General features: G+C 71.8%; 48 protein-coding genes and 1 other RNA gene (1 of these 49 running past the window's edge). 34 read left to right on the top strand and 15 right to left on the bottom strand.

Going from position 1 to position 57671, the window contains the following annotated elements; all coding sequences use genetic code 11:
- Positions 1–91 precede the first annotated feature (91 nt).
- Together DEJ06_RS14980 and DEJ06_RS14985 are read left to right on the top strand one after the other, a co-directional pair.
- Positions 92–931 carry a DUF1684 domain-containing protein gene (locus DEJ06_RS14980; RefSeq protein WP_111039884.1) on the top strand — a complete coding sequence of 280 codons (840 nt, stop codon included), beginning with the start codon at positions 92–94 and terminating at the stop codon, positions 929–931.
- Positions 932–1032: 101 nt separating this feature from the next.
- On the top strand, positions 1033–2055 hold the full coding sequence (locus DEJ06_RS14985) for a transporter (protein ID WP_111039844.1): 1023 nt from the start codon (positions 1033–1035) through the stop codon (positions 2053–2055).
- Positions 2056–2124: 69 nt separating this feature from the next.
- Here DEJ06_RS14985 and DEJ06_RS14990 read toward each other — a convergent pair whose 3' ends face one another.
- Entirely contained in the window at positions 2125–2685 is a 561-nt protein-coding gene (locus DEJ06_RS14990) for a histidine phosphatase family protein (RefSeq protein ID WP_111039845.1), read from the bottom strand.
- 103 nt (positions 2686–2788) lie between these two features.
- Here DEJ06_RS14990 and DEJ06_RS14995 point away from each other — a divergent pair, with 103 nt between their 5' ends.
- From DEJ06_RS14995 to DEJ06_RS15005, 3 genes are read left to right on the top strand one after another with little or no spacing between them, the layout of a single operon-like run.
- A complete protein-coding gene (locus DEJ06_RS14995) occupies positions 2789–4015 on the top strand; it encodes an LLM class flavin-dependent oxidoreductase (protein ID WP_111039846.1) in 1227 nt (408 codons plus the stop codon).
- Positions 4012–5397, top strand: coding sequence for an NtaA/DmoA family FMN-dependent monooxygenase (locus DEJ06_RS15000; protein WP_111039847.1), 1386 nt, complete (start codon positions 4012–4014; stop codon positions 5395–5397). The genes DEJ06_RS14995 and DEJ06_RS15000 overlap by 4 nt, the downstream gene beginning before the upstream one ends.
- Positions 5394–6536 (top strand): LLM class flavin-dependent oxidoreductase, encoded by a 1143-nt coding sequence (locus tag DEJ06_RS15005; protein ID WP_111039848.1) that lies wholly within the window; start codon positions 5394–5396, stop codon positions 6534–6536. Before DEJ06_RS15000 ends, DEJ06_RS15005 begins: the two co-directional genes overlap by 4 nt.
- A gap of 205 nt (positions 6537–6741) precedes the next feature.
- Here DEJ06_RS15005 and DEJ06_RS15010 read toward each other — a convergent pair whose 3' ends face one another.
- From DEJ06_RS15010 to DEJ06_RS15020, 3 genes are read right to left on the bottom strand one after another with little or no spacing between them, the layout of a single operon-like run.
- Positions 6742–7758 (bottom strand): transporter substrate-binding domain-containing protein, encoded by a 1017-nt coding sequence (locus DEJ06_RS15010; protein ID WP_111039849.1) that lies wholly within the window; start codon positions 7756–7758, stop codon positions 6742–6744.
- Between the two features lie 32 nt (positions 7759–7790).
- Positions 7791–8564 carry an amino acid ABC transporter ATP-binding protein gene (locus DEJ06_RS15015; protein ID WP_111039850.1) on the bottom strand — a complete coding sequence of 258 codons (774 nt, stop codon included), beginning with the start codon at positions 8562–8564 and terminating at the stop codon, positions 7791–7793.
- Positions 8564–9679 carry an amino acid ABC transporter permease gene (locus tag DEJ06_RS15020; RefSeq protein ID WP_111039851.1) on the bottom strand — a complete coding sequence of 372 codons (1116 nt, stop codon included), beginning with the start codon at positions 9677–9679 and terminating at the stop codon, positions 8564–8566. Before DEJ06_RS15020 ends, DEJ06_RS15015 begins: the two co-directional genes overlap by 1 nt.
- A gap of 154 nt (positions 9680–9833) precedes the next feature.
- On the opposite strand from DEJ06_RS15020, the gene DEJ06_RS15025 reads away from it, so the two are divergent.
- The 4 genes from DEJ06_RS15025 (at position 9834) to DEJ06_RS15040 (ending at position 14203) form a co-directional block, all read left to right on the top strand.
- Complete coding sequence (locus DEJ06_RS15025) at positions 9834–10085, top strand: DUF4287 domain-containing protein (protein WP_111039852.1); 252 nt, start codon at positions 9834–9836, stop codon at positions 10083–10085.
- 113 nt (positions 10086–10198) lie between these two features.
- Positions 10199–11194: a hypothetical protein gene (locus DEJ06_RS15030; RefSeq protein WP_111039853.1), complete on the top strand. Its 996-nt coding sequence runs from the start codon at positions 10199–10201 to the stop codon at positions 11192–11194.
- A gap of 82 nt (positions 11195–11276) precedes the next feature.
- Positions 11277–12656 (top strand): alpha/beta fold hydrolase, encoded by a 1380-nt coding sequence (locus DEJ06_RS15035; RefSeq protein ID WP_111039854.1) that lies wholly within the window; start codon positions 11277–11279, stop codon positions 12654–12656.
- Positions 12653–14203 (top strand): GMC family oxidoreductase, encoded by a 1551-nt coding sequence (locus DEJ06_RS15040; protein WP_111030174.1) that lies wholly within the window; start codon positions 12653–12655, stop codon positions 14201–14203. The genes DEJ06_RS15035 and DEJ06_RS15040 overlap by 4 nt, the downstream gene beginning before the upstream one ends.
- A gap of 28 nt (positions 14204–14231) precedes the next feature.
- On the opposite strand, the gene DEJ06_RS15045 is transcribed toward DEJ06_RS15040, so the two are convergent.
- Together DEJ06_RS15045 and DEJ06_RS15050 are read right to left on the bottom strand one after the other, a co-directional pair.
- Positions 14232–14798, bottom strand: coding sequence for a GIY-YIG nuclease family protein (locus tag DEJ06_RS15045; RefSeq protein ID WP_111039855.1), 567 nt, complete (start codon positions 14796–14798; stop codon positions 14232–14234).
- A 907-nt stretch (positions 14799–15705) separates the two neighbouring features.
- Complete coding sequence (locus DEJ06_RS15050) at positions 15706–16551, bottom strand: siderophore-interacting protein (RefSeq protein WP_111039856.1); 846 nt, start codon at positions 16549–16551, stop codon at positions 15706–15708.
- Between the two features lie 84 nt (positions 16552–16635).
- Between DEJ06_RS15050 and DEJ06_RS15055 the strand changes: the two genes are divergently transcribed.
- The 10 genes from DEJ06_RS15055 to DEJ06_RS15100 all read left to right on the top strand — a co-directional run bounded on the left by DEJ06_RS15055 (position 16636) and on the right by DEJ06_RS15100 (position 27327).
- On the top strand, positions 16636–17319 hold the full coding sequence (locus DEJ06_RS15055; protein WP_111039857.1) for a heme oxygenase (biliverdin-producing): 684 nt from the start codon (positions 16636–16638) through the stop codon (positions 17317–17319).
- Positions 17320–17501: 182 nt separating this feature from the next.
- Positions 17502–20159 carry a phosphoenolpyruvate carboxylase gene (locus DEJ06_RS15060; RefSeq protein ID WP_111039858.1) on the top strand — a complete coding sequence of 886 codons (2658 nt, stop codon included), beginning with the start codon at positions 17502–17504 and terminating at the stop codon, positions 20157–20159.
- 488 nt (positions 20160–20647) lie between these two features.
- On the top strand, positions 20648–21856 hold the full coding sequence (locus tag DEJ06_RS15065; RefSeq protein ID WP_258372531.1) for a multidrug effflux MFS transporter: 1209 nt from the start codon (positions 20648–20650) through the stop codon (positions 21854–21856).
- Between the two features lie 59 nt (positions 21857–21915).
- Positions 21916–22251: an STAS domain-containing protein gene (locus DEJ06_RS15070; RefSeq protein ID WP_017886068.1), complete on the top strand. Its 336-nt coding sequence runs from the start codon at positions 21916–21918 to the stop codon at positions 22249–22251.
- On the top strand, positions 22251–22664 hold the full coding sequence (locus tag DEJ06_RS15075; protein ID WP_035808261.1) for an ATP-binding protein: 414 nt from the start codon (positions 22251–22253) through the stop codon (positions 22662–22664). Before DEJ06_RS15070 ends, DEJ06_RS15075 begins: the two co-directional genes overlap by 1 nt.
- Before the next feature lie 130 nt (positions 22665–22794).
- Entirely contained in the window at positions 22795–23778 is a 984-nt protein-coding gene (locus tag DEJ06_RS15080; protein ID WP_111039860.1) for an AraC family transcriptional regulator, read from the top strand.
- 64 nt (positions 23779–23842) lie between these two features.
- The gene (locus DEJ06_RS15085) at positions 23843–24466 is read left to right on the top strand and encodes an alpha/beta hydrolase (RefSeq protein WP_111039861.1); all 624 of its coding nucleotides are present in this window, start codon (positions 23843–23845) and stop codon (positions 24464–24466) included.
- A 106-nt stretch (positions 24467–24572) separates the two neighbouring features.
- Positions 24573–25625, top strand: a complete 1053-nt coding sequence (locus DEJ06_RS15090) for a hypothetical protein (protein ID WP_111039862.1) — start codon at positions 24573–24575, stop codon at positions 25623–25625.
- Positions 25626–25744: 119 nt separating this feature from the next.
- Positions 25745–26590, top strand: coding sequence for a Nif3-like dinuclear metal center hexameric protein (locus DEJ06_RS15095; protein WP_111039863.1), 846 nt, complete (start codon positions 25745–25747; stop codon positions 26588–26590).
- 2 nt (positions 26591–26592) lie between these two features.
- Positions 26593–27327 (top strand): zinc ribbon domain-containing protein, encoded by a 735-nt coding sequence (locus DEJ06_RS15100; RefSeq protein ID WP_027465445.1) that lies wholly within the window; start codon positions 26593–26595, stop codon positions 27325–27327.
- A 573-nt stretch (positions 27328–27900) separates the two neighbouring features.
- On the opposite strand, the gene rnpB is transcribed toward DEJ06_RS15100, so the two are convergent.
- The 3 genes from rnpB to map all read right to left on the bottom strand — a co-directional run bounded on the left by rnpB (position 27901) and on the right by map (position 30072).
- Positions 27901–28261, bottom strand: an RNA gene (gene rnpB, locus DEJ06_RS15105) — RNase P RNA component class A.
- A gap of 156 nt (positions 28262–28417) precedes the next feature.
- A complete protein-coding gene (ppgK, locus tag DEJ06_RS15110; RefSeq protein ID WP_027465446.1) occupies positions 28418–29167 on the bottom strand; it encodes a polyphosphate--glucose phosphotransferase in 750 nt (249 codons plus the stop codon).
- Between the two features lie 41 nt (positions 29168–29208).
- Positions 29209–30072 carry a type I methionyl aminopeptidase gene (map, locus tag DEJ06_RS15115; RefSeq protein WP_071403965.1) on the bottom strand — a complete coding sequence of 288 codons (864 nt, stop codon included), beginning with the start codon at positions 30070–30072 and terminating at the stop codon, positions 29209–29211.
- Between the two features lie 165 nt (positions 30073–30237).
- On the opposite strand from map, the gene DEJ06_RS15120 reads away from it, so the two are divergent.
- The 6 genes from DEJ06_RS15120 (at position 30238) to DEJ06_RS15145 (ending at position 40024) form a co-directional block, all read left to right on the top strand.
- On the top strand, positions 30238–30417 hold the full coding sequence (locus DEJ06_RS15120) for an SPOR domain-containing protein (RefSeq protein ID WP_111023013.1): 180 nt from the start codon (positions 30238–30240) through the stop codon (positions 30415–30417).
- 125 nt (positions 30418–30542) lie between these two features.
- On the top strand, positions 30543–31880 hold the full coding sequence (gene glnA / locus DEJ06_RS15125; RefSeq protein ID WP_027465449.1) for a type I glutamate--ammonia ligase: 1338 nt from the start codon (positions 30543–30545) through the stop codon (positions 31878–31880).
- A 36-nt stretch (positions 31881–31916) separates the two neighbouring features.
- Positions 31917–34868, top strand: a complete 2952-nt coding sequence (locus tag DEJ06_RS15130) for a bifunctional [glutamine synthetase] adenylyltransferase/[glutamine synthetase]-adenylyl-L-tyrosine phosphorylase (RefSeq protein WP_111039864.1) — start codon at positions 31917–31919, stop codon at positions 34866–34868.
- 548 nt (positions 34869–35416) lie between these two features.
- Positions 35417–37003, top strand: coding sequence for a glycosyltransferase family 2 protein (locus tag DEJ06_RS15135; RefSeq protein WP_111039865.1), 1587 nt, complete (start codon positions 35417–35419; stop codon positions 37001–37003).
- Positions 36996–38600, top strand: a complete 1605-nt coding sequence (locus DEJ06_RS15140) for a glycosyl hydrolase (RefSeq protein ID WP_111039866.1) — start codon at positions 36996–36998, stop codon at positions 38598–38600. Before DEJ06_RS15135 ends, DEJ06_RS15140 begins: the two co-directional genes overlap by 8 nt.
- Entirely contained in the window at positions 38597–40024 is a 1428-nt protein-coding gene (locus DEJ06_RS15145; RefSeq protein WP_111039867.1) for a UDP-glucose/GDP-mannose dehydrogenase family protein, read from the top strand. Before DEJ06_RS15140 ends, DEJ06_RS15145 begins: the two co-directional genes overlap by 4 nt.
- Positions 40025–40485: 461 nt before the next feature.
- Here the strand turns inward: DEJ06_RS15145 and glnA (DEJ06_RS15150) are convergent, their stop codons facing one another.
- Positions 40486–41910: a type I glutamate--ammonia ligase gene (gene glnA / locus DEJ06_RS15150; RefSeq protein ID WP_027465453.1), complete on the bottom strand. Its 1425-nt coding sequence runs from the start codon at positions 41908–41910 to the stop codon at positions 40486–40488.
- Between the two features lie 141 nt (positions 41911–42051).
- Here glnA (DEJ06_RS15150) and DEJ06_RS15155 point away from each other — a divergent pair, with 141 nt between their 5' ends.
- A complete protein-coding gene (locus tag DEJ06_RS15155; protein WP_111039868.1) occupies positions 42052–42507 on the top strand; it encodes an RDD family protein in 456 nt (151 codons plus the stop codon).
- A gap of 886 nt (positions 42508–43393) precedes the next feature.
- Here the strand turns inward: DEJ06_RS15155 and DEJ06_RS15160 are convergent.
- A complete protein-coding gene (locus tag DEJ06_RS15160) occupies positions 43394–44110 on the bottom strand; it encodes a DUF4191 domain-containing protein (protein WP_111039869.1) in 717 nt (238 codons plus the stop codon).
- Between the two features lie 128 nt (positions 44111–44238).
- Here DEJ06_RS15160 and DEJ06_RS15165 point away from each other — a divergent pair, with 128 nt between their 5' ends.
- A complete protein-coding gene (locus DEJ06_RS15165) occupies positions 44239–45084 on the top strand; it encodes a hypothetical protein (protein ID WP_146245883.1) in 846 nt (281 codons plus the stop codon).
- A 76-nt stretch (positions 45085–45160) separates the two neighbouring features.
- On the opposite strand, the gene sucB is transcribed toward DEJ06_RS15165, so the two are convergent.
- The 3 genes from sucB to DEJ06_RS15180 form a co-directional block, all read right to left on the bottom strand.
- Complete coding sequence (gene sucB, locus DEJ06_RS15170; RefSeq protein ID WP_111039871.1) at positions 45161–46663, bottom strand: 2-oxoglutarate dehydrogenase, E2 component, dihydrolipoamide succinyltransferase; 1503 nt, start codon at positions 46661–46663, stop codon at positions 45161–45163.
- A gap of 70 nt (positions 46664–46733) precedes the next feature.
- Positions 46734–48107 (bottom strand): dihydrolipoyl dehydrogenase, encoded by a 1374-nt coding sequence (lpdA, locus tag DEJ06_RS15175; RefSeq protein WP_027465458.1) that lies wholly within the window; start codon positions 48105–48107, stop codon positions 46734–46736.
- Between the two features lie 156 nt (positions 48108–48263).
- A complete protein-coding gene (locus DEJ06_RS15180) occupies positions 48264–49754 on the bottom strand; it encodes a leucyl aminopeptidase (RefSeq protein WP_111039872.1) in 1491 nt (496 codons plus the stop codon).
- 76 nt (positions 49755–49830) lie between these two features.
- On the opposite strand from DEJ06_RS15180, the gene DEJ06_RS15185 reads away from it, so the two are divergent.
- The 6 genes from DEJ06_RS15185 to DEJ06_RS15210 all read left to right on the top strand — a co-directional run bounded on the left by DEJ06_RS15185 (position 49831) and on the right by DEJ06_RS15210 (position 56314).
- Positions 49831–50760 (top strand): proteasome assembly chaperone family protein, encoded by a 930-nt coding sequence (locus tag DEJ06_RS15185; protein WP_027465460.1) that lies wholly within the window; start codon positions 49831–49833, stop codon positions 50758–50760.
- A gap of 157 nt (positions 50761–50917) precedes the next feature.
- Positions 50918–52237, top strand: a complete 1320-nt coding sequence (locus tag DEJ06_RS15190; RefSeq protein ID WP_071403956.1) for a nitrate/nitrite transporter — start codon at positions 50918–50920, stop codon at positions 52235–52237.
- Between the two features lie 193 nt (positions 52238–52430).
- Positions 52431–53690: an RNA polymerase sigma factor gene (locus DEJ06_RS15195; RefSeq protein WP_027465462.1), complete on the top strand. Its 1260-nt coding sequence runs from the start codon at positions 52431–52433 to the stop codon at positions 53688–53690.
- A 6-nt stretch (positions 53691–53696) separates the two neighbouring features.
- Entirely contained in the window at positions 53697–54956 is a 1260-nt protein-coding gene (locus tag DEJ06_RS15200; protein ID WP_017886091.1) for a MurT ligase domain-containing protein, read from the top strand.
- Complete coding sequence (locus tag DEJ06_RS15205; protein WP_111039873.1) at positions 54953–55726, top strand: type 1 glutamine amidotransferase; 774 nt, start codon at positions 54953–54955, stop codon at positions 55724–55726. The genes DEJ06_RS15200 and DEJ06_RS15205 overlap by 4 nt, the downstream gene beginning before the upstream one ends.
- A gap of 129 nt (positions 55727–55855) precedes the next feature.
- Positions 55856–56314 (top strand): peptidoglycan-binding protein, encoded by a 459-nt coding sequence (locus DEJ06_RS15210; RefSeq protein WP_111039874.1) that lies wholly within the window; start codon positions 55856–55858, stop codon positions 56312–56314.
- Positions 56315–56385: 71 nt separating this feature from the next.
- On the opposite strand, the gene DEJ06_RS15215 is transcribed toward DEJ06_RS15210, so the two are convergent.
- Positions 56386–56610, bottom strand: a complete 225-nt coding sequence (locus DEJ06_RS15215) for a hypothetical protein (protein WP_017886093.1) — start codon at positions 56608–56610, stop codon at positions 56386–56388.
- A gap of 167 nt (positions 56611–56777) precedes the next feature.
- Here DEJ06_RS15215 and DEJ06_RS15220 point away from each other — a divergent pair, with 167 nt between their 5' ends.
- Positions 56778–57671: the start of a type IIA DNA topoisomerase subunit B gene (locus DEJ06_RS15220; protein ID WP_111039875.1), read on the top strand. It continues 1233 nt past the right edge of the window; the window shows 894 of its 2127 coding nt (coding positions 1–894); its start codon is at positions 56778–56780; the stop codon falls past the right edge of the window.

Here is a 57671-nt window from a genome sequence, read left to right on the forward strand (position 1 = left end):
GTGCTCATGGGTCGACCGTACGACTCGTGGCCCGCCGACGCACGGCGACACGATCGTCGCGCCGCCGGGCCACGAGTCGTACGGTCGACCCATGAGCACGACGACCCCGACGAGCGACACCACCACGACGAACCCGGCCGCACCGACCTTCGCCGAATCGTGGACCGCCTGGCACGACGACCACGAGCAGGCCCGGGCGAGCGAACACGGCTTCCTCGCGATCACGAGCATCCGCTGGCTCACCGCCACGCCGGAACGCTTCGAGGACGCCCCGGGCAGCTGGTCGACGGACGAGGACGGCCCGGTGGTCGCACTGGCCGACGACGAGACGATCGAGGTCGACGGGCAGCCGGTCACCGGGACGCACCGGTTCGGCCCGCTGCCGGAGCGCTCGAGCACGAACGTGGTGTGGCGCGACGGCGACGAGACCGTGGTGATCGAGGTCGCGCGGCGCGGCGGCAGTGACCTGCTGCGCCCGCGGCACCCGTCGAACCCGACTCGCGTCGAGTACCAGGGCACCCCGGCGTACGCCCCTGCTGAGCGCTTCGTCGTGGACGCGCACTTCGAGCCGTTCGACACCCCGCGTGAGGTCACCGTCGGCAGCGTCGTCGACGGCCTGCTGCACGTGTACGAGGCCCCCGGCGTCCTGACGTTCGACCTCGACGGACCGCGGTCGCTCCTGGCGTTCAACGGGCACGCCTGCGGTCTGCACGTGCTGTTCACCGACCGCACGAGCGGGGTCACGACGTACGCGGCGAACCGGAGTCTCGACATCGCCGCACCGGATGCCGACGGTGCCACCCGCATCGACTTCAACCGGTCGACGAACCTGCCGTGCGCCTACACCCCGCACGCGACCTGCCCGCTGCCGCCCGCCGAGAACCGGCTCGACGTCGCGGTCGAGGCGGGCGAGCAGCTGCCCGCAGCCTGACCGCGGAGCACGCACGGCCCGCGGGCACGCACGCCCCGCCGCGCGCACGGCCCCCGACCGCGCGACGGCGCAGCCGACCCGTCCACGAGAATGGGGGAGCCATGCCACGACCCACCTCCCGCATCCCGCTCAACACCCTCGCCGTCCCGTTCGGCCTCGCCGGCTTCGCCGAGACGTGGTCGTACGCCGCCCCCGTGCTGCACCTGCCCTCCGTGGTGCCGCAGGTGTTCTGGGCGATCGCCGCCGTCGCGTGGGTGTGGCTGCTCGGTGCGCACATCGTCCGGGGCGCACGCGTCAGCGAACGGCTGGTCGACCAGCTCCGCCACCCGGCGCAGGGCCCGATCGCCGCGCTCGTCCCCGCGACCGCGATGCTGCTCGGCGTCGACCTGGCGCGGTTCGCCCCCGTCGCCGGGCAGGTCGTGGTGCTCGCCGCGGTGGCCACCGCGGCCGGGTTCGCCGCCTGGCTGCTGAGCACCTGGTTCGAGGGCCGGCTCGCCCTGGAGTCCGTGCACGGCGGCTACCTGCTGCCGACCGTCGCCGCGGCCCTGGTCGCCTCGGTCACCACGCACGAGGTCGGCGTCGGCTGGCTGTCCTGGCCGGCCCTCGGCGTCGGCGTGTTCTTCTGGGGCGTCATGACCGGCCTGCTGCTCATCCGGCTGGCGTTCCGACCGGCGCTGCCGGGGCCGCTCGTGCCGACGATGGCGATCCTGGTCGCGCCGCCGGCGGTCGCCACCCTGTCGGTGTTCGCCCTCACCGACAGCGCTGTGACCCTGCCCGTGCAGGCCATCGCGGGCCTCGGCGTCCTGATGGTCCTCGTGCAGCTGGCCCTGCTGCCGCGGTACGTCCGCCTGGCGTTCTCGCTCGGGTTCTGGTCGTTCGTGTTCCCGGCTGCCGCGGTCGCCACCGCCGCGGTGGAGTGGTTCCGGGCACTCGCGCTGCCGTCCGCCTGGATCCCCACCACCGCGTTGCTGGCGCTGCTCAGCGTGCTCGTCGCGGTCGTCGGTGCCCGCTCGATCGGCCTCGCCGTGCACCACCTGCTCGGGCAGGCCGAGCGCACCCTGCACGACGCCGACGACGAGGACGCCGCCCCCGGCCCCGTGACGGGCGCGACGCGCGTGGTCTGACGAGCGGGGCGGTCGGGCCGCGCGGGCGGCGGACGGGAGGCCCGTGGCGGCCCCGCCCCGTGCCTCCCGTCAGGTCGCTGGGACGCGTCTCCAGCCGCTGGTCGCCCGCCAGGCGGGCGCGTCGAAGCGGAAGACGCTGCCCATGCCGGGCTGGTCGAGCGCGCGCGTGATCGGGACGCCGCGCAGGTGGGCCAGGAGCAGCGCGCCGACCGCACCGTGCGACACGATCGTGACGTCGCCGGTGGCGCAGTGCCGGCGGACGGCCGCGACGATGCGCTCCTGGGCGTCGATCGCCCGCTCCCAGCCGCGGACCGACTGCTCGGGCTCCGCGAAGAACGCGTCGACGACGCCCTCGAACTCGGACGGCGGCAGGTAGCCGGTCGCGCTCCGGTCGATCTCGCCCAGCAGGGGGTCGTGCTCGACCGGCAGTCCGACGGCGCTGGCGAGCAGGTCGGCGGTCTCGACGGCCTTGCGCTCGGTGCTCGAGACGATCCGCCGGGAGACCGGTGTCCATGCGAGCCGGTGTGCGGCGGCGGCCCGGACGCGACCCTCGGGCGACAGCCCCCACGACTCGATCGGGACCGCGGGGTCGACCACCACTTCCGCGTGGGTCAGGAACGACGAGACCATCCGGCGATCCTCGCACGGTGCGAGGCGCGTCACACGGCGACACCGTCGGTCACGTTCCGCAACACCGCTTCGCCGCCCGGCCGAACCGTCCTAGCGTCGCCCCATGACCGTGCCCGACCGCATCACCCTCGTCACCGCGCTGCAGGGCGCCGGCTGGCACCCCGCCGCCTGGCGCGCCGCAGGCCCGGCAGCGCAGCGCCTCACGAGCCTCCGGCACTGGCGCGACGTCGTCGTCGAGCAGGACCGGCTCGGCGTCGACGCCGTCACCCTCGAGGACTCGTTCACCGCCGGCCCCACCGACCCCGACGGCGACCTCGACACGTCGACCGTCGTCGGCCGCCTCGACGCCCTCCTGGTCGCGAGCGCGGTCGCCCCCGCGACCCGCGCGATCGGTCTGGTGCCGACCGTCTCGGTCACGCACACCGAACCGTTCCACGTCGCCACGGGCCTCCAGACCCTCGACCACGTCTCGCTGGGGCGGGCCGGATGGCGGATCCAGGTGAGCCCGACGACCCGCGAGGCCGCCCTGTTCGGCCGCCGCCCCGGCGGCGACGACGCGGCCGCGTTGTTCGACGAGGCCAGCGAGGCCGCCGAGGTCGTCTCCCGCCTCTGGGACAGCTGGGACGACGACGCGATCATCCGCGACGTCACCACCGGCCGCTTCATCGACCGCGACCGCATCCACGACGCGGCGTTCTCCGGCTCGTTCGTGTCGGTGCACGGCGCGTCGATCGTGCCGCGGTCGCCGCAGGGGCGCCCGCCGGTCTTCTCGCTCGCGCACCGCTCCGACGCGGCAGCGTTCGCGGTGGACGCCGCGGACGTCGTGCTGGTCACGCCCGGCTTCGACGGCCTGGAGGCACGGGGTGCGCTGGCACTCGTCCGTGACACCGAGCAGGCGGCCGGGTCCGACCTCCGCCGTCCGGTCCTCGCGGACCTCGCGGTGCTCATCGGGTCGTCGCCGGCAGCCGCCGCCGACGAGCTCGCCGCCCTCGACGCGGCAGCGGGCCCCCCGTACGCCGTCGGCTCCGGGTCGGACACGTCCGTCCTCGCGACGACGGTGCCGGACCTGGTGGCACGGATCGCGGACCTGCGGGCCCTCGGGTACGCCGGCGTGCGGCTCCGTCCGCTGCGCATCCCGATCGACTCGACCGCCATCGCGCGGCAGCTCGTCCCGGCGCTCGTCACCGCCGGGCTCCGCGCCGACGTGGCGTCCCGTCCCACCGCCGACCTGCGCACGCGGCTCGGCATCGCGCCGGCGGTCAGCCGGTACGCGCGTCCTGCCGTCACCGGTGCCGGTGTCGGTTCCGTCTCCTCGGGGGTCTCAGCATGAGCGCCAAGCGTCAGGTCCACCTCGCCGCCCACTTCCCGGGCGTCAACAACACCACCGTCTGGAGCGACGACCGAGCCGAGAGCCAGATCGCGTTCTCGTCGTTCGAGCACTTCGCCCGGAACGCCGAGCGGGGGTTCTTCGACTTCCTGTTCCTCGCCGAGGGGCTGCGGCTGCGCGAGCAGAAGGGACGCATCCACGACCTCGACGTCGTCGGGCGCCCGAACACGCTCGCGATCCTCGCCGCGCTGGCCGGGGTCACCGACCACATCGGCCTGGTCGGCACCCTGCAGACGACGTTCAACGAGCCGGTGGAGCTCGCGAAGCAGCTCGCCACGCTCGACCACTTGACCGACGGTCGCGCCGGCTGGAACGTCGTGACGAGCTCGGACGCGTTCCACGGCGCGAACTTCCGCCGTGGCGGGTTCCTCGACCACGCCGACCGGTACACGCGGGCGGGGGAGTTCGTGGAGCTGTCGCGCGAACTCTGGGACTCGTGGGAGTCGGACGCGATCGTGGCGAACGGGTCGGGCGCCGCCGGGCCGCTGGCGGCCGGCGTGTTCGCCGACCGCTCCCGCATCCACGACGTCGACCACCACGGCCCGCAGTTCGACGTGACCGGCACGTTCCCGGTCCCGCGCAGCCCCCAGCGCCACCCGGTGATCGTGCAGGCGGGTGACTCCGACGAGGGCCGCGACCTCGCCGCCGGGCACGCCGAGGTGGTCTTCTCGCTGCACACCGAGTTCGACGACGCGCAGTCGTTCTACCGCGACGTGACCGAGCGACTCGAACGGGTCGGACGGTCGAAGGACGAGCTGCAGATCCTGCCCGGCGCGACCTTCGTGCTCGGCGACACGGCGGACGAGGCCGAGGAACGTTCCCGGGCGATCCGCCGCGCCCAGGTCAGCCCGGCGACGGCGATCGCGTTCCTCGAACAGGTGTGGAACCGTGACCTGTCGTCGTACGACGTCGACGGGCCGTTGCCCTCGATCGAGCCCGACCTGGAGGGCGCCGACATCACCCGTGGCCGCGTCCGTCACACCCGCGACGTGCCCGCACTGGTGCAGTCGTGGCGTGACCTCGCCGCGGCCGAACACCTGTCGATCCGTGACCTGGTCATCCGCGCCTCGACCCGCGGCGGCTTCATCGGCACGCCCGCTCACATCGCCGCCGAGATCGACCGGTACGTGCAGGAGCGCGCCACCGACGGGTTCGTCGTCGTGCCGCACACCAACCCGTACGGGCTCGACGAGTTCGTCGACCGGGTCGTCCCGCTGCTGCAGGAGCGGGGCGTGTACCGGCAGTCGTACGACGAGGGCGCCACGCTCCGGCAGACGCTCGACCTGCCCGGACGGGTCCTCGACCGGCAGCGGGTGCTCGCATGAGCCGGGTCCCGCTCTCCGTCCTCGACCTCGTCCCGGTGAGCAGCGGGTCGACCCCGGCACAGGGCCTGGCGAACACGGTCGACCTGGCCGTCGCCGCGGAACGTGCCGGGTACGCCCGCTACTGGCTCGCCGAGCACCACCTCAACCCCGGCGTGGCCGGCAGCGCACCGACCGTCGTCATCGGTGCGGTCGCCGCAGCCACCTCGACCATCCGGGTCGGCAGCGCCGCGACCCTGGTCGGCAACGTCCGTGGGCTGCAGATCGCCGAGACCTTCGGCACGCTCGCCGCGCTGTACGGGCCGCGCATCGACCTCGGGCTCGGCCGCTCAGGAGCACCAGCACCCGGCACCCCGAAGCCGCCGTCGCTCGCCCCGCGGACCGACCAGGTCGTCGACGGCCTGCTCGTCCCCGCGCCGTTCGAGTTCCGCATCGCGCCGGGCAGCCGGTTCGCCCTGCAGGGTGAACTGCTCGGCCGGGTGCCGGGCGACGTCGACCGGTTCGCGGGCGAACTCGACCTGATCCGCGGCCTGTTCGCGGGCACGTGGTCGCGGGACGGTGCGGTGATCGAGGCCCCTCCGGCGGCAGGTGCCGCCGTCGAGCTGTGGATCCACGGCTCCACCGGCGGCGAGAGTGCCCGGATCGCCGGCGCGCTCGGCCTGCCCTACGGCGCGAACTACCACACGTCCCCGGGCACGGTCCTGGCGTCGGTGCAGGCCTACCGCGACGCGTTCCGTCCGGGTGTGCTCGACGCCCCGCACGTCATCGTGTCGGCCGACGTGCTCGTGGCGCCGACCGCGGCCGAGGCGGACCAGCTCGGGCTCGGGTACGCCCAGTGGGTGCACTCGATCCGCTCCGGCGTCGGTGCGATCGAGTACCCCACCCCGGACCAGGCTCGGGAGGTGCGGCTCCCCGCTGAGGCCGAGGCGTCGGTGGCGGACCGGCTCGCGACGAGGTTCGTCGGCGACCCGGTACACGTCGCGGAACGGCTCGAGACGCTCCGACGGGTCACGGGCGCGGACGAGTTGCTCGTCACGACGATCACGCACGACCACGACGCCCGGGTGCGCTCCTACGAGCTGCTCGCCGCGGAGTGGGCGGCGCCTGTCGTCGAGGGGGAGTCTGCTCTGGCTGCGCGCTAACTCGCTGCGTGTGCATGTTCCGACGTCCCACCTGTCGTTCGACGGGTGGGACGTCGTTCGTTGCGCACGCATCGGGTGCGTGTGCATGTTCCGACGATCCACGAGTCGTTCCCCTCGTGGATCGTCGATTGTCGATCGGGGAGTGCCACCCCGCACGCACGACACCCCCGCGACCAGGACGGCCACGGGGGTGTCACGGCACACCTCAGCTGTTGTCGAGCGGCAGACCCTCGGGGTTCACCTCGGACGTCTTCACGGCCTCGTTCGACAGGTTGTAGGCCGCGAGCCACTTCGCGTAGGTGCCGTCCTCGATCAGCTCGTTGATCGCCGCCGCGACGGGCTTCGCGATCCCGCTGCCCTGCTTCGTCGTCGCGGCGATGAGCCCCTGCAGTGACGAGCCGGCGCCGGAGTACGTGCCCGCGGTCTTCGTCGCCTTCGCCGTGCCCTTGCTCTGCGTGTTCTGGTAGGCGATCGTCGGGTTCGGGCCGAAGTATGCGTCGATCTTGCCCGAGTCGAGCGCGAGCTTGATCGCGTTGCCGTCCGGGTAGTACTTGATCGTGAAGTCCTCGCCCTTCGCCCGGAGTTCCTTCTGCCACTCGAGCAGGATGTTCTCCTGGTTCGTGCCGGAACTGACGGACAGGGTCTTCCCGGCGAGCACGGACGGGTCGCCGTCGAAGCGCAGCGAGCTCGACGCCAGCACCTGGAACGCCAGGTTGTCCTGCCGGTACGAGGCGAAGTCGTACTTCTCCTTGCGCTCCTCGGTCACCGTGACGTTCGAGAACCCGGCGTCGTACTTGCCGCTGTCGATGCCGACGAACAGGTTGTCCCACGTGGCGTTCTGCACGTCCGCGCGCAGCCCGAGCTTCGCCGCGACGAGCCGTCCGAGGTCGGGCTCCGAACCGGTGATCGTCTTCTGGTCGTCACCGGTGAAGGCGAGCGGCGGGAACCCGGCGGGCAGGGCCCCCACGCCGATCGTGAGCTTGCCGGACTTCCGGACCGCGGCGGGGAGCGCGTCGTGCAGCTTCGTGTCCTCGGTGACCTCGACGGTCGTCTCCTTCGCCGCACCGTTCGAGGCGGCGCCGATGGTGACGGAGCCGTCGGGTGCGCCGCTCGTGTCGGCGGAAGCGCCCGCGGAGCACCCGGCGAGGGCGACGACGACGCCGGCTGCGAGGATGAGGAAGCCGGCGCGGTTGCGCCAGCGGGACGGGGTGGTCGTGGACATGGTTCTCCTTGGGGTGCGTAAGGGGATCAGGGTCAGCGGACGCGGGACAGGAAGTCGCGCGTGCGGGTGTGCTGCGGGTGGTCGAGCACCTGGGCCGGCGGCCCCTGCTCGACGACCCGCCCGTGGTCGAGGAACACGACGTGGTCGGCGACCTCGCGGGCGAAGGCGATCTCGTGGGTGACGATGACGAGCGTGGTGCCCGTGTCCGCCAACCCCCGGATGACCCCGAGCACCTCGCCGACGAGCTCGGGGTCGAGCGCCGAGGTCGGCTCGTCGAGCAGGACGACCGACGGCTCGAGCGCCAGGGCCCGGGCGATCGCGACGCGCTGCTGCTGCCCGCCGGACAGCTGCCGGGGGCGGGCGGAGCCGCGGTCGCCGAGTCCGACCCGCTCGAGCAGGGTCTGAGCCCGCGCTCGGGCCGTGGCGACGGGGACCCCGGCGGCGATCGGCCCCTCGGCGACGTTCTCGAGCGCGGTGAGGTGCGGGAACAGGTTGAAGTGCTGGAACACGAACCCGATCCGGGCACGCTGCCGCAGGATGTGCCGCTCGGGCAGCTCCTTCCAGCGGGGCACCCCGTCGCGGCCGGTGCGCAGGCGGACGCCGATGGGCTCGTCGCCGACCGTGACGACCCCGCGGTCGAGCGGTTCGAGGTGGTTGATCGCCCGGAGCAGCGTGGACTTGCCGGAACCGGAGGGGCCGAGGACGACGGTCACGCTGCCCGACGGCAGCGACAGGTCGACGCCGTCGATGACGACGCTGTCCCCGAACGCCTTGACGGCTCCGTGGATCGCGATGGCGGCGCTCATCAGATGCTCCTGTCGTCGACGGTGGAAGCGGACCCGGACGCGACCGCGCGCTCGGCGGCGGCTGCCTGTGTGCGGCGACCCGCGCCTCCAGGCGGTCCCGGACCACGTCCGGTCCCGCCGCCCCGCAGCGCGCTCCGCACCCGCTGCCACGGTGTCGGCGGCAGCGCACGGACCGACCCGCGGGCCGTCCAGCGCTCCACGTAGTACTGCACGATCGAGACCGCACTGGTGAGCACGAGGTACCAGATGGTGGCGACGACGAGCAGCGGGATGATGTCGCCCGGGTACGTGCTCGACAGGTTCTGCACCACGCCGAACAGGTCGAGCAGCGACACGTAGAACAGCAGCGACGAGGCCTTCAGCAGTCCGACGACTTGGTTCACGAACGCCGGGACGATCGACCGCAGCGCCTGCGGCATGATCACCCGCAGGAACTGCCGGCGACGGGGGAGCCCGAGCGCCTGCGCGGCCTCGTGCTGCCCGTGGTCGACGGCGAGCACCCCGGCGCGGACGATCTCGGACGCGTAGGCGATCTCGCTGAGGCTCAGCCCGATGACCCCGATCGCCAGGTCCCCGAGCAGGTTCGCGGTCGGCACCTCGAGCTGCGGCCCGAAGGGGATCCCGATGCCGATGGTCGGGTACAGCGACCCGAGGTTGTACAGGAAGACGAGCACCAGGATGAGCGGCACCGACCGGAACAGCCACACGTACCCCCACGCCAGCCCGGACAGCACCGGGTTGTGCGACAGCCGGGCGATGGCCACCAGGATCCCGCCGGCGAAGCTGATCACGGCGCTCAACGCGGTGGCGGTGAGCGTCAGCTGCAGGCCGGTCAGCACCGCCGGGCTGAACAGCCACTTGCCGACGGCCGGCCAGCCCCACTGCTCGTTCGTGAACAGCGTCTCGCCGAAGTTCAGCAGCACGACGAGCACGAGGGCCGCGGCGATCCACCGCAGCGGGTGCCGCAACGGCACGACGGAACGGTCGAGTGCGGCGTGTCCGGCCGCGTCGATGGTCGCGGTCTCCGGCCTGGAGGCGCGGCTCGCCCCGGTCGTCCGGCCCGCGTCGTCGACGCTGGTCGCCTCCCACTGCGGGGCCCTGGTGGTGTCGGTCATGTCGCGACCGTAGGAGGGCCGGACGCCGCCGACAACGCCTCGCGCAACACCCCGCCACGCGACGCAACACCCGGCCATCCGGCGCAACGCGGCGTCACGAAACGGTGTCCTGCGTGACGTTCCGTGACGGCCGACGGAGCGCTACCGTTGCGCCATGACAGCGCATCGTGTGACCGCCCCGGTGCCCCCGGCGGACGGCACCAAGGTGAAGGGTCCGGCGTCGTACTTCCCGAGCATCGAGGCGACGTACGGGCGCCCGGTGCAGGAGTGGCTCGACCTGGTCGCCGACCGACTCGACGACCACCAGCACATGGAGGTCGTCGGGTGGCTCAAGGCTGAGCACGGCCTCGGGCACGGGCACGCGAACGCCCTGGCCGCCTACGTGAAGCACGCGCTGGCCTCCTGAGCGGTTTTGCGTGGTGTGGTGCCGCGGCGGTGTCGGTCGCGGTGCGTGGTGCGGCGGTGTCGGTCGCGCCGCGTGGTGCGGCGGGTGTCGGTGGTCGTTCCTAGCGTGGGGGCGTGGCCGAACCCGTCGATGCGTGGTGGCGCCGCCGACAGTGGTCGCGCGGCGAAGCGGTGCCGTACGCCGTCGGACAGTTCCGCGCCGACTGGGCGCCGTACCCCGTGCTCATCCGGCAGTACCACCCCGACTGGAACCACGGCGTCGTCCTGACCCAGGTCCCCCCGGCGGCCGAGGTCCTGCTCACCTGGGAGTGCGACGTCGGGCACGTCTTCGTGGCGACCCCGTCTGAACAGCGGTCCCGCCCGGGCCGTGAACGCCGCCGCTCCGTCTGGTGCCCCGAGTGTGCGGTGCAGGCCCAGCCGCAGCGGTGGCCGGTGCTGCCGTCGGACTGGCCGCAGGCCGTGCCGGTGCCGCAGCGGGTCGTCCGGAGTGCCGGACGACAGACGCTGCCCGCGGCTCCGGTGCGCGGGGTCCCGGCCGGAGCCGTCGCGTCGAGCCGTTCCCGGTCCCGGTCCCGTCGGCCCGTCGCCGGGTCGGCCGGGTCGGCCGGTGGGGCGCCACGGCGGAGCGCCCAGTCCGTTCCCCGCACGATCTGCCCGAAGACCCCGCGGCTGCCGTCGGGTGAGTCGTTCACGAGCGTCTGCGCCCCGGCGACCGCCTCGGCGGTCGAGGCCGAACTCCGGGGCATGCTGTCCGAGCGGTTCGCGTTCACGTACGACCACTCCGCCATCCGGCTCGACCGCCCGTTCTTCGACCACGTCGAGGCCTGGCCGGACATCATCCTGCCCGAGCTCCGCGTCGCCATCGAGTACGACTCCACCGGTCGGCACGGCCTCGAGCACGTCGGCCCGCGGCAGGAGACCGACCGGAAGAAGGACCGCGCCGTCCGCGCCGTGGGGTGGGAGGTCGTCCGCATCCGCACCGGGCGGCTCCCCGCGCTCGGCCCGTACGACCTGCAGGTCTCGGGGATCTCCGGCCGGACCGTCGACCGGCTGGCGGACACCCTGCGCGAGCTCCGGGGCGCGCTGTTCGTCGACGCGTACGCCCGGTGACGCCGTCGATCGGGGTACACGCGCGACCCGGCGGGGTACGGCCCGGCTGGGAGCGGTCGCGAGCGACGGGTAGGTATACAGGGTGACCACCGTCTTCTGTCTCCACGCCCTCGGCGCGAGTTCCGAGGAGTTCGCGCTGCTGCGCGCCGAACTCCTCGGCGACCTCGACCTGATCGGCATCGACCTGCCCGGCTTCGGCCGCAGCCCGGCGTCGTCCGGCACCACCGTCGAGGAGATGGCCGTCCTGGTGGAGCGCGCGATCGGGGCGAGCGGCTCGACGGAGTGGATGCTCCTCGGGCACTCGATGGGCGGCAAGGTCGCCACGGTGGTGGCCGACCGCACGATCTCCGGCGCGAACGGCCTGTTCGGGCTGCGGGCCGTGGTGCTCCTCGCCGCGTCCCCGCTCGCTCCGGAGCCGATGGACGACGACCGGCGCTGGACGATGCTGTCGTGGGCTGCCGGCGGCCCGATCTCCGCCGAGGACGCCGAGGAGTTCGTCGCCGCCAACACCGCGTCGCCCCTGGCGCCTGCGCGGCACATCGCGGCGGTGCAGGACGTCGAGCGGACCGACCCCGCGGCCTGGACGGACTGGCTGTCCCGCGGCAGCCGCGAGGACTGGTCGGACGCCGCACCGAACCCCGTGCCCGCCCTGGTGCTCGCCGGTGTCGAGGACGGCGACCTCGATGCCGGCGCCCAGCGCCGCCTGACCCTGCCGCACTGGCCGAACAGCGAGCTCCACGTCGTCGACGGCGCCGCCCACCTGCTGCCCTGGGAACAGCCCGAGGCCGTGGCCGAGCGCATCCGCGACTTCTGGCAGCGCCGGGTCACGGGGTCGCCGGTCGTCCCCGTGGAGCACGCCCGCGTGATCGCCTCGCCGCGGGTCAGCGCCCGGACCCGCGGCCTGCTCGCCGAGCGCGCGCTGCCCGACGACCCGTCGGCCGCACCCCACGCGCTGACGCCGACGCAGTTGGACACTCTGCGCGCCGTCGCACGGATCGTCGTCCCGCAGCCCGGCACCGACCAGGTCGACCTGGCGCTGCGGGTCGACGCGCAGCTGGCCGCGGGGCTCGGCGACGGCTGGCGGCCGGACGGCCTGCCGGTGGACGCCGAGGCCTACCGTGCCGCGCTCGACGTGCTCGCTGCACCTGCCCGCGACGGCGTGCTCGACCAGGCCCTCGAGTCCGTGGCGGTCGGGCGGTACCGCGCTGACGGCGACCTCGACGCCGAGCAGCTGCGCGCGTGGTTCGAGGACGCCAGCGTCGACCTCGTGAAGCACTGGCTCGCACACCCCGCCACCATGGCCGCCATCGACTTCGACGGCTACGCGAACGGCGGCGACGGCGTCCGCAAGCAGGGCTTCCAGCTGCTCGCGGCGGGCGAGCGCGAGGCCTGGGAACCCGAGGCCCCCGCCGGCACCGCCACCACGATGGACACCGCACCGACGACCGGAGCTGCACGATGAGACTCGACGGACAACGCACGTACGGCACGGACGACGTCGTCGACGTGGTCGTGGTCGGCACCGGGGCCGGGGGAGCACCGCTCCTCGCATCGCTGGCCCGCCGTGGCCTGACGGTCGTCGCGCTCGAAGCTGGCCGCAACACCGAGCCGGGCGACCACGTGCCGGACGAGGTCGCCGCCCCCGGTGACATCAACTGGATGGACGAGCGGCTGAGCGGCGGCGGAGCCCCCACGGCCTTCGGCCCCAACAACAGCGGCACGGGCGTCGGCGGGTCGACGCTGCACTGGGGCGCGTTCACCCCGCGGCCGAGCGAGCACGACCTGCGGCTGCGGACCGAGAGCGGCGCGGGGCAGGACTGGCCGATCAGCCACGCCGAGCTCACCGGCTGGATCGAGCAGGTCGAGCACGACGTCGGCGTCGCCGGCCCCGAGCACTACCCGTGGGACCCCTCCCGCCGCTACCGGATGCGCCCGCCGGCCCGGAACGCCTCATCGGACATGATGATGCGCGGCACCGCGGCCGCCGGGATCACCGCGACCGACGCCCCGGTCGGCCTGACCACCGAGGACCGGCACCAGGAGCACCACGGGCTGCGCCAGGCCTGCGTGTCCTGCGGCTCGTGCCACCAGGGCTGCCGCAACGGCTCGAAGGTCTCGATGGACACGACCTACCTGCCGGCCGCCGTGGCGTTCGGTGCCGAGATCCGTCCGGAGTCCTTCGTGCACGGCATCGAGCTCGACGCGGCGGGACGGGTCGAGGCGGTCCTGTACACCGCCGACGGCCGCGAGCACCGCCAGCGCTGCCGGACCCTCGTCCTCGCCGCGGGCGGTGTCGAGACGCCGCGGCTGCTGCTGCACACCGGTGTCGCGAACGGCAGCGGACAGGTCGGCCGGAACTTCACCGCGCACGGAGCCACCCAGGTGTGGGCGCGGTTCGACGAGTCGATGCGCTCGTACCGCGGGTACCCGTCGTCGATCATCACCGAGGACTTCGTCCGACCGGCGGACGCCGACTTCGCGGGCGGCTACCTCATCCAGAGCCTGGGCGTGCAGCCGCAGACCTTCGCGACCTCGCTGGTCCGGGGCGGCGGACTCCGCGGTGCCGAGCTCGTCCGGGCGCTGCAGGACTACCCGTTCTCGGCCGGCGTCGGCATCAACGCCGAGTGCCTGCCGTACGACGACAACCGCCTCGAGCTGACCGACGAACTCGACGAGCACGGTGTCCCGCGTGCCCGGGTCTCGTTCACCCCGGGCTCGAACGAGGAAGCGATCCGCCGCCACGCGGTCCGCACGATGACGACCATCGTCGAGGCTGCCGGTGGCCAGGACGTCCGGGTGCTCGAACGCACGGCGCACACCATCGGCACCGCCCGGATGGGCACGGACCGCGAGACCTCCGTCGTCGACCAGGACGGCCGCTCGTGGGACGTCCCGAACCTGTGGATCGCCGACAACTCGGTGTTCCCGAGCGCGGTCATCGCGAACCCGGCGCTGACGATCATGGCGCTCTCGCTCCGTACCGCCGACCGCATGCTGCAGGCCGCCTGAGCAGGAGCCCCGACCGTCCGGCCGGGGCTCAGCCTCGGAGCGCGAGCGCCTCGCTCGTCCACCGGGCGTGCAGGTCCCACGGGTCGTCGACCCCGGCAGCGACGGTGTCCACGTGGGCCAGGAGCTCCGGCGTCACCCGGAACCACTCGGTACCCGGGTACCGGCTGGCGGCGAACGTGGCGTGCCGTCGGCGTTCGAGGGTCCGGTCACCGCGCTCGAACGCCAGCAGGTCCTGGTGCGGGATCGCCGCGAGCCGCTGCCGGGGGTTCATCGTCGTGCCGATCTTGATGCGGTCGCCGAAGTCGTCGCGCATCCGCAGGTAGTAGACGACGTCGACCCGAGGGGGAGCGAGGTCGCCGTCCGGCACGTCACCCCATCGCCACTCGCACCGGGCACACACCATCCCCGAGGGGTAGCGCACCCCGATCCGCGAACCGCACGCCGGGCACGGGCCGGGCAGTGCGTCCTCGATGCCGGGGTGTTCGGCCGCGAGGTCGGCGACGAACGCGACGTGCGCGCCGCACAGGGGGACGCCCGCGAGCCCGTCCGCGAGCACGCCTGCGCAACCCGGCACGCAGCACGACGAGGTGACCATGCGCCGAACGCTAGCCCGACCCACCGACGTGCCCCGGGCCTCCCGGCCGCCGCGCGCGCTGGGCCCACCGGGTCGAACCGTGCGTCCTTGGTCGAATCGGGCGTCCTTGGTCGAATCGGGCGTACCTGGTCCTTCTTCCGACCAGGTATGCCCGTTCCCACCAGCCATCGCGCCCGTTCTGGGAAGGAACGGGCGTTCCTGCGGGTACCGCGCGCCCCGCACGTCCGCCGAACCGGGCGTACCGACCGAGAACGGGCGTGCCTGGTCGAATCGGGCGTACATGGTCCGTTCTTCCGACCAGGTATGCCCGTTCCCACCAGCCATCGCGCCCGTTCTGGGAAGGAACGGGCGTTCCTGCGACAGCCGGGCGCCTCGCACGTCCGCCGAACCGGGCGTACCGACCGAGAACGGGCGTGCCGACCGAGAACGGGCGTACCGACCAAGAACGGGCGTGCCGGGCGTACCTGGTCGAATCGGGTGTACCTGGTCCGTTCTTCTGACCAGGTATGCCCGATTCCACCAGCCATCGCGCCCGTTATGGGAAAGAACGGGCGTTCCTGCGGGTACCGCGCGCCCGGCCGCCGGGCGTACCGACCGAGATCGGGCGTACCTGGTCGAATCGGGTGTACCTGGTCCGTTCTTCTGACCAGGTACGCCCGATTCCACCAGCCATCGCGCCCGTTCTGGGAAAGAACGGGCGTACCTGCGGGAACCGGGCACCCCGCACGTCCGCCGATCCGGGCGTACCGCCCAAGAACGGGCGTACCGCCCAAGAACGGGCGTGCCGACCGAGAACGGGCGTACCGACCAAGATCGGGCGTACCTGGTCCGTTCTTCCGACCAGGTACGCCCGTTCCCACCAGCCATGGCGCCCGTCCTGGGAAGGAACAGGCACGCAGGCCCACCGTCAGTCGGTGAAGATCACCCCGACGGGCTCGCGCTTCTCCTCCTGGAACTCGTCCTCACCACGACCGAGCGCCCAGTACGCCGACAACGACATCTCGCGCTTCTCCAGCCCCCAGTCGTCCTGCAGCAGCCGACGGATCGCCTTCATCGCGGTCCGCTCGCCATGCGCGAAGACCTGGACCGGTCGGGAGGCACGCGGCAGCCCGCGGGCCGTCTCCAGCAGGAGCGTGCCCGGCTGGGCGCCGGTGGCGTCCCGGTGCAGCCACCGCAGGTCGACCCCGGCCGGGTGCCGGATGTCCTGCTCGTCCGCGGGCCCGGCCACCTCGACCAGGGCGACCCCGGTGGCGGAGTCGGGCATCGACTCGAGTGCCGCGCCGATCGCGGGCAGGGCGCTGTCGTCACCGAGCAGCACGTGCGTGACCGCCGGGTCGGTGGTCGGCGCGTAGCCACCACCGGGCCCGGACAGGGCGAGCCGGTCGCCCGGCTGCGCGGACGCTGCCCAGGGACCGGCGAGGCCCTCGTCGCCGTGCACGACGAAGTCGATCGCGATGGTCCGCGTGGTGTGGTTGACCGCACGCACCGTGTAGGTGCGGCGGGCCGGGCGGTCGTGCTTCGGCAGGGTCTCGCGCAGGGCCTCGAGGTCGTACGGCGGCACGAGTCCGAGCGACGGCTTCGCGAGCAGGAGCTTGACGTACTTGTCGGTCGAGCCGAGCCGGTCGGGGTTGGCCTGGGCGACGAAGTCCTCGAAGGCCGAGCCGCCCAGGTGCACGCGCACCATGTGGGGCGAGAGCCGTTCGGTGCGGTCGACGACGAAGACGTGCTGGGGGCGTTTGGGTTTCGAGCTCATCGTGGGGGAGCTTCCTCTCGCGGGTTCGGCGCCACCTGGGTGATCCCTGCTTGACGCGCGCATCACTAAGGTTAGCCTTACCTCATGGACTCGACCGTCATCCCGTTCTCCGAGCTGCTGCGGCGTCGCACGCGGCGCTCGCACGGTGCCTCGGCCACGAGCGGCTTCATGCAGGACCTGCTCGGCGGCGACTGCGACGTCGCCGACTACGCGGACCTGCTCGGACAGTACGCCTTCGTGTACGACGCGCTCGAGCGGGCGGCGGAACGCATGGCCGACCACCCCGTCGCGGCGCCGTTCGTCACCGCGCAGCTCACCCGGATGCCGGCGATCCGTGCCGACCTCGAGTACCTGATCGGCCCGGACTGGCCCGAGCTGGTGTGCCCGCTGCCCGCGACGACCGCGTACGTGCGACGCCTCAACGAGGTCGCGGCGGAGTGGCCCGGCGGCTTCGTGGCACACCACTACACGCGGTACCTCGGTGACGTGTCCGGCGGGCACGTGATCGGGCAGGTGCTGGCCGAGCGGTTCGGGTTCGACACGAACGGTGTCCTCTTCTACATCTTCGACCAGGTCGCCGACCCGAGCGACTTCGAGCACACCTACCGCGCCCAGCTCGACGCCGCGCCCTGGACGGCCGACGAGCAGGAGCGGGTGATCGCCGAGGTCGAGCTCGCCTACGAGCTGAACCGTGGGCTGCTCGCCGGCCTCGATGCCCGCCGTGCGCCGTTCCGTCAGGAGCCGGGCAGCGCCTCCGTGCCTGCCTGACCCATCGGGGGAGTACCCAAGCAAGGCCGCGCGCGGGACCGCCCGGCCCCGCGCGGACCCCGCCCCGCGTCCGTCCGGACCCTGCCCCGCGTCCGTCCGGACGGTCGACGTCATGCGCCCCCGGGTGCCGATACGCTGCTGGGACCCGGGACCAGCCTCCCGGACGACCCGGAAAGGACTCCATGACGGCGATCGACGGATCTGCACGCCACGAGCGCGCGCGGGACGACGTCAGCGGTGCGGTCGACAGTGACCTGCGCGCCGACGTCCGGTACCTCGGCAACCTCCTCGGCCGGGTGCTGCGGGAGAACGGGGGCGACGAACTGCTCCACGACGTGGAGTCGTTGCGCGCCGCCGTGATCGACGCCTACGAGGGCGACCACGCCGAGGGCGCAGCGCGTGCCCAGGCGATCGTCTCGGGCATGTCGGCCGAACGCGCCGAGGCCGTGGCACAGGCGTTCACCACCTACTTCCACCTGACGAACCTGGCCGAGGAGCACCACCGCGTGCGGGTCCTCCGGCAGCGCGGTGACGACGGCGGCGTCGCCGGCGACTCGTTCCCCGCCACCTACGCCGAGCTCGTCGCCGAGGTCGGCGAGGCCGAGGCCGCCGAGCGCCTCCGCACCCTGCGGTTCCACCCGGTGCTGACGGCCCACCCGACCGAAGCCCGCCGCCGCGCGGTCACCACGGGTGTCCGCCGCATCACGGACCTCATCGACGAGCGTGACCGCGCCCGGAACGCGACGGCCCGCGCCGAGAACGAGCGCCGCCTGCTCGAGGAGATCACGACCCTCCTGCGCACCTCGCCGCTCCGCACCACCCGGCCGACCCCGCTCGACGAGGTCCGCACCGCGATGAGCGTGTTCGACCAGACCCTGTTCGAGATCGTCCCGCAGGTCTACCGCCTGCTCGACGACCGGCTGCAGGGCGACGACGCCGGCCGCGCATCCGTGATCGCCCCCGCGTTCGTGCGGTTCGGCACCTGGATCGGCGGCGACCGCGACGGCAACCCGCACGTGACGGCCGACGTCACCCGCCAGGCCGCCGAGATCGCGGCGGAGCACATCCTGCTCGGCCTCGCCCGCGCGACCACCCGCATCGGCAGCGCCCTGACGCTCGACGCGAGCGACACCCCCGCCGACGCCGGCCTCACCGCCCTCGTCGCCGCGCAGGAGTCCCTCGACCCGGGCATCGCCGAGCGCATCGGCGTCCGCGCACCGAACGAGACCCACCGTCGTGCGCTCCTGTTCGTCGCCGCGCGCATCGACGCCACCCGGACCGGCACCACGCCGCTGGCCTACGACGGCCCCGAGGCGCTGCTGGCCGACCTCCGCACGATCCAGGCGTCGCTCATCGCGGCCGGCGCGATCCGCCCGGCGAACGGCGAGCTGCAGAACCTGATCTGGCAGGTCGAGACCTTCGGGTTCCACCTGGCCGAGCTCGAGGTCCGCCAGCACTCGCAGGTGCACCGCACCGCCCTGGCGGAGATCCGCGCCGGTGGCGAACTGAGCGAGACCACCGAAGAGGTCCTCGCCGTCTTCCGCACGATCGCCGGGCTGCAGTCCCGCTACGGCGTCCGCGCGGCGAACCGGTACATCGTGTCGTTCACGCAGTCCCCGGCCGACCTGGCGAACGTGCACGAGCTCGCGGTCGCCGCGCTCGGGTCCGCCGAGGCCGCGCCGGTGCTCGACGTCATCCCGCTGTTCGAGACCTTCGCCGACCTGCACGCCAGCGTCGACATCCTCGACGAGGCCGTCCGCACCGAGGCGTTCCAGCGACGCCTCGCCGCGACCGGCCGTCGACTCGAGGTCATGCTCGGCTACTCGGACTCGTCGAAGGACGTCGGCCCGGTGTCCGCGAACCTGGCGCTGTACGACGCCCAGGCCCGCATCGCCGACTGGGCCCGCGACAACGACATCGAGCTGACCCTGTTCCACGGCCGGGGCGGTTCGCTCGGCCGCGGTGGCGGTCCCGCCAACGAGGCCGTCCTCGCGCAGCCGCCGGGATCGATCGACGGCCGGCTCAAGCTCACCGAGCAGGGCGAGGTCATCTTCGCCCAGTACGGCGACCAGGACATCGCCGCGCGCCACCTCGAGCAGATGGCCTCGGCGACGCTGTTCGCGTCGACGCCGTCGAACGAGGCGCGGACCGCCGCCGCGGCCGCCCGGTTCGCCGACCTCGCCCAGCAGCTCGACGACGTCTCGCGCGTCGCGTTCTACGACCTGGTCAAAGCCGACGGCTTCGCGCCCTGGTTCGCCCGGGTCACCCCGATGGAGGAGATCGGCCTGCTGCCCCTCGGCTCCCGCCCGGCCCGTCGTGGCCTGTCGGTGGAGTCGCTGGAGGACCTCCGCGCCATCCCGTGGGTGTTCTCGTGGACGCAGGCGCGCATCAACCTCGCCGGCTGGTACGGGCTCGGCTCCGCGCTCGAGGCCGTCGGCGACGTCGATGTCCTCCGCGCCGCCTACGCCGACTGGCCGCTCTTCGCCGCGATGATCAAGAACGTCGAGATGTCGCTCGCGAAGACCGACGAGCACATCGCCCGCCGGTACCTCGAGCTCGCCGACCGCGACGACCTCGCCGCGAAGGTGCTCGACGAGATGGTCCGCACCCGCGACTGGGTGCTCCGCGTCTCCGGCGGCAGCGACGTGCTCGAGGACCGACCCGTCCTCGCCCGCGCCGTGCGCCTCCGCAGCCCGTACGTCGACGCACTGTCGCACCTGCAGCTCCGTGCGCTACGCGCCATCCGCACCTCCGGCAGCACGGACCCGACGGACGCCGACCACCGGCTCCTGCTGCTCACCGTCAACGGGATCGCGGCCGGCCTGCAGAACACGGGCTGACGCCCCCACCCCACGGACAGGAGGCCCGGTGCCAGCTGGCACCGGGCCTCCTGTCCGTCCGCGCGCACGTCCCGGGCCGCGCCGTCGAGTGGCCACGAAGCGTCGGCTGCGCCGTCGCCGGGCGACGGAACGCGACCACTCGGCGGACGTGAGCGGGGTGTCGTGACCGCGCGCGCCTCGCGCCGCCGCTCCGCCGAGAGGTCAGGACACGTCGGGTGGCCCCGGCCGAGTGGTCACGAAGCGTCGGCTGCGCCGTCGCCGGGCGACGGAACGCGACCACTCGGCGGACGTGAGCGGGGTGTCGTGACCGCGCGCGTCCCCGGACGGGAGGCCCGTGGCGGGCCCGCACCGGGCCTCCTGTCCGTCCCCGCGCACGTCCTAGGCCCGCACTTCGTGAGCAGCAACGGTCGCCTCCGGCACCGCGAACCGACCGTTGCTGCTCAGGAAGTGCCCGTCGAATCGATTCGGGGACGCGTAGCGTGTCCGAGGTGACGACGGAGCGCAGCCTGGGACCGACGACGACCGTGCTGCCCCCGATCGTGCCGCTGGCGCTCATCGTCGGGGTCTCGCCGTTCGCGACGGACATGTACATCCCCGCACTCCCGGCCATCGCGCGCGACCTCGGCACCACGCCCGGCGCGGTGCAGCTGTCGCTCACGGCGTTCCTCGTGGCCTTCGCGGTCGGCCAGCTGCTCGTCGGACCGGTGAGTGACGGGATCGGTCGTCGGCCGATGCTCGTCGTCGGGACCGCCCTGTTCGCCCTCGCGTCGGTCGGCTGCGCGCTCGCCCCCGACCTCGTGACGCTCGTGGTGGCCCGCGTCGCCCAGGGACTCGCCGGTGCTGCGGGGGCCGTGGCCGGTCGGGCGATGGTGTCCGACGTGACGAGCGGTACCCGGATGGCGAAGGTGTTCGGCACGCTCGCGGCCATCAACGCGATCGGACCCGTGGTGGCCCCGCTGGCCGGGGGAGCGGTGCTCACGGTCGGCACGTGGCGGCTCATGTTCGTCGTGCTGGCCGTGCTCGGCGCCGTGTTCTTCGTGGCCGTGGTCCTGCGGTTCCGCGAGACCCTGCCGCCGGAGCGGCGTGGCGGGGTCGGGTTCGCGGCCAACGGGCAGCGGATCCGCGAGCTCCTGGCGATCCCGCGGTTCCGGGCCTACGTGCTGAGCGGGGTGCTGTCGACGGTGGGGTTCTTCGCGTACATCGCGACGAGCTCGTTCGTGTTCCAGTCGGAGTTCGGGTTCTCCGAGGGGCTGTACACGCTCGTCTTCGCCACGAACGCGTCGATGATGATCGTCACGACGCTGCTGTTCGGTCGGCTCGTCGGGCGGTTCAGCGAGGACGCCCTGCTGACCCTGGGCCTGGTCGTCGGGACGGTCGGGGCCACGGCCGTGCTGGTGTCGGCGCTCCTCGGGCTCGGGCCGGTGCCGGTGTGGTGCGCCCTCGCGGTCGTGACGGCCGCTTGGGGCTTCGTCCTGCCGGCGGCGATGACCCGCACGCAGCACGTCGGCGCGGCGCACCCGGGCACGGCGGCTGCCCTGCAGGGCGGCCTGACCTTCGGCATCGGCGGGCTCGGCACCCCGCTCGCCGGCGCCCTCGGCGGCACCGCACTGGCGATGGGCGGGGTGATGGCAGCGCTGATGGCCGCGGCCGTCGTGGTCCAGGTGACGGCGACGCGGCGAAACCGGTCCCACAACTGAGGGGCTGAGCCGGTAGGTTGCTGGTTGCAAGGCGCACCGATCTGAGGAGACCCACCGAGATGGACATCGTCGTACACGAGGCGGAGACCGACACCGCCGTCCTGGAGTGCAGCGGCCGGCTCAACATGGTCTCCGCGCCCACCTTCCGCGAGACCGTCGCGCAGATCGTCGGCAACGGACGTTCGCGGCTCGTGGTCGAGCTCTCCGGGGTCGAGTTCATGGACTCCTCCGGCCTCGGCGCCCTGGTCGGCAGCTTGAAGACCGCACGCCAGGCCGGCGGCGACCTCCGCATCGCGGCGCCGTCGGAACAGGTCCAGATGGTGCTCAAGCTCTCCAACATCGACAAGATCCTGCGGACGTACCCCGACGGGGACGCCGCGGTGACCGACTGGTGATGACCGCCCCCGTCGCCGAGCACATGCTCGCACTGGCGTGCCCCCCGGACGACGTGTCCGCCGTGCACGACTTCCTCGCAGGCGTCTGGCAGCACGAGCCGTCCGTCGCCGCCGAGGACCGGATGGCCCTCGAGCTCGCCCTGGTCGAACTCACCTCGAACGTCATCGAGCACGGCGCCCGCCCGGACGGTGTCTCGTGCGAGCTCCGGCTCGAGATCGGCGACGAGCGCTTCCAGGCGCTGCTCTCCGACGACGGGGTCGCGGCGACGGTCGATCCCGACGCCGCCGTGCTGCCCGACGACTTCGCCGAGGGCGGTCGCGGGCTCGCGCTCGTCCGCATGGTCGTTGACGACCTGCGGTACGAACGCGTGGCCGACCGGAACCGCTGGACGGTGCTTCGCTCCCGGCACTGAGCGGGAGCACGGCCGTCATCGATCGGCCGAGGCGCAACGGTCGTCCGCCCAGCGCACTCCGTGGGCCGTAAACCGCAATGACGGGTCGGCGATTGTCGCGTTTCCCGGATACCGTGTCACGATTCGCGCGATGACTGTCGAGCCTGATCCCCGGATCCGGTTCGAGACGTCCGGCGCCGGACTCGACGCGGCCGTGCAACTGTACGAAGAGGCCTACGAGAGCACGGGGTTCTCGGCGTCCCGGACCGATCGTCCGTTCGCGTACCGGTTCCAGGTCGTGGGCGACGGATCGATGACCTTCCGCTCCACCCGGTTCGACGGGCGGATGCAGGGCGAGGTCGAGGTCCCCGACGAGTACGTCGTGATGTGGACGTCGGACGGCGGTGGCCGCGTCGACGTCGGTCGCCAGGAGGTCGACTTCGCACCGGGGGCCCCGCGGGTGTTCCCGACGCGGCGTCCCTTCGTGTTCGACCTGCAGGACGTCCGCCAGAGCCTCGTGCAGTTCGACCGCACGTACCTGGAGGGCGTCGCCGCCGAGGTGCACGGCACCCGGCCCGGCCCCCTCGTGTTCGACCACACCGCAGCGCCCCGGCCCGAGGACCTCCGCGCCTGGAACGCCCGGGTGCAGCGCGCCGCGGCGATCGTGCTCGGCCCGGCACCGCTCACCGCACTGGCCCTCGCCGAGACCGTGCGGGAGACTGCGCTGGCGTTCCTCGACACGTTCCCGCACGAGACCATCGCCCCCGACGTCGCGCTGCCACAGGGTGCCACTGGTCGTGTGCGCGAGGCCGTGGAGTTCATGCACGCCTTCGCCCACACGCCCGTCACGACGACGGACGTCGCCGAGCACGTCGGCCTGAGCGTCCGGGGGCTGCAGCAGGCGTTCCAGCGGCAGGTCGGAACAGCGCCGAACGCGTTGCTGCGGGGGATCCGGCTGGACCGCGTGCACGAGGAACTCCGCCGCGCGTCGGCGGGCGACCTGACGGTGGCGAGCGTTGCCTTGCGCTGGGGCTTCGCGCACCTCGGCCGGTTCTCGGCGGCGTACGCGTCCCGCTTCGGGCAGTACCCGCGCGACACGCTGCAGCAGCCCCGGGGCGCGGTCCCGCAGCTCTGAGCCGGGCAGCGCACCGCGCGTCACACTCCGGAACGGTGCCTCGCTTCTTCGCTACGCTGCCCGGGTGAGCAGACCGCGACCGTGGGTGATCGTCCCCGGCATCTGGAACTCGGACCCGGACCACTGGCAGTCCGTCTGGGAGCGGGAGCAGCAGGACGAGCACGACCAGCGCGGCCAGCGCGGCCAGCACGACCAGCACCAGCAGCGCGCCGCCGTCCGCATCGCCCCCACCTCGTGGAGCGACCCGGACCCGGACGACTGGCACGCCGCGATCTCCACGGCCGTGGCCTCGTGCCCGGAGCCCCCGGTCCTCATCGCCCACAGCCTCGGCGTCCTGGCCGTCGCCGACTGGCTCGCCACCACGGCGGATGCTCCCGCGCTCGTCGCCGGTGCCTTCCTCGTCGCCCCACCCGACCCGCTCGGCGACACCTTCCCGGACGAGGCATCGGGCTTCGTGACGCCGCGCCCGGTGCCCTCGGCCCAGCGGGTCCCGACGCGCCTCGTCGTGAGCGACGACGACCCGTACTGCAGCGCGGACCGGGCGCTCGTGTTCGCCGACGCGATGGGCGCGGACGTCGTCCGCGTCGGTGCCCTCGGGCACGTGAACGTCGCGAGCGGCGTGGGGGACTGGCCCGCGGGCCGGGAACTGCTGCGGGCGTTCGAGGACGGCCTCCGCCCACCTCGGTGACGACGGGCGCGACACGCCGCTCAACTCCGCCGCGATATGGCAGGCGGTGCAGCGACACACCGCGGATGTCCCGCGTTTCGTCCCGCGCGATATTTATCCTTCGGACATGGAGACCCAGTCCGGCGCACGCACCCCGCTCGTGGACCCGTTCGGCCGCGAGCTCGAGGAGTGGCTCCGCGACGCACCGGCGACCCGTGCCCCGTACGTGCCGGACCTCGTCGTCCCGCCCGTCACCGGCCCCGTGCAGCGCCCCGGACACGCCGCGAGCAGCACCACCACCGCGGCCGCCGAAGCAACCGCCGACGCGACGACCGCCGACCAGTCGGCCGCCCCGGCACCCGTCGCCGCCCCCGCGTTCCGCCGCGACCGCGCCCGCCACGCCGCCGTCTGCGCCCCGTCGTTCCCGGAGCCGCCGGAGCGTCTGGCCCTGCGCATCGAGGACCTCGCGGTGGAGGTGTCGTCGTCCACGGGCCGCAGCAGCATCGAGCGCATCGTCCTGCTCGAGGACGAGGTCCGCCGCCGTGACGAGGACCTCGCTCGCCTCGCCGCGTGGGAGGCCACCGTCGCCGGCTCCGAGGACCCCGAGGTGACGGCCGCCCGCGCCTTCGCCCACACCGTCTTCGCCGACCTGCTCACCGACGCCGCCGCCGAGGCGGACCGCCGCGACCGTGCCGCAGCCCGCCGCGCAGCGACCGCGCCGGTGGCGCTCGCCACCCGGCCGGCTCCCGTGCCGACCCGCGCAGCACGGAGCGTCCCCGCAGCAGCGCAGGCCGCACCCACCGCGGAAGCCGCGCCGGTGGTGGAACTCGTCACCCCGGAACGCGACGAACCCGTCCGACCGGTGCTGGGCCTCCCGGCCGTGTCCCCGGTGTCCGCGGCCACGCGACCGACCCCGCTCGTCCTGCCCGCCACCGGGCCGACGGTCATCGACCGCGCGGCCTTCGCCGCAGCGCTCACCGCGCACCAGGGCGCCACCGCGAGCACGCCGGTCGTCCTGCCGGACGCCGTCGCCGCACCCGTCGTCCCGGCCCCCGTCGCGGACGCGACGGAAGCCGACACCGACACCGACACCGATACCGCCACCGCGGCAGCGCCGGCCCCGGCCGGCTGGTGGTCGCGACTCGTCGACCGCCTGCTCGGCCTGCTCGGTCGTCGCTGACGACCCGCGATCGCGGCGCCGTCGGCTGCACCGCTTCCGGCTGCACTGCCTGGAGGCCCGGATCACCCCACACGGACCGGCTACCCCGTCCGGGGCGGTCGCCTCGGTAGACTGACGGGATGCCGACGCTCCGCGAACTCCAGGCCGTGATCGAGGACCTGTGGCCCGCCGCCGGTGCCGAGTCGTGGGACGCCGTCGGGCTCGTCGCGGGCGACCCGGACGCCACCGTCGAGCACGTGCACCTCGCCGTCGACGCGGTCCCCGCCACCGCCCGTGAAGCCGTCGAACTCGGTGCGGGGCTCCTGCTCACGCACCACCCGCTGCTGCTCCGCGGGGTGACGACGATCGCCGAGTCGACCTACAAGGGCAGTGTCCTCGCGACGCTGGTGCGCGGCGGCAGTGCCCTGCTCGCGGCGCACACCAACGCCGACGTCGTGACGACCGGCACCTCGGCTGTCCTCGCCGACCGCCTCGGGCTGACCGCGCAGCGACCGCTCGACGCCGGAGCCGACCCCGACACGGGCATCGGTCGCGTCGGCGTGCTGCCCGAGGGCACGACCCTCGGCGCCCTCGCCCGGAAGCTCGTCGACCTGCTGCCGCCGACGGCCACCGGGGTCCGCGTCTCGGGTGACTTCGACCAGCCCGTCCGCACCGTGGCGCTCTGCGCGGGTGCCGGCGACTCGCTGCTCGGCCACCCCGCCGTGCTCGACGCCGACGTCTACATCACGAGCGACCTGCGGCACCACCCGGCCTCGGAGTTCCGCGAACAGGCGCTCCTCGGCGTCGGACCGGCGCTCATCGACACCTCGCACTGGGCCACCGAGTGGCTCTGGCTCGACGTCGCCGCGGAGCAGCTGCGCACCCGGGCCGGGGTCCGCGTCACCGTGAGCGACCTCCGCACCGACCCGTGGGACTTCGCCGTCCTGCCGGCAGCCGAACCCACCACCCCCACAGAAGGAGCCTGACCATGAAGGCAGCACCCGAGGACCAGGTCATCCTCCTCGACGTCCAGCGTCTCGACAACGACGTCACCCGCATCGCGCACCGCATCACGTCGTTGCAGAAGGGCGACCAGCTGACCGAGCTGAGCAAGCAGGCCGCGGCGCTCCGGAGCGAACTCGTCGCCGCCACCGGCGAGGTCGAGGACGCCGAGCGCGACCTCGCCCGCCTGGAGTCCGACACCGCGGTCGCGCAGGCCCGTGTCGAACGCGACACCACGATGCTGCAGAACGTCGCGAACGCGAAGGACGCCGCCGGACTGCAGAGCGAGCTCGACTCGCTGCAGCGGCGCATCGGCGGCCTCGAGACCGCCGAGCTCGAGATCATGGAGAACCTCGACGGCCTCCGCGCCCGCGTCGGTGACATCGAGGCGAAGCTCGCCGACGTCGAGGCCGCCCGCGGTGGTCTGGTCGCCGAGCGCGACGCCGAGATCGCCCGGCTCACGGCCGACCGCGAGTCCGCCGAGCAGGCCCGCGCCGACGTCGCCGCCAAGGTGCCGGCCGAGCTGCTCGCCCTGTACGACCGGCAGCGTGCGCGCTACGGCTTCGGCGCCTCGCTGCTGCAGGGCGGCGTGTCGACGGCCTCGGGCGTGGCGCTCAACAACTCCGACCTGCAGACCATCCGCCGGGCTGCGCCTGACGACGTGGTGCTGTGCCCCGACAGCGACGCGATCCTGGTGCGGACGGCCGAGTCCGGGCTGTAGACGCGAGCGACGTCCGTGGCGGAGGCGCGGTGCCAGCTGGCACCGCGCCTCCTGTCCGTTCGTGGGCTGGTCGCAACGCGTCGGGTGCGTGCCGCCGAGCGGCCACGAACTGTCGGCTGCGGCCCTGCCGGCCGACGGTTGGTGACCGCTCGGCGACCCTGAGCGGGGAGTCGTGACCGTGCGCGCCGCCTGACGGGAGGCCCGTGGCGGCGCCGCACCGCGCCTCCCGTCCGTCGTGGGCTGGTCGCAACGCGTCGCTCGCCGGGCGCCGAAAGGTCACGAACCGTCGGCTGCGGCCCTGCCGGCCGACAGTTGGTGACCACTCGGCGACCCTGAGCGGGGAGTCGTGACCGTGCGTGCCGCCTGACGGGAGGCTCGTGGCGGCGCCGCACCGCGCCTCCCGTCCGTCGTGGGCTGGTCGCAACGCGTCGGGCGCGTGCCGCCGAGCGGCCACGAACTGTCGGCTGCGGCCGTGCCGGCCGACACTTTGTGACCACTCGGCGAACCTGAGCGGGGAGTCGTGACCGCGCGCGACGTCCGCGCGACGCGGGCCAACGCGGCACGGAGAAGGGGCGAATGGGCCGGCCGTACGCCGGGTTCTGTCCCGCCGCTTGCACGGCGGTGACGGCCATCTCTCTCGGACCGACGTTGCCGTCGGCCTCCAGCGGTCTACCCGAGGACTCGGCGAGCAGCCTCAACGTCCTCTGTCTGACCTTGCTCCGGGCGAGGTTTACCGAGCGGATCCGGTCACCCGGACCCCTGGTGGTCTCTTACACCACCGTTTCACCCTTACCGACGTTGCCGCCGGCGGTCTGCTTTCTGTGGCACTGTCTCGCGGATTGCTCCGGGTGGGTGTTACCCACCGCCCTGCTCTGTGGAGCCCGGACGTTCCTCGGCGCTCCCGGGGGAGCGACGCGACCGTCTCGCCGACCCATTCGCTGGAGCGAGTCTACCCGGCTCCGCGGTGCCCGATGCGAGGGGAGCCCCACGCACACGGGTACCTGATGAGAACGGGCGTACCTGGTCGGAAGTTCCGACCAGGTACGCCCGATTCGACCAGGTACGCCCGCGACCAGGCACAGGACCAGCGCTAGACGCTGCGCGCCGCCAGGGTCGCGGCGCCGATGATGCCGGCGTTGTTGCGGAGCGTCGCGGGGATGATGTCCGCCTGCAGGTCGAGCAGCGGGAGGAACTCCTCGTACTGCTTCGAGACCCCGCCGCCGACGACGAAGAGCTCGGGGGAGAGCAGGGCCTCGAGCGTCGAGTAGTACTTCTGCAGGCGCTTCGCCCAGTGCTTCCACGACAGGTCGTCGCGCTCCTTTGCGGCGAACGAGGCGCGCGACTCGGCGTCGTGTCCCTCGATCTCCAGGTGCCCGAGCTCCGAGTTGACGATGAGCACGCCGTCGTTGATGAGCGCGGTGCCGATGCCGGTGCCGAGCGTCGTCACGATGACCAGGCCGTCCTTGCCCTTGGCCGCACCGAACTGCTGCTCGGCGAACCCGGCGGCGTCGGCGTCGTTGACGAAGTGGATGGAGCGGCCGAGTTCCTTCTCGAACAGCGCCTCGGCCTCGAAGCCGATCCACTTCTTCGACACGTTCGCGGCGGACATCGTCTTGCCGTCCCGCACGATCGCCGGGAAGCAGACGCCCACGGGGACGTCGTCACCGGGGGCGAGCTCGCCGATGATCTCCTTGACCACCGCCGTGATGTCCTGGGGCTTCCCGCCCTCGGGCGTGGCCTTCTTGATGCGGTCCGTGGTGAGGGCGCCGGACGCGACGTCGACGATCGCGCCCTTGATGCCCGTACCACCGATGTCGACGCCGACTGCGAGGGAGGTCATGAGGTTGTCGTGCCTTTCGGTTGCCTGCCGGAGGTGTCCGGTCAGGAGACGGTGAGGAGCTCCGCGCCGCGTTCGGTGACGACGAGGGTGTGCTCGAACTGCGCGGTCCACGACTTGTCACGGGTCGAGACCGTCCAGTCGTCGGACCAGATGTCGGCCTCGATGCCGCCGAGCGTGAGCATGGGTTCGATGGTGAACACCATGCCGGGTTCGATCACCGTGTCGTACTGCGGTGCGTCGTAGTGGGGGATGATCAGGCCGGAGTGGAACGCCCGACCGACGCCGTGTCCGGTGTAGTCGCGGACGACGCCGTAGCCGAAGCGCTTCGCGTACGCCTCGATCGCGCGGCCGATCACGTTGACCTGCCGGCCCGGGGCGACGGCCTTGATCCCACGACGCAGTGCCTCTTCGGTGCGGGTCACGAGGTCCGACACCTCGGGCGCGGCCTGCCCGACGACGAACGTGCGGTTCGTGTCGCCGTGCATGCCGTCCTTGTAGGCGGTGATGTCGATGTTGACGAGGTCGCCCTCCTGCAGGACGGTGTCGTCAGGGATGCCGTGGCAGATGACCTCGTTGAGGCTCGAGCAGAGCGACTTCGGGTAGCCGCGGTACCCGAGCGTGGAGGGGTAGGCACCGTGCGCGACGACGAACTCGTGCCCGATCCGGTCCAGCTCGTCCGTGGTCACACCGGGGCGGATGGCTTCGCCGACGGCGTCGATGGCCTGCGACGCGATGCGTCCGGCGACCCGGATGCGCTCGACCTCGTCCGGTGTGTAAGTGTCACCGAGACCGTGCTCGTGGGGCTCGACCTTCCCGACGTACTCCGGACGCTCGATGTCCTTCGGGACGGCGCGGTGCGGGGAGATGCGGCCGGCGGTCAGGTGTCCGTGTTCGTCCCGGGGCATGCGGACCACTCTAGCCGCGGCGCGACGCGCCGAACGCAACCGCCCCAGGGCGCAGCCCGACGCGCCGAGCGCAACCGCCCCGGGGTGCGGCCCGACGTGGTGGACGTGACTGCCTGGAGGCCCGGCACCGGGCCTCCAGACGGTTGCGTGGGTACGGTGGGCGGCATGAGCGAAGAACGCATCGAGTCCCAGTGGTGGTTCAACGACAAGACCGGCCAGGTCGAGCAGGGCCCGCAGTCCCCGCAGCGCGACCGGATCGGCCCGTTCGCGACGCGCGAGGAGGCGCAGCACGCGCTCGACCGCATCGCCGCGAACAACGAGAAGTGGGACGCCGAGGACCGCTGAGCTCCGCGGCCGGCGCCCCGCCGGCGCCCCGGTGACGGCGCGTCGCACGGCCCCGCGCACACCGCCGGACCACTAGCCTGGGACGAGGCCCGCCAGCGGCCACCCGATACACGGAAAGGTCGTGCATGGACAAGCAGACGGACTTCGTGCTCCGCACCATCGAGGAGCGCGGCATCAAGTTCATCCGACTCTGGTTCACGGACGTCATCGGGACGCTGAAGTCGGTGGCGATCGCCCCGGCCGAGGTCGAGGGCGCGTTCGCCGAGGGCATCGGGTTCGACGGCTCCGCGATCGAGGGCCTCACCCGTTCGTACGAGGCCGACGTCCTGGCACACCCGGACCCCTCGACCTTCCAGATCCTGCCGTGGCGCGGCGAGATCGACCCCACCGCGCGGATGTTCTGCGACATCACGACGCCGGACGGGCAGCCCGCCGTGGCCGACCCCCGCAACGTGCTGAAGCGCACCCTGGCGCGGGCGAGCGACCGAGGGTTCACGTTCTACACGCACCCCGAGATCGAGTTCTACCTGCTGAAGAGCCGCGAGTGGAAGGACGGCGGCCCGCAGCCCGTCGACCAGGCCGGCTACTTCGACAACGTCCCCGGCGGCAGCGCGCACGACTTCCGCCGCCGGTCGGTCCGGATGCTCGAGGATCTCGGCATCTCGGTCGAGTTCTCGCACCACGAGGCCGGCCCCGGGCAGAACGAGATCGACCTCCGCTACGCCGACGCACTGACGATGGCGGACAACATCATGACCTTCCGCACGGTGGTGAAGGAAGTCGCGATCGAGCAGGGCGTCTACGCGACGTTCATGCCGAAGCCGATCTCCGGCCAGCCCGGTTCCGGCATGCACACCCACGTCTCGCTGTTCGAGGGTGACCAGAACGCCTTCTACGAGGCCGGTGGCCAGTACCAGCTGTCGCAGACGGCCAAGCACTTCATCGCCGGGGTGCTCAAGCACGCGCCGGAGATCACCGCGGTGACGAACCAGTTCGTCAACTCGTACAAGCGCCTCTGGGGCGGCGACGAGGCCCCGTCCTTCGTGACCTGGGGCCACAACAACCGCTCGGCCCTGGTGCGCGTGCCGCTCTACAAGCCGAACAAGGGCCAGTCCTCGCGCATCGAGTACCGCGGCATCGACTCGGCGGCGAACCCGTACCTGGCGTACTCGCTGCTGCTCGCCGCCGGCCTCAAGGGCATCGAGGAAGAGTACGAGCTCCCCGCCGAGGCCGAGGACAACGTCTGGAGCCTCAGCGACTCGGAGCGTCGGGCCCTGGGCTACAGCCAGCTGCCCGCGAGCCTCGACCACGCCCTGAGCCTCATGGAGGACTCCGAGCTGGTGGCCGAGACCCTCGGCGAGCAGGTGTTCAACTTCGTGCTGCTCAACAAGCGGCAGGAGTGGAAGCGCTACCGCGACCAGGTCACCCCGTTCGAGCTCGACACCAACCTCGGCGCGCTCTAGAACCGAGCGCCCTGACCCCTCGGGAGCACGTTCCACATGACCGGTCGGACGACGACGTCACGTTCGGAGCTGGCCCGTCTGGGGTTCGCGGAGCTGTCGGAGAGCCTCGAGCGGGCTGCCGACCTGGAGGCCCGGTTCGGCCCCGACGTGCCGCTGCCGGTCGCCGGGTCTGCCGCGCTCTGGGGTGGCACCGCCGATCCGGACGGCGCCCTGCGGATGCTCGAGCGGCTGCTCGAGCGCGCGCCGGACGAGCTCCGCCCCGTCCTGACGGACGACGCGGCGACCGAGCGCCTGATCCGCCTGCTCGGCGCCTCGATCGGGCTCGGGGAGTTCCTGCACCGCCGCCCGGCCGAGCTGGCACTGCTGCTCGAACCGGTCGGCGAACCGTGGTCGCAGGAGCGGTACACGGCGTCGCTGACCGAGGCCGTCGACGGTGCCACGGGTGAGGACGCCCGGATGCGCCTGCGGGTGCGCTACCGCCGGCACCTCGCCCAGATCGCCCTGTTCGACGTGCTGCACGCCGTGCCGACCGATGCCTTCCCGGCCGTCGCGGCGGGGCTCGCCGACCTGGCGGGCGCCACCCTCGACGCCGCGGTCGACATCGCCCGACGAGAGGTCCCGTTCCCCGCGGCCGACGTCGCGGCGACCCCGCTCGCGGTGATCGCGATGGGCAAGGCCGGTGCGCGCGAGCTCAACTACGTCAGCGACGTCGACGTCATCTTCGTCACGGAGCCCACCGACGACGTCTCCACCGACCGGGCCGTGCTCGTCTCCACCCGCATCGCGATCGCCGCCATGCACGCGATCACGGACCTCGCCGCCGAACCCGCCCTGTGGGAGGTCGATGCGAACCTCCGGCCCGAGGGCAAGGACGGCGCACTCGTCCGCACCCTCGACTCGCACGTGGCGTACTACGAGCGCTGGGCGAAGGGGTGGGAGTTCCAGGCGTTGCTCAAGGCCCGCCCGATCGCCGGGTCCGCCGACCTGGGTGCCCGGTACGCCGAGGCCGTCGCGTCGTTCGTGTGGAACTCCTCCACCCGGCCGGGGTTCGTCGAGTCGGTGCAGCGCATGCGCGAGCGGGTGACCGAGCACATCCCCGACGCCGACGTCGACCGGCAGCTCAAGCTCGGCCCCGGCGGCCTGCGGGACGTCGAGTTCACCGTGCAGCTCCTGCAGCTCGTGCACGGCCGTGACGACCCGTCCGTGCGGGTCCGGTCGACGCTCGAGGCGATGGACGCCCTGACCGACGCCGGGTACGTCGGCCGTGCCGAGGCCGCTCGGTTCGGCCCGGACTACGCGCTGCTCCGGGTGCTCGAACACCGCATCCAGCTCCGGCGCCTGCAGCGGACGCACCTCATGCCCTCCGACGAAGAGGAGCTGCGGGTGCTCGCCCGGTCGAGCGGCGTCGCGGCGTCGGCGCCGGCGCTCGATGCCCGCTGGCGCGCCGTGAAGCTCGAGGTCCGCGGGCTGCACGAGCGCCTGTTCTACCGGCCGCTGCTGTCCGCGGTGGCTTCGACCGAGGACGAGATCGTCCTGACCAACGACCAGGTCGTCGACCGGCTCGCCGGTGTCGGGTTCGTCGACCCCGCCGGAGCCGTCGGCCACATCCGCGCCCTCACGCAGGGCACGAGCCGGCGCGCGGCGATCCAGCGGAACCTGCTCCCGGTGCTCCTGCGCTGGATGGCCGAGGGGCCGGCGCCGGACCGTGCGCTGCTGGCCTTCCGGCGGTTGAGCGACGGGCTGGGGGAGTCGAGCTGGTTCCTCCGCATGCTGCGCGACTCGTCCGGCGCCGCACACTCGCTCACCACCGTGCTGTCCGAGTCGGCGTTCCTGTCCGGGCTGCTCGAGCGGTTCCCCGAGGCGGTCGCCTGGCTCGACGAACCCGAGGCGCTCCTGCGTCCGCGGCCGATCGACTCCCTGCTCGCCGAGATGACCGCGACCACCGCCCGGCACGGCAACGACGTCGACGGCTCCGCGGCGCTGCTCCGGTCGGCTCGACGTCGGGAGACCCTGCGGCTCGGCATGGCCGCCGTGCTCGGCTCCCTCGACGTCGACGGCCTGGGCCCGGCGCTGAGCGACGTCACCGAGGCCACCCTGGCCGGCGCCCTCGCGCTCGCCCGCCGGGACGCCCCCGAGGGCTTCGAGTTCGGCATCATCGCGATGGGCCGGTACGGCGGGCGGGAGCTCGGCTTCGGGTCGGACGCCGACGTGCTGTACGTGTACCGAGCCCCCGACCTGGCGCCCGAGGTCGCGTCCCGGACCGCCCAGACCATCGTGCGCGAGCTCAACCGCCTGACCGAGGACACCATCCACCCGCTCGACCTCGACATCGACCTGCGCCCCGAGGGCAAGAACGGTCCCGTCGTGCGGACGCTCGAGTCCTACGGCGCCTACTACGCCCGCTGGTCGCTCACGTGGGAGGCGCAGGCGCTCCTCCGCGCCCGCGGGGCCGTCGGCGACGCACAGCTCCTGCGTGACTTCGAGCACCTCGCCGACCGCACCCGGTACCCGGAGCGGATCGACGACCACCAGGTGCGTGAGGTCCGCCGCATCAAGGCCCGCGTCGAGTCGGAGCGGCTGCCCCGCGGCGCGGACCCGGCCCGGCACCTCAAGCTCGGCCGCGGGTCACTCAGCGACGTCGAGTGGTTCGTGCAGCTCCTGCAGCTGCAGCACGCGCTCGAGATCCCGTCGCTCCGCACCACGTCGACGCTCGAGGCGCTCGACGCCGCGGTCGACGCCGGACTGGTCGGCGCCGAGGACGGCGAGCGGCTCGGGGCCGCCTGGCGCTTCGCGTCGCGCACCCGCAGCGCCCTCGTGCTGTGGTCGGGGAAGACCACCGACGTGCTGCCCGTCGACCGCGTCCAGCTCGAGGGTGTCGCACGGCTGATGGAGTACCCGCCGGGCTCCGCGAGCCGCCTCGAGGACGACTACCTGGGCGTCACGCGGCGCGCCCGACAGGTGTTCGAGCGCGAGTTCTACGGCGCCTGACCCGCCCGCGACGCAGCGCCTGAACGGCCGCCGACGCAGCGCCGAGCACCTCGCGACACGCCCGAGCGTCCGCGGACGGACCCGACCTGAGCAGCCATCGAAGGTTAATTCTCCGTGTCGCACGACGTCCCCCGACGGCACCCTCTTCGTACCCCTGTTCGAAACGGAGTCCGGCTCGTTACCGGGCCGTGACCGAACTCCCACCGGACCGCCAGGGGACCTTTTCCGACGTCCCCCGACACGCCGCGTGACCACCTGCTGACCTGGGCTTTCCGTCGGACCCGACCCGTGCCTCCAGGCCGCACCTGTCGCCCATCAGGGCGACACTGCGTCGAGGCGTGGTCCGCAGGAGTGCTGTCAGCACCACGGGGGACCGCTCCGACCGGCCGAGAGGGGGACCGGTGTGTACCCCGTAACGCGCCCGTAACGCCCCCGGACGGGGGCCGCGTTGCGCGCGCGTTCAGGTTCTGCATCAATTGCATCACCCGAACCGGCCCTGATTCCCCGATGAAGCGGAATCTCCACCTCGAACGTTGAAGCAGGGATCAGTGTTCACCTTCATTCTGCAGATCAGGCAGATGGTCGAAGGCCACCCCGAGTTCTACCTGTTCGCCGTGTACTCCGCGGTGATCTGGTTGCTCTGGTTGCTCAAGGTCGTCATCTCCGCCCGCTACCGCCCCTTCACCGGCACCTTCGTCGGTACCACCAGCGTCGTCGTCCCCGTCGTGGACGAACCGCTCGACCTCTTCCGTGACGTCATCGGCCGCATGGTCGAGCAGCAGCCCGGCGAGATCATCGTCGTCATCAACGGTGCCCGCAACGAGGCGCTCGAGGAGGTCTGCGACGAGTTCGCCCCGCTCGTCCGCTGGACCCACACGCCCATCCCGGGCAAGCGCAACGCCGTCAAGGTCGGCACCGAGATGTCCAACGGCGACATCACCGTGCTCGTCGACTCCGACACCGTCTGGACCCCCGGCGCGCTCGAGGAACTCCTCAAGCCGTTCGCCGACGAGTCCGTCGGTGGCGTGACGACCCGGCAGCGCATCCTCGAACCGGAGCGCAGCTGGATCACCCGCTGGGCCGACTGGCTCGAGAACTCGCGGGCGCTCTACTCGATGCCGGCACAGAGTGTCCTCGGGCAGATCGGCTGCCTGCCCGGGCGCACCATCGCGTTCCGCCGGAGCATCCTCATGCGGGTCATGGACCGGTTCATGCACGAGAAGTTCATGGGCGTGTTCCTCGAGGTCTCGGACGACCGGACACTGACGAACCTCACGCTCAAGGAGGGGTACCGGACCGTCTACCAGTACACGTCGCTGGTCTACACGGACGCCCCGCTGCAGGTGAAGAAGCTGTTCAAGCAGCAGCTCCGCTGGGCCCGCGGCTCGCAGTACAACACGCTGCGGATGCTGCCGTGGATGCTCGGCCACGCACCGGTCCTCGCGGCGTTCTTCATCACCGACATCATCCTGCCGTTCATGCTCTTCGGCGTGATCGCCGGCTGGATCTACCGTGCCTTCACCGGCCAGGGCGAGAACCTGTACCAGGGCATCCTGTCGCAGTACGGCTTCTCGACCGGGTTCGTCTACGTCGCGGCGCTCATGGTGATCTCGAGCGTGCTGAGCATGGCGATCCGCCAGATGCGGCACCTGTCCGAGAAGCCGAGCGACTTCTTCCGCCTGCCGATGTTCATCATCGTGTCGACGTTCTTCCTGATGCCGATCCGGCTCATCGGCTTCTTCCGCCTGGCGCACGCGTCCGGCTGGGGGACCCGGGCCGGTGCCTACGCCGGTGGTCCGATGCAGGAGGACCCGGCGGACGCCGTCCAGCCGCTGTCCTCCGCGGCGCAGGTCCCGGTCAGCCCGATCGACGCCGAACGTGCCCGGTCGGCCGGGGTCGACCAGGTGGCCGTGGACCGTGCGTTCGACGAGCTCTTCGGCGCCGACGCGGCGACCAACTCCACCACCACCGTGCTCGCCACCCGCCGCGAGGCCGCAGCAGCGGTCGCGCAGCAGGAGGCCCAGCGAGCAGCCGCGCCGGCCCCCGCCCGAGCCCGCCGGTACAACCCGTACGCAGCGATCCCGTACGTGATCGGCATCGCGATCTTCGCCCTGGAGGCGTTCCTCATTGTCTGACTTCATCCGTTCCTCGAGTGCTTGGTGGGCGCAGTCCAGCAAGCACGCCCGCCGGACGGCCATCGGCACGACGGCCATCGTGCTGGCGCTCGGCCTCATCACCTGGTCGGTGTGGATCTCGCCCTCCGGCCCCGTCTCGACCGCCGTGCACCAGGCTCTGGGCGTCGAGGCGCCGAAGGCCAAGAAGGTGTCCGCCGCCGAGCTGCAGACGCAGCTCGACGCCGCCCAGGAGCGCATCTGGTCGCTCGAGGGCAAGCTCGACTCCCGCACGGCCCAGGCCGGGTCGCGGGGCGACCAGATCTCGGAACTCAAGGCGCAGATCGCGTCGCTGCAGTCCCAGCTCGGTGCCGCGAAGGACTCGGGAGGCTCGTCCAACGTCAACGCCGCGGGTTCCGGCAGCGGTGGCTCGGGTTCCGGCGGGTCCGGTGCCGGTTCGGCCGGTGCGTCCGGGTCCGGCTCGGGCTCGTCCGACAACGGGTCCGGCAGCGGCTCCGGTTCCGGCAATGGCTCCGGGTCCGGCAACGGCTCCGGGTCCGGCTCTGGTTCCGGCAACGGTGGCGGCTCGAAGCCGAACCCCGGTCCCTCGACCGACCCGGGTGCCACCCCGGTCGTCACGCCGACCAAGGCCGAGATCCTCGGCCAGCAGTCGCGCTGGTACGGCCTGTACACCGCGCAGTCCCCGTTCAACTGGGCCGAGTACGACGAGGTCTCCCGTCAGGTCGGCACCGCGTCGAACATGACCGGCTTCTTCCAGGGCTTCGACCAGGAGTTCAATGCCCCCGCGGTGCAGCGCTCCTGGGCCAACGGCCGTGTCCCGCTCATGACGTGGGAGACCGTGCCGGCGCAGACCGGCAACGACCAGAAGTACGTCCCCGGGTACACCAACGAGGACATCTCCGGTGGATCGTTCGACGCCTACCTGACGAAGTACGCCAAGGCGCTGGCGGCCAACGGGCAGCCGATGGTCATCCGTCTCGACCACGAGATGAACGGCTCCTGGTACAACTGGTCCGAGGGTGACGACCAGAAGAACCCGGCCGGTTCCTACGTGAAGATGTGGCAGCACGTGCACGACGTCTTCCAGGCGAACGGTGCGAACAAGTACGTCATCTGGGACTGGTCCCCGAGCCGCATCGACAAGCTCGGCAACCCGAAGTACCAGACGCTCGACTACATGCAGCAGTACTACCCGGGTGCGGACTACGTGGACTGGGTCGGCATGAGCGGCTACTACCGCGACGCCACCGAGCAGCCGACGTTCGGCACGACCTTCGGAGCGACGCTCACGCAGCTCCGCCAGATCGCGCCGGGCAAGGGCATCATGCTCAACGAGATCGGGGCGACCGAGACCGGCACGAGTGTCGCGAACCCGCAGAAGACGCAGTGGATCAACTCGCTCTTCGATGCGCTGGCGGACCCCGCCAACAAGGACATCGTCGGCTTCGCGTACTTCAGCGAGACCGCGACCACCATCATCGACGGCAAGCGCACCACGAACGACTGGCGTCTCAACTCCCGCGCCGATTCCCTCAAGGCCTTCGCCGAGGGCATCAAGCGCAACGACATCGACTACGACCTGCAGGAGGTCACGCAATGAGCGAGTCCAAGAAGTCGACCGCATCGGCCGACACCCGCCCCGCACCCGTCATCAGCGTCATCGGCACCGGCTACCTCGGCGCCACCCACGCAGCCGCCATGGCCGAGATGGGCTTCGAGACCATCGGTGTCGACATCGACCCGTCGAAGCTCGCCGCACTGTCCGCCGGTGAGGTCCCGTTCTTCGAGCCCGGGCTGCCGGAGCTCATCACGAAGCACGTCGCCAGCGGCAAGCTCCGCTTCACCTCCGACATCGCCTCGGCCGTCGCCGCTGCGGACGTCCACTTCGTGTGCGTCGGCACCCCGCAGAAGGCCGGGTCGCACGCCGCGAACCTGGCCTACGTCGAGAGCGCCACCCGTGGCGTCGCCGAGAACCTCACCCACCCGGGCCTCATCGTCGGCAAGTCGACGGTCCCGGTCGGCACCGCCTCGCGACTCCGCGGCATCGTCCGCGAGTTCACGCCCGCCGGGATCGACGCCGAGCTCATCTGGAACCCCGAGTTCCTGCGTGAGGGCAAGGCCGTCGAGGACACCCTGCACCCGGACCGTCTGGTCTGGGGCGGAGCCTCCGAGGCCGCCGACGCCGTGATCCGTGAGGTCTACGCCGCACCGATCGGCGAGGGCACCCCGGTCATCACCACCGACCTCGCCACCGCGGAGCTCGTCAAGGTGAGCGCCAACGCGTTCCTCGCCACGAAGATCTCGTTCATCAACGCGATCTCCGAGATGTGCGCCATCACCGGCGCCGACGTCTCCACGCTCGCCGACGCCCTCGGCCACGACGCCCGCATCGGCCGGAAGTTCCTGAACGCCGGCCTCGGCTTCGGCGGCGGCTGCCTGCCGAAGGACATCCGGGCGCTCATGTACCGCGCGAACGAGATCGGCGCGGGCCAGGTCGTCGGCCTCATGCAGCAGGTCGACGAGATCAACATGGGGCAGCGCCAGCGGGTCATCGACATGGCGATCGACTCGGCCGGGGGATCGGTGCTCAACCGTCGCGTGGCCGTCATCGGTGCCGCGTTCAAGCCCCTGACCGACGACGTCCGGGACTCCCCGGCGCTCAACGTCGCCGCCGCGCTGCACCTCCGCGGCGCCCAGGTGACGCTCTGGGACCCCGAGGCGATGGAGCCCGCGAAGCGCTCGTTCCCGACGCTGAGCTACGCCGCCTCGATGACGGACGCGATCGAGGGCGCCGACGTCGTCCTCGTGCTCACCGAGTGGGACGACATCATCACCGCCGACCCGGTCGCCCTCGGCGACCTCGTCGGGCGCCGCGTCGTCATCGACGCGCGCAACTGCCTCCCGGTCCTCGACTGGGTGAAAGCGGGGTGGACCGTCCGTTCCCTGGGACGTCCCACGCCGGTCACGGGTGCACCCGTGAGCGTCGCAGCGGGGACGAACGACGCGTTGGCCACGAGCCGCTAGTCACCGTTCGCGAGACGGGGTCCGTGCCGGGCGGCGCGGGCCCCGTTCCCGTGCGCCCGGGGCTTGGTCTGTCCGGGCGTCCCTGGTCGAATCGGGCGTACCTGGTCGAATCGGGCGTACCGGGTCGAATCGGGCGTACCTGGTCGGAAGTTCTGACTAGGTACGCCCGATTCCGCTTTCCAGTCCGGCTGCTATGGGAAGGAACGTGCGCCGCGACCGCCTGGAGGCCCGACACCCGCCCGCCGGACCGGCACCGGGCCTCCAGGCGGTCGCGTCCGCACCCCGCGCGCACGGTGGCAGCGTCCTCTCGCGAAAGCGACAGAATCCCGCGGAACGTTCGCGGCGTTCTGTCGCTCTCGCGGGTGCCAGCGCCCTGGCCGACAGCGCACTGTCGCTTTGGCATACGCACGAAGGGCCCCGCACCTGACGGTGCGGGGCCCTTCGTGTGGTGTCAGCGAGACTCAGACGCCGAAGTACAGCTCGTACTCGAACGGGTGCGGGCGCTGGGCCAGCGGGAGGATCTCGTTCTCACGCTTGTAGTCGATCCAGGTCTGGATGAGGTCCTCGGTGAAGACGTTGCCCTTCGTGAGGAACTCGTGGTCCGCCTCGAGCGCGTCGAGCGCCTCGTCGAGGGAGCCGGGGACCTGGGGGATGCCCTTGGCCTCCTCGGGCGGGAGCTCGTAGAGGTCCTTGTCGACCGGCTCGTGCGGCTCGATGCGGTTCTGGATGCCGTCGAGGCCCGCCATCAGCTGCGCGGCGAAGGCGAGGTACGGGTTGCCGGAGGCGTCAGGCGCGCGGAACTCGATGCGCTTGGCCTTCGGGTTGGTGCCCGTGATCGGGATGCGGATCGCCGCCGAGCGGTTGCCGGCCGAGTAGACCAGGTTGACCGGAGCCTCGAAGCCCTTGACCAGACGGTGGTACGAGTTGATCGACGGGTTGGTGAAGGCGAGCAGCGCCGAGGCGTGCTTCAGGATGCCGCCGATGTACCAGCGGGCGAGGTCCGACAGACCGCCGTAGCCGTTCTCGTCGTAGAAGAGCGGCTTGCCGTCCGACCAGAGCGACTGGTGGGTGTGCATGCCCGAGCCGTTGTCCCCGAAGAGCGGCTTCGGCATGAACGTGGCGACCTTGCCCCACTGGTCGGCCGTGTTCTTGACGATGTACTTGAACTTCAGGATGTCGTCCGCGGCATGGACCATCGTGTCGAACTTGTAGTTGATCTCCTGCTGGCCGCCGGTGCCCACCTCGTGGTGCGAGCGCTCGAGCTCGAAGCCCGCGTCGATCAGCTTGAGGGTGATGTCGTCGCGCAGGTCGGCGGTCTTGTCGACCGGCGACACGGGGAAGTAGCCACCCTTGTACGGGGTCTTGTTGGCGAGGTTGCCGCCCTCTTCGTCACGACCGGTGTTCCAGGCGCCCTCTTCGGAGTCGACCGCGTAGAAGGACTCGTTCTGCGTGACCGAGTAGCGGACGTCGTCGAAGATGTAGAACTCGGCCTCGGGGGCGAAGAACGCGGTGTCCGCGATGCCCGTCGACGCGAGGTACTTCTCGGCCTTCTTCGCCACCTGGCGCGGGTCGCGGCCGTAGATCTCGCCGTTCCGCGGGTTGTAGATGTCGAAGATCATGATGAGCGTGCGCTCGGCGCGGAACTGGTCGACGTACGCCGTGGTGACATCGGGGATCAGCTGCATGTCGGACTCGTGGATCGACGCGAAGCCGCGGATGGAGGAGCCGTCGAACAGCTGGCCGACCGAGAAGAAGTCCTCGTCGACGGTGGATGCCGGGATGTTGAAGTGCTGCTGCACACCGGGCAGGTCCGTGAAGCGGATGTCGAGGAACTTGACGTCGGTGTCCTTGATGAAGGCCAGGACCTCGGAGGAATCGCTGAACATGGGGCCGATCTCCAATGGGTTGGGTGATGTCGGAGGCACCGGTCAAGGCACCTCCGACGAGGCTATTGACACGGGGTTTCCCGGACATGACTGGTTTGTTTCGGGCGTGTTACGCCCGGGCGGTCGCCTACGCTGGGGACCATGGCCCGCAGCACCCCCAGTCCGTCCGCGCCCTCCGAGCACCCGGACGGATGGCCGGGCAAGGACCTCGGTCTGCCCGAGTCCGGGCCCCGGAGTGTCGGGCGGATCGGTCGGCGGGTCGTCGCGCTCCTGATCGACGGCGCACTTGCTGACCTGGTCGCCTACGTCACCGGGGTCTGGTCGCCGGTGAACGGTTCGGGCGACATCGCGCACTCCTGGGTCCAGATCGCCATCTTCGCCGTGCTGCAGATCGTGTTCATCTGCCTGCTGTCCGGGTCGTTCGGGCACATCTGCGTCGGACTCCGGGTCGTCCCGATGCGTGGAGGCTACGTGGGGGTGCGGCGGCCGATCCTCCGGACGGTGCTGCTCTGCCTGGTGGTCCCGGCGCTCATCATCGACCGCGACAGCCGTGGTGCGCACGACCGCATCGCGGGGACGGTGCTCGTCCGCCGCTGATCGCGTCGGCCGCGGGTGCGAGTGCGGCGCGCGAGTCGTGGCCGTCGGCACCGTGCGAGGTTGCTCATCGGGTGCGAGGTTGCGTACTCCGTGCGTGCTCCGTCCCTTCGCACCGAGTACGCAACCGCGCATCGTGCAGGGCTCAGCCGCTCGCCCTCGCACCGTGCGAGGTAGGGCGCCGGGCATGCGCCGCTCGCCCTCGCACCGTGCGAGGTAGGGCGCCGGGCATGCGCCGCTCGCCCTCGCACCGTGCGAGGTAGGGCGCCGGGCATGCGCCGCTCGCCCTCGCACCGTGCGAGGTAGGGCGCCGGGCATGCGCCGCTCGCCCTCGCACCGTGCGAGGTAGGGCGCCGGGCATGCGCCGCTCGCCCTCGCACCGTGCGAGGTAGGGCGCCGGGCATGCGCCGCTCGCCCTCGCACCGTGCGAGGTTGCTCATCGGGTGCGAGTTTGCCCGCCCCGTGCGCCGTCGGAGTCCCGCACGGAGCCGACAACCTCGCACGGTTCAGGGCCGGGGCCGCGCCCTCGCACCGTGCGAGGTTGCGCGCCGGGCCTCCGCCGATCCCCCTCGCACCGTGCGGGGTTGCTCATCGGGTGCGAGCAGGCACGCCCCGTGCGCCGTCGGAGTCCCGCACCGAGCTGGCAACCTCGCACGGTCCAGGGCCGGTGCCGCGCCGTCGCACCGTGCGAGGTTGCTCATCGGGTGCGCCTTCGCACGCCCCGTGCGCGGTCGGAGTCCCGCACCGAGCCGATGACCTCGCACGGTTCAGCGAAGGTCGCACGGTGCGTGCTTCGCGAACACCCCGCCCCCGCCGGCACTCCACGCACACACGAGAACGCCCCCGACCAGATCTGGTCGGGGGCGTTCTCGTGCGTGTGGAGCCTGGGTCAGCGCGGCCGTCCGGCGCGAGCCCGCATCGGGTCCATGCCCTTCGGGATCGAGGCCGCGGGGCTCTGCGTCAGCGAGTCGAGACGGTTCGCGACCGCCAGGACCTCGTTGCGGTTCAGCGACTTCTTGAGCTTGTTCATGGCACGGGGCAGCTTGTGCAGCGTCAGGCTCTCACCGGTGCCGTCACCCACGTGCAGCACGTGCACGGCGACGTTCGGGACGATGCGCTGCACCTTGCGGCGCTCCTCGTCGACCTGGCGGTTGAGGTTGCCACGCTGGCCCTCGGTGATCAGGACGACGCCCGGGCGACCCACGGCGCGGTAGACCGCTGCCTGCGAGCGACCGTGCACCGCGACCGGCATCTCGCTCGAGCGCCACTGGCGACGGAGCGAGTTCGACAGCACGGCACCGACGGCGCCGGGCTGGCCTTCGATCTGCGAGTACGCGGCGCGTTCGGCCAGACGACCGAGCACGATGAGGAAGAGCAGCACACCGAGCAGCACACCGGCGACGATCCACAGGACGATCGCGAGCCAGTTCTGCCCCGGCAGGAGCAGCGCCAGCAGGACACCGAGGACGACCGGGCCGACGAAGGCGAGGGCGAACCACCAGACCGACGACGGTTCGGCCTTTCGGGTCATCTGGAAGACCTGGAACATCTGCTTGAGACGCCCCGGCTCCTTCGCCTTCTTGTCTGTGGAAGAGCTGCGTGCCATGCGAACAGGATACGGCCTCCGTGCGCCGGGGGAGACCGTCGCGTGTCCGGCTGTGCGCGAACACGTCTTGTCCACAGGTGGTGCGGGAGAGCCTGGAGGCCCGCCGCGCCACCGCCACGCTGGTCACCATGGAGACGAGCACCGAAGACCACCTGGATCGCTGGATCGCGACCGGCAACGAGCACGACGTGCTCAGCTGGGTCGCCGACCGCTCCGCGGCCGCCGAGCGGCACCTCGTCCCGGTGGCCGCGGTCGGTCGGACCCCGACGGGGCATCTCGTGGTCGACCTCGACCGGCCGACCGGCACACCGCTCGTGGCGGCGCTCGACCGGCTCGGCACCCCGACCACCGGCGTCGCGGTGACGCTGACGGTCCCGCTCCTGGAGCTCCTGGTGGCGGTGCACGACGGCGCGGTCCTGCTCGGTACAGCCGGCATCGACGACGTGCTGGTGGACGATTCCGGTGCCGTCGTGCTCTGCGACCGCCCGACGAACGCGACGAACCCGACGACCCCGACGAACCCGATGAACCAAACCAACGCCAGGACCCCGACGCGCACCGCACCCCCGACGCGCATCGCGCACTCGACCGACGCGACCCGCACCCTCGTGCTCGCAGCCCGGACGGTGTGGGACCGCGTCGACCCGGCCGATCCCGCTCAGCAACCGGTGCTCGACGCGCTGCAGGACGCCCCCGACGGTGACGGACCGAGCGCACGAACGGCACTCGACGTCGTCCACGGCACCGCCGCGCCCCGGCCGTTCCGCTGGACCCCTGTGCCGAGCGACCTCGTGTTCGCCGAACCGCCGACATCGGACGGGCAGGACGGACTGCTCGAGCGCCTGCGGGACGTGGTCGAGCACGGCGTCCCGCTCGGAGCCGACCGACGGCTCCCGCTCCGCCGCGTGCTCGTGGGGCTCGTCGTTGCCGTCGGGTCGGTGGTCGCCGCCCTGACCCTGCTCGGCGGCGGATGACCCCGAACCCGCCCCGGAACGGGAACGGCCCCGGTTCCCACGAGGGGAACCGGGGCCGTCGGCCGTGCTGCTGGGATCAGTACCCGAGGTTCGGAGCGAAGTTGCCCTCTTCGAGACGGTTCTTCACCGCGACGAGGTACCGCGAGGCATCCGCACCGTCGATGATCCGGTGGTCGTACGACAGCGCCAGGTAGACGAACGAGCGGATGGCGATGGCCTCCTGGCCGTCGACCTTCACGACCGCCGGACGCTTCGTGACGATGCCGGTGCCGAGGATCGCCGACTGCGGCAGGAACACCACGGGGGTGTCGAACAGCGCGCCACGCGAACCGGTGTTGGTCAGCGTGAACGTGCCGCCAGCCAGCTCGTCGGGCTTGAGCTGGTTGTTCCGGGTGCGCTCGGCGAGGTCCGCGATGGACTTCGAGAACTGCGCCAGGTCCAGCGAGGCCGCGTCCTTGATCACCGGGGTCAGCAGGCCGCGCTCGGTGTCCACCGCGATGGAGACGTTCTCGGACTCCGGGTAGACGATCTCGTCGCCCTCGACCGTGGAGTTGATCTTCGGGTGGGCCTTCAGCGCCTCGGACGCCGCGAGGGCGAAGAAGGGCATGAAGGAGAGCTTCGAGCCGGTCTTCTCGAGGAACTCCGCCTTGTGGGCGTCGCGGAACTGCGCCACCTTCGTGACGTCGACCTCGACGACGCTCGTGAGCTGTGCGGTCGAGGTCATCGACTGCACGGCACGCTCGGCGACCACCTTGCGCAGGCGGGTCATCTTCTCGCGGGTGCCGCGCAGCGGCGAGACCTCGGCGACGAACGGGCCGGACGCGGCGGCGGGTGCTGCTGCTGCCGAGGCGGCCGGGGCCTTCGCAGCGGCGGCGAGGACGTCCTCCTTGCGGATGCGCCCCCCGACACCGGACCCGGTGACCGTGGACAGATCCACACCCTGCTCGTTGGCGAGCTTGCGCACCAGCGGGGTGACGTAGCCCGAGGCTGCGCCGTCCTGCGTGGGGTTCGGCACCGCAGCGGCGGCCGTGGTGCTCGGCGCGGACGCCGGAGCCGGAGCGGCCTGGGCCGGCACGGCTGCCGGCGGAGCGGCTGCGGGCGGCGGGACCGGAGCGGCGGCCGGGACCGGCGCTGCCGCGGGCGGGGCGGACGGTGCCTGCGGGGCGGCGGGCTGCGTCTGGCCGGCGGGGGCCGGCTCGGGCTCGGTGGGCTCGGGTGCGGGGGTCTCGGCCTCCTGCTCCGTGCTCGGAGCGGCCTCGGGCTCCTCGGCGTCGGCAGCGGCGGCGTTCGCGTCGTCGGCGCCGGACTCGGACGAGTCCGAACCGCCGTCGGACGAGCCGGAGCCGTCACCGATCTTCACGAGGGCGGTGCCGACCTCGACGGTCTCGTCCTCGGGAACGAGGATCTCCTCGACGACGCCGGCGATCGGCGACGGGATCTCGGTGTCGACCTTGTCGGTCGAGACCTCGAGCAGCGGCTCGTCGACCTCGACCCGGTCACCGACGTTCTTCAGCCATCGGGTCACCGTGCCCTCGGTGACGCTCTCGCCGAGCGCCGGGAGGTTGACGGATTCGCTCATCGGGTGGACTCCTCTTCGCGGGGGATTGCAGTGGTTGTTGATGTCATTGGCACAGTGCGGCCGGTGCCGGTCACAGCGCGTGCAGCGGCTTGCCCGCGAGGTGCAGGAACGCCTCGCCGAGGGCTTCGTTCTGGGTCGGGTGACCGTGCACCAGGGGAGCGATGTCCTCCGGGTAGGCCTCCCAGTTCACGGCGAGCTGGGCTTCGCCGATGAGCTCGCCGACGCGGGCACCGATCATGCTGACGCCGACGACGGGGCCGTCCACGACGCGCACGACCTTGACGGAGCCGGACGTCCCGATGATGTGGCTCTTGCCGTTGCCGGCCAGGTTGTACTCGTACGAGTCGACCTTGTCGGCGCCGTACTGCTCCTCGGCCTTGGCCTGCGAGAGCCCGACCGACGCGACCTCGGGGTCGGAGTAGGTGATCTTCGGGATGTTCTTGTCCTCGATGACCACCGGGTTGAGGCCGGCGATCTCCTCGGCGACGAAGATGCCCTGCTGGAAGCCGCGGTGCGCGAGCTGCAGACCGGGGACGATGTCGCCGACGGCGTAGACGTTCGGGATGTTGGTGGCGAGACGCTCGTTCGTGGTGACGAACCCGCGGTCCATCGCCACGCCGACCTCGTCGTAGCCGACGTTCTGCGTGACCGGGCCACGGCCGACGGCGACGAGCAGGACGTCACCGTCGAAGGTCTTGCCGTCCTCCAGCGTGACGACGACGCCGTTCTCGTGCTGCTCGACGCCCTGGAACCGGACACCGAGCGAGAACTCGATGCCGCGCTTGCGGAACGCACGCTCGAGCTGCTTCGACATCGACTCATCCTCGGCGGGGACCAGGTGCGGCAGGCCCTCGACGATGGTGACCTCGGCCCCGAAGGACTTCCAGACGCTGGCGAACTCGACGCCGATGACGCCGCCGCCCAGGATGACGACCTTGTTCGGGACGTAGTCCATGCGGAGCGCGGTCTCGCTGGTGATCACGCGGCCGCCGATCTCGAGCCCCGGCAGGGACTTCGAGTAGGAGCCGGTCGCGAGCACGATGTTCTTGCCGGTGACGGTCTGGTCGCCGACCTGCACGGTGTTCTGCGAGGTCAGACGACCCCAGCCCTCGACCACGGTGATGCCGCGGGCCTTGATCAGGCCCTGCAGGCCCTTGTACTTGGAGTTGATGACGCCCTGCTGGTAGTCGATGACCTTGGGCACGTCGACACCGGCGAACTCCGCGATCACGCCGTACTTCTCGGCGTCACGCGTGCCGTCGGCGATCTCCGCGGCGTGCAGCAGCGCCTTGGTCGGGATGCAGCCGCGGTGCAGGCACGTCCCTCCGAGCTTGTCGCCCTCGATGAGCGCGACGCTCATGCCGAGTTCGGCGGCCCGGAGCGCAGCGGCGTACCCACCACTCCCGCCACCGAGGACAACGACGTCGTAAGTCTGTTCCGTCACCTGGTGCAACTCCCTCGTGCGTGTCGGGCCGATCGGGCCCTACGTGGACACCGCGGAGGGCGGCGTCCGACGGTCGGACCGCGTGGTTCCGGTCCCGTCCCGTGCAGTACCGGTGGGAGGCGCGTCGGTGCGCCGTTCCCACCGGTACCAAACCTACTACTCGGACTGGAGGTCTTCTGCGAGAGCGATGAGCGTCCGGACCATCACGCCCGTCGCACCCTTGCCCAACCAGGCGTACCCGCCGCCCTTGTTCTCCGACGGACCGGCGATGTCGAGGTGCGCCCAGGGGACACCCTCGCCGGCGAAGCGCTCGAGGAACTTGCCCGCGAGCAGCATGCCACCGGCCGGGTTGCCGACCGTGGCGTTGACGATGTCGGCGACGTCGCTGGACAGCCGGGCCTCGAGCTCCTCGGGCAGCGGCATCGGCCAGATCGGCTCCGAGACGCCCTCGGCGACGGCGCGGACCTTCGCGACGAGGTCGTCGCTGCCCATCAGGCCGGTGGTGCGGTCGCCGAGCGCGACGACCTGGGCGCCGGTCAGCGTGGCGACGTCGACGAGCGCGTCGGGCTGCTCAAGCGAGGCAGCGGCCATCCCGTCGCCGAGCACCAGGCGGCCCTCGGCGTCGGTGTTCGTGACCTCGACCGTGGTGCCGTTCTTCAGCGTCAGGACGTCGCCCGGGCGAGTCGCGGTGCCGGAGGGCATGTTCTCGGCGAGGGCGAGCCACGCGGTCACGCGCACGTTCAGCCCCAGGCGGGCGGCGGCGACGGTCGCGGCGAGCACCGTGGCGGCACCGGTCATGTCGGTCTTCATGCCGAGCATCGACGCCGCGGGCTTGAGCGAGAGGCCGCCCGAGTCGAAGGTGATGCCCTTGCCCACGAGGGCGAGGTGCTTCGTGGCGGACTCCGGCGCGTACCGGACGACGACCAGGCGCGGGGGACGCGCCGAACCGCGGCCGACACCGAGGATGCCGCCGAAGCCCTGCTCCTCGAGCGCCTGCTCGTCGAGGACCTCGACGGTGAGCGGCAGGTCCGAGGCGAACCCGGTCGCGACGTCGGCGACGTCCTGCGGCCCGAGGTCGCCCGCGGCGGTGTTCACGAGGTCGCGCACGAGCGACGCGGCGTCGGCGACGATCGCGGGGCGCACGGCGGCGTCGGCTGCGACGTCGGCGGGGGCGACGACCTCGATGCGCTGGTCGCCGCGGGCCGGGGCCTTGGTGCCGGTGCCCTTGTGCCGGGTGAAGGCGTAGGCGCCGAGCGCCGAGCCCTCGAGGGCGGCGTCGACGAGCTCGGCGGAGTCGGTGGGCAGGGCGAGCGTGATCGAGTCGACGCGGGGGAGCTGTCGCACGGCGCTGCCGGCCGCAGCGCGGATCGCCGCGGCACCCGTGGCGGAGCCGAGCCCGATCAGCGCGACCGACTTCGCACCGACGCCGGTGGCGGGCAGGCGGACGAGCTGGTCCTTCGCGCCGGTGACCCCGATCGCGGCGAGGTCGAGGCCGGCGAGGGCGTCGAGCGTGCCGAGGGCGGTGGGGGCGAGCACGGCGGGGCTGTCGGCCTCGCCGGACGAGCCCGGGCGGACCCCGACGACGAGCACGTCGGCGGTGGTGGTCTCGGGGGGTGAACTGGTGGTGGAGAGCGTCGGTCGGACCATGCTCCAACCCTACCGACGGCCTGTTCGCTGTCGGCGTGGTTGTCGCGCACCGGGGACGTCGGAGGCCCCGCCTAGCATGGGGACGGTGAACCACCCCGAGGAGCTCTACACGTTCGACGCGGACGCCCCGACCGTGCCAGCAGGGTTGCACCTGATCGCCGGGCTGACCGGCTTCGCCGATGCCGGATCGGCCGTCGCGCAGGTGACGAACTCGATCCTCGAGGACCTCGACACCGAGCTCGTCGCCGAGTTCGACCCGGACGTGCTGCTCGACTGGCGGGCCCGTCGGCCGGTCATCACCTTCGAGCACGACCACATCAGCGCCGTCGAGCCGCCCCGTCTGGCCCTGCACCTGGTGCGCGACGAGATCGGCCAGCCGTTCCTGTTCCTGTCGGGCTACGAGCCGGACTTCCAGTGGAACCGCTTCGTCCGCGCCGTCACCGGGCTCGCCGCCGACCTGCAGGTCGCCGACACCACGTGGGTGCAGTCCATCCCGATGCCGGTCCCGCACACCCGTCCGATCAGCCTGACCGTCTCCGGCACCCGGGCGGACCTCGTCGAGCAGATGAGCGTCTGGAAGCCCGAGACCCAGGCACCGGCGAACGTCCTGCACCTGGTCGAGCACCGCCTCGCCGAGACCGGCGCGCAGGTCACCGGGCTCGTGTTGCTCGTGCCGCACTACCTGTCCGACACCGAGTTCCCCGACGCGGCCGTCGCGGCGTTGTCCGGCATCGCCGCCGCGACCGGGCTCATCTTCCCGACGGACGCGCTGCGCGAGTCGGGTCGCGAGTTCCTCACCCGTGTCGAGGAGCAGGTGGCCGGCAACCCCGAGCTGCAGCGCCTGGTCTCCGTGCTCGAGGAGCGGCACGACACGTACATGGAGGGGAACCCCGTCGCGTCGCCGCTCACCGGCGTCGACGGCGAGGTGCCGACCGCCGACGCCATCGCGGCCGAGCTCGAGCGCTTCCTCGCCGACCGGCGCACCCAGGGCGACGCGACCGACTGACCGTCGCGGGATCCGGACGTCCCCACAGGGCGGCCTGGAGGCCCGTGGCGGCCCCGCGCCGCGCCTCCAGGCCGTCCTCCGGTCGCCCGCACGACGTGACGCACCTCGACGACGCTCGTCGCGCATCGACGCGGGGACGCGTCGGTAGCCTGGTCCGGTGAACTCCCGTCGTGCCTTCCTGATCTGGGGCGTCGCGGTCCTCGCGTACGTCCTCGCCGTGGTGCAGCGGTCCTCGCTCGGGGTGTCCGGTGTCGACGCGCAGGACCGGTTCGCCGTCTCCGCCGCCGTCCTCTCGACTCTCGCCGTCGTGCAGATCGCCGTCTACGCGGGGCTGCAGATCCCGGTGGGGATCGCCCTCGACCGCGTGGGCCCGCGCCGGCTGGTGCTCCTCGGCGCCGCGCTGCTGGTCGTCGGACAGGCGATCGTCGCGGTGTCCCCGTCGATCGGGCCGGCGATCGCGGGGCGGGTGCTCGTCGGTGCCGGTGACGCGATGACCTTCATCTCGGTGATCCGCCTGGTGCCGATGTGGTTCAGCGGCCGGATCCTGCCGCAGATCTCGCAGTGGACGGGCAACCTCGGGCAGATCGGCCAGATCCTGTCGGCGTTCCCCTTCGCGGTGCTCCTGCACACGGTGGGCTGGACCCCGGCGTTCGGCGTCGCGGCCGCGGCTAGCGCTGTCGGCCTGGTGCTCGCCGCGGTCTTCGTGCGGAACGGTCCGGTGCCGGTGCGGACGGACACGATCCCGCTGCCGCACTCGTGGGGTGCCGCGTTCAGCACCTTCGGTCACGCGCTCCGGCGCCCGGGCACGCAGCTCGGGTTCTGGTCGCACTACGTCACGCAGTCCTCGGGCACGGTGTTCTCGCTGCTGTGGGGCGTGCCGATGCTCCGGGGGCTCGGGTACTCCCCGGGTGAGGCTGCCGGGTTCCTCACGATCATCGTGGTCGTCGGGTTCGTCGCCGGTCCGGTGCTCGGTGTGCTCTGCGCACGGTTCCCGATGCGCCGGTCGAACCTGGTGCTCGGCGTGGTCGTCCTGCTCGCGGTGCTCTGGACGGCGATCCTGCTCTGGCCCGGGCACCCGCCGACGTGGTTGCTCGTGCTGCTCGTCGTCGCGATGGGGATCGGTGGGCCCGGTTCCCTGATCGGCTTCGACTTCGCTCGGACCTTCAACCCGGTCGGATCGCTCGGCTCGGCGAACGGTGTCGTGAACGTCGGCGGCTTCCTGGCGGCCTTCGTGATGATGTACCTGATCGGCGTCGTCCTCGACGTCGCTGCGCGGGCTTCGGGCACCGAGGTGTTCGCCTGGGAGAACTTCCGGATCGCCCTCACGGTGCAGTACGTCGTGGTCGGTTTCGGCGTTGGGATGCTCCTGCACGCCCGCCGTCGGACCCGCCGGGTGCTGCACTCGGAAGAGGGAATACGCGTCGGGCCACTCTGGGTTGCACTCGTTGCACGCCTGCGGAAGCGGCACGTGCAATAATGATCACGGACCCGTTCGGGACCCCTGTCTGTCGGAACACTTCGGTGCGCCGGTGAACTCGGGGGACTTGACATGGGTCCTAGTGCTGCCCGGAACGGTAGGACTCGTACGACGCGGGGGACTGCGGCGCGGGACCTGGGCGGCGAGGGAGGCCACGACCCCACGAACGTGGCACGACGAGAGAGGTGATCGCATGGCTGCCCGGAGCACGACGATCGATCCCACGAAGGACACCGAGCCCGAGGGCGCTGTGGCAGAGGACGCCACGGACACCGAGGGCACCGCAGCGCCGAAGAAGCGCGCCACGAAGGCCCCCGCCAAGAAGGCGCCCGCCAAGAAGGCGGCGCCCAAGGCGAAGAAGACCGACGCCGTCGACGAGGCGATCGCCTCCGACGAGCCCGTCGAGGAGCCGACCGACGAGGCCGACGACACCGACGACAAGACGGCCAAGCCGGACGCCGCTGCCGCGGTCGCCGCCGGTGCGCTCGTCATCTCGCAGACCGACGACGACGAGGCGCCGGTCTACTCGACGACCATCACGGGTGCCACCGCCGACCCGGTGAAGGACTACCTGAAGCAGATCGGCAAGGTCGCCCTGCTCAACGCCGAGCAGGAGGTCGAGCTCGCGATGCGCATCGAGGCCGGCCTGTTCGCCGAGGACAAGCTGCAGCACGCGACGGGGCTCTCGAAGCCCGCCGAGCGTGAACTGCGCTGGGTCGCCCGTGACGGTCAGCGTGCGAAGTCGCACCTGCTCGGTGCGAACCTCCGCCTGGTCGTCTCGCTCGCGAAGCGCTACACCGGTCGTGGCATGCAGTTCCTCGACCTCATCCAGGAAGGCAACCTGGGCCTGATCCGTGCGGTCGAGAAGTTCGACTACACCAAGGGCTTCAAGTTCTCGACCTACGCGACGTGGTGGATCCGTCAGGCAATCACCCGCGCCATGGCCGACCAGGCCCGCACCATCCGCATCCCGGTGCACATGGTCGAGGTCATCAACAAGCTCGCCCGCGTCCAGCGGCAGATGCTGCAGGACCTCGGTCGCGAACCCACTCCGGAAGAGCTCGCCCGCGAGCTCGACATGACCCCGGAGAAGGTCGTCGAGGTCCAGAAGTACGGCCGCGAGCCGATCTCGCTGCACACGCCCCTGGGCGAGGACGGCGACTCGGAGTTCGGTGACCTCATCGAGGACACCGAGGCGGTCGTGCCGGCCGACGCGGTGGGCTTCACGATGCTGCAGAAGCAGCTCGAGAGCCTGCTCGACTCCCTGTCCGAGCGCGAGGCGGGCGTCATCCGCATGCGCTTCGGCCTCGGTGACGGCCAGCCGAAGACCCTCGACCAGATCGGTGACACGTTCGGCGTGACGCGTGAGCGCATCCGCCAGATCGAGTCCAAGACGATGGCGAAGCTCCGCCACCCGTCGCGGTCGCAGTCGCTGCGCGACTACCTCGAGTAAGCCGGCATGCGCTTCTTCATCCCGATCCTGATCGGGCGGATCCTCCGTGCCCTCGCTCGTGCGCGGGGCGGCGGATCCGCCTACCCGGGGTTCATCGTCCTGAAGCTCGTGCCGGACTTCCTGCAGCACGTGACGAAGCAGTTCCCGAACGGCGTCGTCTTCGTGCTCGGCTCGAACGGCAAGTCGACGACCACGCACATGATCTCCGACATCGTGCGGGCCCACGGGCTGCGGGTCTTCACGAACCCGTCCGGCGCGAACCTGCCGCAGGGCATCGCGTCGGCCCTGCTGTCCGAGGTCTCGCTGACCGGTCGCCTGAAGGCGGACATCGGCATCCTCGAGGTCGACGAGGCCTTCGCGGTCGAGCTCGCCGGCATCCTGTCGCCCTCGACGGTGACGATGCTCAACGTGCAGGTCGACCAGCTGTACCGGTTCTTCGAGACCGAGCGCGTGGCGACGATGATGCTCGACACCGCCGCACTGTCGACGGCGAACGTCATCACCAACCACGACGACCAGTTCCTCGACGGCTACTCCGGTACCCCCGGGCAGCGTGTCCTGCGGTTCGGTGCGAGCGACGAGGTCATCGCCGCAGCGCCGAACGGTCTGCAGAACGCCGACTCGTTCGACGCCGGTGACCGTGCCCAGCACACTGCCGACGCCGAGGTCGTGGCCCACACGGGCGACGGCGCGACGATCCGTTTCGACGGCGCCGAGATCCCGGTCCGGCTGCCCGCCCGCGGCCTGCACTACGCGGTCGACGCCGCTGCAGCCACCGCGACGGCGAGTGCGGCCCTCGGCGCGCAGTTCCGCGCCGATGCCGTGACCAAGGCCTTCGGCACGATGAAGCCCGCGTACGGCCGCGGTGAGCGACTGCCCATCGCGGGCGAGTCCGCCGAGTTCACGATGTTCAAGAACGCCGCGAGCCTGCAGCTCAACCTCGACGCCCTGCCGGACCAGCCCGAGCAGGTCCTCATGGCGATCGACGAGGGCACGCCCGACATCTCCTGGATCTACGACATCGACTTCTCGAAGCTCGACCACGTGGACGTCGTCTCCGGTGACAAGGCGTGGCAGATCGCGATCGCGCTCGAGCACGCCGGTGTCCGCATCGGCCGGGTCGAGCCCGACGTCGAAGCGGCCATCAAGCACATGGAGCAGCTCGGCTCGACGACCCGCGGGACGAAGAACTTCATCGTCAACTACGAGATCATGATGATCGCCCGCAAGGCCCTCGGCCACCCGGACATGGAGAAGACCGCATGACGGCCGATCGGCTGACGATCCTGCACGTCTACCCCCGGCAGATGGGCGTCTCGGGCGACCGTGGCAACGTCGCGGCGCTGGTCCGCCGTGCGGCCGCCGCGGACATCGAGACCCAGGTCCTCGAGTACGCGCCCGGTGACGACCTGCCGACCACGGCGGACGTCGTCGTCATCGGCAACGGTCCGCTCAGCGCGATGCGTTCCCTGGGCGACGACGTCACACGCATCGGTGGCGCTCTCCGCGCGTTCGCGACCGATGGTGTGCCGGTGCTCGCCGTCGGCGGTGGGTTCGACCTCGCGACGAACGAGGTCGTGCCGACCGAGGGTGCGCCGGTCGCCGGCTTCGGCGTGTTCGACGCTCGAGCAGTCCGCGGTGCCGAGCGCCGCGTGAACTACTTCGTCCTCGAGACCCGGTACCCGCTGCTCCCCGGAGCACCGAAGCGTCTCGCGGGCTTCGAGGACCACGCCACCCGCATCGAGCTCGCAGCCGGGGTCACACCCTTCGCCGACGTCGTCTCCGGCGGCGGCAACCAGGCCGGCTCCCCGGTCGAGGGCGCGATCGTCGGGAACTCCTTCGGCACGCACACCCAGGGCCCGGTCCTGCCGCTCAACCCGCAGCTGACCGACGGCGTCCTCGCCGCAGCGACTGCGCGCCTCGGCCGCGAGTACGCACCGGACGCCGAGCGCACGGCGACCATCGACCGCTACGCACGCGAAGCGCGCGCCACGGTCGATCGCTACGTCGACAAGGCGTTCAAGCGCATCGCCTGACGCACGAAGCAGAAGGCCGGGTCCCGACGGGGCCCGGTCTTCGTCGTCTCCGATGCGGTGGCAACAGTTGCCAAGGTGGACCGATCGCATGCAGGATGTGGAATGTTGGAAGCCGACAAAGGAGGCTTTATGCTCACCAACAAATCCGTCCTCGCCCTGGTCGGCGCACTCGTCGTGGCAATCACCACTGCCGGGGCCGTCGTCCAGACAGCTCCGGCTGAGGCCGCGACACCCCGCATCGGTTCGGCCTGCAGCTCGGTGCCGACGACCACGACCGAGTTCGACGGGGTTCCGGGGACGATCTTCTACAAGCGGCTCCAGTGCCTCGGGAGCATGGCCGGGTACTACGGCTACAAGGGCCCGATCGACGGAGTGATGGGGCCGAACTCCTGGACGGGTGTCTCCGAGCAGCTCGCGAAGGGCGGGTACTTCCGCGCCGGCGACCTGCACAACTGGGAGAGCCCCGAGGTCGTCAGGGCACTGCAGCGATGGGCGACCGCCCACGGCAGGTACAGCGGGCCGATCGACGGCATCTGGGGCCCGAACAGCTACCGCGGGGTGGCCTGGTCACTGAACCGCGAGTTCTGAACCGGGCTGCAGACAGACAGGAGGCGCGGTGCCAGCTGGCACCGCGCCTCCTGTCCGTGTGTCGGTCGCGACTACTTCGACTCGTAGAGTCGGCTGCTCTCGTCGTGCCACTCGATGGCGGTCGCCGCGAGCTTGTCCTTGAACTCGGCGCCGTGGTGGGCGCAGAAGTAGAGCTCGCCGCTCGACATGGTGGCTCGGATGTAGGCCTGCGCCCCGCAGCTGTCGCAACGGTCGGCGGCGGTCAGCTGGTGGTTGCTGACTTCGTCGATGGAGGGGTCCTGCACGGTCTGGGTCATTGCTGTGCTCCTCACGGATCGCAGGTGGTGCCGGGTGGTTGCACCATTTCAACACGTGATGCCTGAGAGCGACGCATTGTCGGGCCCTGTTTCGCTCAGCGCGGATCGCTTGGCCCCAGTGCGAGTGTCCACACGGTGCTGTCGGTGCCGCTCGGTAAACTCCGACGGTGAGCTCCGACTACTCCGCACGCCATCTCTCCGTCCTCGAAGGGCTCGAGGCGGTCCGGAAGCGGCCGGGCATGTACATCGGCTCGACGGACTCCCGGGGCCTCATGCACTGCCTGTGGGAGATCATCGACAACTCGGTCGACGAAGCCCTCGCGGGGCACGGTGACGAGATCGGTGTCGTGCTGCACGCCGACGGCTCGGTCGAGGTCCGGGACACCGCCCGGGGCATCCCCGTCGACGTCGAACCGAAGACGGGCCTCACCGGGGTCGAGGTCGTGTTCACCAAGCTGCACGCCGGCGGCAAGTTCGGCTCGGGGTCGTACGCGGCCTCGGGTGGCCTGCACGGTGTCGGCGCCTCGGTCGTGAACGCGCTGTCGGAGCGCCTCGACGTCGAGGTCGACCGGGGCGGCAAGACCTACGCCATGTCGTTCCACCGCGGCGAGCCGGGCATCTTCGACGACAGCAAGGGCATCGGCCCGGACGCTCCGTTCGCGCCCTTCACCTCGGGCAGCGAGCTGCGTGTGGTGCGCAAGGTCAAGAAGGGTGTCACCGGCTCCCGGATCCGCTACTGGGCGGACCGCCAGATCTTCACCGCCGACGCCCGGTTCAGCACCGACGACCTGGTCACCCGTGCACGGCAGACCGCGTTCCTCGTGCCCGGGCTCGGCATCACCATCACCGACGAGCGCGCGGCGTCGATCGACGCCGCTGCCGCCCGGGCCGAGGCGACGGGTACCACCGTGGCCGCCGGGCCGGTGGTCGAGCGCTTCCGGTACGAGGGCGGGATCGGCGAGTTCGTCGAGCACCTCGCCGTCGACAGCCCCCTCACCGACGTCTGGCGTGTGCAGGGGACCGGCACCTTCACCGAGACCGTGCCGATGCTCGACGACAAG

Origin of the sequence: Curtobacterium sp. MCLR17_051 (assembly GCF_003234395.1) — a bacterium.
In the GTDB taxonomy this organism is placed as follows: domain Bacteria; phylum Actinomycetota; class Actinomycetes; order Actinomycetales; family Microbacteriaceae; genus Curtobacterium; species Curtobacterium flaccumfaciens.

Coding starts and splice junctions, on each gene's coding strand:
- DEJ06_RS15210 (WP_111039874.1), top strand. CDS start 55,856: ATGCTCACCAACAAATCCGTCCTCGCCCTGGTCGGCGCACTCGTCGTG.
- DEJ06_RS15160 (WP_111039869.1), bottom strand. CDS start 44,110: ATGGCACGCAGCTCTTCCACAGACAAGAAGGCGAAGGAGCCGGGGCGT.
- DEJ06_RS15080 (WP_111039860.1), top strand. CDS start 22,795: ATGACTGTCGAGCCTGATCCCCGGATCCGGTTCGAGACGTCCGGCGCC.
- DEJ06_RS15020 (WP_111039851.1), bottom strand. CDS start 9,679: ATGACCGACACCACCAGGGCCCCGCAGTGGGAGGCGACCAGCGTCGAC.
- DEJ06_RS14980 (WP_111039884.1), top strand. CDS start 92: ATGAGCACGACGACCCCGACGAGCGACACCACCACGACGAACCCGGCC.
- DEJ06_RS14985 (WP_111039844.1), top strand. CDS start 1,033: ATGCCACGACCCACCTCCCGCATCCCGCTCAACACCCTCGCCGTCCCG.
- DEJ06_RS15130 (WP_111039864.1), top strand. CDS start 31,917: ATGACCGGTCGGACGACGACGTCACGTTCGGAGCTGGCCCGTCTGGGG.
- DEJ06_RS15075 (WP_035808261.1), top strand. CDS start 22,251: ATGACCGCCCCCGTCGCCGAGCACATGCTCGCACTGGCGTGCCCCCCG.
- map (WP_071403965.1), bottom strand. CDS start 30,072: ATGCCCCGGGACGAACACGGACACCTGACCGCCGGCCGCATCTCCCCG.
- DEJ06_RS14990 (WP_111039845.1), bottom strand. CDS start 2,685: ATGGTCTCGTCGTTCCTGACCCACGCGGAAGTGGTGGTCGACCCCGCG.
- DEJ06_RS15145 (WP_111039867.1), top strand. CDS start 38,597: ATGAGCGAGTCCAAGAAGTCGACCGCATCGGCCGACACCCGCCCCGCA.
- DEJ06_RS15025 (WP_111039852.1), top strand. CDS start 9,834: ATGACAGCGCATCGTGTGACCGCCCCGGTGCCCCCGGCGGACGGCACC.
- DEJ06_RS15040 (WP_111030174.1), top strand. CDS start 12,653: ATGAGACTCGACGGACAACGCACGTACGGCACGGACGACGTCGTCGAC.
- DEJ06_RS15100 (WP_027465445.1), top strand. CDS start 26,593: ATGAAGGCAGCACCCGAGGACCAGGTCATCCTCCTCGACGTCCAGCGT.
- DEJ06_RS15010 (WP_111039849.1), bottom strand. CDS start 7,758: ATGTCCACGACCACCCCGTCCCGCTGGCGCAACCGCGCCGGCTTCCTC.
- DEJ06_RS15045 (WP_111039855.1), bottom strand. CDS start 14,798: ATGGTCACCTCGTCGTGCTGCGTGCCGGGTTGCGCAGGCGTGCTCGCG.
- DEJ06_RS15120 (WP_111023013.1), top strand. CDS start 30,238: ATGAGCGAAGAACGCATCGAGTCCCAGTGGTGGTTCAACGACAAGACC.
- DEJ06_RS15215 (WP_017886093.1), bottom strand. CDS start 56,610: ATGACCCAGACCGTGCAGGACCCCTCCATCGACGAAGTCAGCAACCAC.
- DEJ06_RS15090 (WP_111039862.1), top strand. CDS start 24,573: ATGGAGACCCAGTCCGGCGCACGCACCCCGCTCGTGGACCCGTTCGGC.
- DEJ06_RS15050 (WP_111039856.1), bottom strand. CDS start 16,551: ATGAGCTCGAAACCCAAACGCCCCCAGCACGTCTTCGTCGTCGACCGC.
- ppgK (WP_027465446.1), bottom strand. CDS start 29,167: ATGACCTCCCTCGCAGTCGGCGTCGACATCGGTGGTACGGGCATCAAG.
- DEJ06_RS15000 (WP_111039847.1), top strand. CDS start 4,012: ATGAGCGCCAAGCGTCAGGTCCACCTCGCCGCCCACTTCCCGGGCGTC.
- DEJ06_RS15095 (WP_111039863.1), top strand. CDS start 25,745: ATGCCGACGCTCCGCGAACTCCAGGCCGTGATCGAGGACCTGTGGCCC.
- DEJ06_RS15005 (WP_111039848.1), top strand. CDS start 5,394: ATGAGCCGGGTCCCGCTCTCCGTCCTCGACCTCGTCCCGGTGAGCAGC.
- DEJ06_RS15200 (WP_017886091.1), top strand. CDS start 53,697: ATGCGCTTCTTCATCCCGATCCTGATCGGGCGGATCCTCCGTGCCCTC.
- DEJ06_RS15070 (WP_017886068.1), top strand. CDS start 21,916: ATGGACATCGTCGTACACGAGGCGGAGACCGACACCGCCGTCCTGGAG.
- DEJ06_RS15185 (WP_027465460.1), top strand. CDS start 49,831: ATGGGGACGGTGAACCACCCCGAGGAGCTCTACACGTTCGACGCGGAC.
- glnA (WP_027465453.1), bottom strand. CDS start 41,910: ATGTTCAGCGATTCCTCCGAGGTCCTGGCCTTCATCAAGGACACCGAC.
- DEJ06_RS14995 (WP_111039846.1), top strand. CDS start 2,789: ATGACCGTGCCCGACCGCATCACCCTCGTCACCGCGCTGCAGGGCGCC.
- DEJ06_RS15015 (WP_111039850.1), bottom strand. CDS start 8,564: ATGAGCGCCGCCATCGCGATCCACGGAGCCGTCAAGGCGTTCGGGGAC.
- DEJ06_RS15195 (WP_027465462.1), top strand. CDS start 52,431: ATGGCTGCCCGGAGCACGACGATCGATCCCACGAAGGACACCGAGCCC.
- DEJ06_RS15155 (WP_111039868.1), top strand. CDS start 42,052: ATGGCCCGCAGCACCCCCAGTCCGTCCGCGCCCTCCGAGCACCCGGAC.
- glnA (WP_027465449.1), top strand. CDS start 30,543: ATGGACAAGCAGACGGACTTCGTGCTCCGCACCATCGAGGAGCGCGGC.
- DEJ06_RS15055 (WP_111039857.1), top strand. CDS start 16,636: ATGGACTCGACCGTCATCCCGTTCTCCGAGCTGCTGCGGCGTCGCACG.
- DEJ06_RS15205 (WP_111039873.1), top strand. CDS start 54,953: ATGACGGCCGATCGGCTGACGATCCTGCACGTCTACCCCCGGCAGATG.
- sucB (WP_111039871.1), bottom strand. CDS start 46,663: ATGAGCGAATCCGTCAACCTCCCGGCGCTCGGCGAGAGCGTCACCGAG.
- DEJ06_RS15165 (WP_146245883.1), top strand. CDS start 44,239: ATGGAGACGAGCACCGAAGACCACCTGGATCGCTGGATCGCGACCGGC.
- DEJ06_RS15060 (WP_111039858.1), top strand. CDS start 17,502: ATGACGGCGATCGACGGATCTGCACGCCACGAGCGCGCGCGGGACGAC.
- DEJ06_RS15180 (WP_111039872.1), bottom strand. CDS start 49,754: ATGGTCCGACCGACGCTCTCCACCACCAGTTCACCCCCCGAGACCACC.